Source organism: Pseudomonas sp. FYR_5, from assembly GCF_043106315.1.
Lineage (GTDB): Bacteria > Pseudomonadota > Gammaproteobacteria > Pseudomonadales > Pseudomonadaceae > Aquipseudomonas > Aquipseudomonas putida_Y.
Window position 1 is genome coordinate 57,236 of sequence record NZ_JBICMK010000085.1, and the last position, 50,415, is coordinate 107,650.

Annotated in this window: 47 protein-coding genes and 1 pseudogene (1 of these 48 running past the window's edge); 31 read left to right on the plus strand and 17 right to left on the minus strand. The window is 62.3% G+C overall.

Going from position 1 to position 50,415, the window contains the following annotated elements; genetic code table 11:
• The 3 genes from lon to ACF8RA_RS14690 form a co-directional block, all read left to right on the plus strand.
• Positions 1-1,046 carry the 3' portion of an endopeptidase La gene (lon, locus tag ACF8RA_RS14680; protein ID WP_176683954.1) on the plus strand. 1,351 nt of this gene lie to the left of the window's left edge, so only the last 1,046 of its 2,397 coding nucleotides appear in the window; its start codon lies off the left edge, out of view; it ends in the stop codon at positions 1,044-1,046.
• A 152-nt stretch (positions 1,047-1,198) separates the two neighbouring features.
• Complete coding sequence (gene hupB / locus ACF8RA_RS14685; protein ID WP_003250246.1) at positions 1,199-1,471, plus strand: nucleoid-associated protein HU-beta; 273 nt, start codon at positions 1,199-1,201, stop codon at positions 1,469-1,471.
• Positions 1,472-1,652: 181 nt separating this feature from the next.
• Positions 1,653-3,524 (plus strand): SurA N-terminal domain-containing protein, encoded by a 1,872-nt coding sequence (locus ACF8RA_RS14690; protein WP_339443603.1) that lies wholly within the window; start codon positions 1,653-1,655, stop codon positions 3,522-3,524.
• A 115-nt stretch (positions 3,525-3,639) separates the two neighbouring features.
• On the opposite strand, the gene ACF8RA_RS14695 is transcribed toward ACF8RA_RS14690, so the two are convergent.
• The gene (locus tag ACF8RA_RS14695; protein ID WP_176683952.1) at positions 3,640-4,680 is read right to left on the minus strand and encodes a patatin-like phospholipase family protein; all 1,041 of its coding nucleotides are present in this window, start codon (positions 4,678-4,680) and stop codon (positions 3,640-3,642) included.
• 177 nt (positions 4,681-4,857) lie between these two features.
• On the opposite strand from ACF8RA_RS14695, the gene ACF8RA_RS14700 reads away from it, so the two are divergent.
• The 3 genes from ACF8RA_RS14700 (at position 4,858) to ACF8RA_RS14710 (ending at position 6,805) form a co-directional block, all read left to right on the plus strand.
• Positions 4,858-5,136, plus strand: coding sequence for a hypothetical protein (locus tag ACF8RA_RS14700; RefSeq protein WP_176683951.1), 279 nt, complete (start codon positions 4,858-4,860; stop codon positions 5,134-5,136).
• Positions 5,137-5,150: 14 nt separating this feature from the next.
• Complete coding sequence (locus ACF8RA_RS14705) at positions 5,151-5,930, plus strand: CHAD domain-containing protein (RefSeq protein WP_176683950.1); 780 nt, start codon at positions 5,151-5,153, stop codon at positions 5,928-5,930.
• Positions 5,931-6,007: 77 nt separating this feature from the next.
• Entirely contained in the window at positions 6,008-6,805 is a 798-nt protein-coding gene (locus ACF8RA_RS14710) for an acyl-CoA thioesterase II (RefSeq protein WP_209964873.1), read from the plus strand.
• A 41-nt stretch (positions 6,806-6,846) separates the two neighbouring features.
• On the opposite strand, the gene ACF8RA_RS14715 is transcribed toward ACF8RA_RS14710, so the two are convergent.
• From ACF8RA_RS14715 to ACF8RA_RS14725, 3 genes are all read right to left on the minus strand, one after another.
• Positions 6,847-7,215, minus strand: coding sequence for an Mpo1-like protein (locus ACF8RA_RS14715; RefSeq protein ID WP_176683948.1), 369 nt, complete (start codon positions 7,213-7,215; stop codon positions 6,847-6,849).
• Positions 7,216-7,290: 75 nt separating this feature from the next.
• Positions 7,291-8,769, minus strand: coding sequence for a methyl-accepting chemotaxis protein (locus tag ACF8RA_RS14720; protein ID WP_176683947.1), 1,479 nt, complete (start codon positions 8,767-8,769; stop codon positions 7,291-7,293).
• Positions 8,770-8,895: 126 nt separating this feature from the next.
• Entirely contained in the window at positions 8,896-9,693 is a 798-nt protein-coding gene (locus ACF8RA_RS14725; protein WP_392519301.1) for a TatD family hydrolase, read from the minus strand.
• Positions 9,694-9,850: 157 nt separating this feature from the next.
• Here ACF8RA_RS14725 and ACF8RA_RS14730 point away from each other — a divergent pair, with 157 nt between their 5' ends.
• The 4 genes from ACF8RA_RS14730 to greB all read left to right on the plus strand — a co-directional run bounded on the left by ACF8RA_RS14730 (position 9,851) and on the right by greB (position 12,864).
• The gene (locus ACF8RA_RS14730; RefSeq protein ID WP_176683945.1) at positions 9,851-11,257 is read left to right on the plus strand and encodes a transglycosylase SLT domain-containing protein; all 1,407 of its coding nucleotides are present in this window, start codon (positions 9,851-9,853) and stop codon (positions 11,255-11,257) included.
• 112 nt (positions 11,258-11,369) lie between these two features.
• The gene (locus tag ACF8RA_RS14735) at positions 11,370-11,807 is read left to right on the plus strand and encodes a DoxX family protein (protein WP_010953281.1); all 438 of its coding nucleotides are present in this window, start codon (positions 11,370-11,372) and stop codon (positions 11,805-11,807) included.
• A 248-nt stretch (positions 11,808-12,055) separates the two neighbouring features.
• Entirely contained in the window at positions 12,056-12,364 is a 309-nt protein-coding gene (locus ACF8RA_RS14740; RefSeq protein WP_176683944.1) for a hypothetical protein, read from the plus strand.
• 11 nt (positions 12,365-12,375) lie between these two features.
• Entirely contained in the window at positions 12,376-12,864 is a 489-nt protein-coding gene (greB, locus tag ACF8RA_RS14745; protein WP_176683943.1) for a transcription elongation factor GreB, read from the plus strand.
• Between the two features lie 97 nt (positions 12,865-12,961).
• On the opposite strand, the gene ACF8RA_RS14750 is transcribed toward greB, so the two are convergent.
• Positions 12,962-15,469, minus strand: coding sequence for an ABC transporter permease (locus tag ACF8RA_RS14750; RefSeq protein WP_176683942.1), 2,508 nt, complete (start codon positions 15,467-15,469; stop codon positions 12,962-12,964).
• Complete coding sequence (locus tag ACF8RA_RS14755) at positions 15,466-16,152, minus strand: ABC transporter ATP-binding protein (RefSeq protein ID WP_392514433.1); 687 nt, start codon at positions 16,150-16,152, stop codon at positions 15,466-15,468. Before ACF8RA_RS14755 ends, ACF8RA_RS14750 begins: the two co-directional genes overlap by 4 nt.
• 10 nt (positions 16,153-16,162) lie before the next feature.
• On the opposite strand from ACF8RA_RS14755, the gene ACF8RA_RS14760 reads away from it, so the two are divergent.
• The 3 genes from ACF8RA_RS14760 (at position 16,163) to ACF8RA_RS14770 (ending at position 18,208) form a co-directional block, all read left to right on the plus strand.
• Positions 16,163-16,768, plus strand: a complete 606-nt coding sequence (locus ACF8RA_RS14760) for an arylesterase (protein WP_176683941.1) — start codon at positions 16,163-16,165, stop codon at positions 16,766-16,768.
• 58 nt (positions 16,769-16,826) lie between these two features.
• Positions 16,827-17,117, plus strand: a complete 291-nt coding sequence (locus ACF8RA_RS14765; protein ID WP_003250283.1) for a hypothetical protein — start codon at positions 16,827-16,829, stop codon at positions 17,115-17,117.
• A 113-nt stretch (positions 17,118-17,230) separates the two neighbouring features.
• Positions 17,231-18,208 carry a L,D-transpeptidase family protein gene (locus ACF8RA_RS14770; RefSeq protein WP_176683940.1) on the plus strand — a complete coding sequence of 326 codons (978 nt, stop codon included), beginning with the start codon at positions 17,231-17,233 and terminating at the stop codon, positions 18,206-18,208.
• A 132-nt stretch (positions 18,209-18,340) separates the two neighbouring features.
• Here the strand turns inward: ACF8RA_RS14770 and ACF8RA_RS14775 are convergent, their stop codons facing one another.
• Complete coding sequence (locus ACF8RA_RS14775; protein ID WP_003250288.1) at positions 18,341-18,592, minus strand: Lpp/OprI family alanine-zipper lipoprotein; 252 nt, start codon at positions 18,590-18,592, stop codon at positions 18,341-18,343.
• 507 nt (positions 18,593-19,099) lie between these two features.
• Between ACF8RA_RS14775 and ACF8RA_RS14780 the strand changes: the two genes are divergently transcribed.
• Positions 19,100-19,381, plus strand: coding sequence for a GNAT family N-acetyltransferase (locus ACF8RA_RS14780; RefSeq protein WP_003250290.1), 282 nt, complete (start codon positions 19,100-19,102; stop codon positions 19,379-19,381).
• Between the two features lie 69 nt (positions 19,382-19,450).
• On the opposite strand, the gene ACF8RA_RS14785 is transcribed toward ACF8RA_RS14780, so the two are convergent.
• Positions 19,451-20,527, minus strand: a complete 1,077-nt coding sequence (locus tag ACF8RA_RS14785; protein ID WP_176683939.1) for a 3-deoxy-7-phosphoheptulonate synthase — start codon at positions 20,525-20,527, stop codon at positions 19,451-19,453.
• 232 nt (positions 20,528-20,759) lie between these two features.
• On the opposite strand from ACF8RA_RS14785, the gene ACF8RA_RS14790 reads away from it, so the two are divergent.
• The 3 genes from ACF8RA_RS14790 to cysB all read left to right on the plus strand — a co-directional run bounded on the left by ACF8RA_RS14790 (position 20,760) and on the right by cysB (position 23,432).
• The gene (locus ACF8RA_RS14790; RefSeq protein WP_209964880.1) at positions 20,760-21,707 is read left to right on the plus strand and encodes a putative 2-dehydropantoate 2-reductase; all 948 of its coding nucleotides are present in this window, start codon (positions 20,760-20,762) and stop codon (positions 21,705-21,707) included.
• 124 nt (positions 21,708-21,831) lie between these two features.
• Positions 21,832-22,329: a universal stress protein gene (locus ACF8RA_RS14795; protein ID WP_176683937.1), complete on the plus strand. Its 498-nt coding sequence runs from the start codon at positions 21,832-21,834 to the stop codon at positions 22,327-22,329.
• Between the two features lie 128 nt (positions 22,330-22,457).
• Entirely contained in the window at positions 22,458-23,432 is a 975-nt protein-coding gene (gene cysB, locus ACF8RA_RS14800) for an HTH-type transcriptional regulator CysB (RefSeq protein ID WP_010953293.1), read from the plus strand.
• 168 nt (positions 23,433-23,600) lie between these two features.
• Here cysB and ACF8RA_RS14805 read toward each other — a convergent pair whose 3' ends face one another.
• The 5 genes from ACF8RA_RS14805 to ACF8RA_RS14825 all read right to left on the minus strand — a co-directional run bounded on the left by ACF8RA_RS14805 (position 23,601) and on the right by ACF8RA_RS14825 (position 29,011).
• Positions 23,601-24,335, minus strand: coding sequence for a phosphoadenylyl-sulfate reductase (locus tag ACF8RA_RS14805; protein ID WP_003250299.1), 735 nt, complete (start codon positions 24,333-24,335; stop codon positions 23,601-23,603).
• Positions 24,336-24,413: 78 nt separating this feature from the next.
• Positions 24,414-25,754, minus strand: a complete 1,341-nt coding sequence (gene pabB, locus ACF8RA_RS14810; protein WP_392460389.1) for an aminodeoxychorismate synthase component I — start codon at positions 25,752-25,754, stop codon at positions 24,414-24,416.
• 199 nt (positions 25,755-25,953) lie between these two features.
• On the minus strand, positions 25,954-26,934 hold the full coding sequence (locus ACF8RA_RS14815; protein WP_176683935.1) for an alpha-L-glutamate ligase-like protein: 981 nt from the start codon (positions 26,932-26,934) through the stop codon (positions 25,954-25,956).
• Positions 26,934-28,469 carry an inactive transglutaminase family protein gene (locus ACF8RA_RS14820; RefSeq protein ID WP_176683934.1) on the minus strand — a complete coding sequence of 512 codons (1,536 nt, stop codon included), beginning with the start codon at positions 28,467-28,469 and terminating at the stop codon, positions 26,934-26,936. Before ACF8RA_RS14820 ends, ACF8RA_RS14815 begins: the two co-directional genes overlap by 1 nt.
• A 5-nt stretch (positions 28,470-28,474) precedes the next feature.
• Complete coding sequence (locus ACF8RA_RS14825; protein ID WP_021782881.1) at positions 28,475-29,011, minus strand: ATP-dependent zinc protease; 537 nt, start codon at positions 29,009-29,011, stop codon at positions 28,475-28,477.
• A 306-nt stretch (positions 29,012-29,317) separates the two neighbouring features.
• Between ACF8RA_RS14825 and ACF8RA_RS14830 the strand changes: the two genes are divergently transcribed.
• From ACF8RA_RS14830 to prpD, 6 genes are all read left to right on the plus strand, one after another.
• Positions 29,318-30,034: a GntR family transcriptional regulator gene (locus ACF8RA_RS14830; protein WP_392519306.1), complete on the plus strand. Its 717-nt coding sequence runs from the start codon at positions 29,318-29,320 to the stop codon at positions 30,032-30,034.
• Positions 30,031-30,921 carry a methylisocitrate lyase gene (prpB, locus tag ACF8RA_RS14835; protein WP_012053054.1) on the plus strand — a complete coding sequence of 297 codons (891 nt, stop codon included), beginning with the start codon at positions 30,031-30,033 and terminating at the stop codon, positions 30,919-30,921. Before ACF8RA_RS14830 ends, prpB begins: the two co-directional genes overlap by 4 nt.
• Before the next feature lie 60 nt (positions 30,922-30,981).
• Positions 30,982-32,109, plus strand: a complete 1,128-nt coding sequence (gene prpC, locus ACF8RA_RS14840) for a 2-methylcitrate synthase (RefSeq protein WP_021782879.1) — start codon at positions 30,982-30,984, stop codon at positions 32,107-32,109.
• Between the two features lie 162 nt (positions 32,110-32,271).
• Complete coding sequence (acnD, locus tag ACF8RA_RS14845; protein ID WP_176683992.1) at positions 32,272-34,860, plus strand: Fe/S-dependent 2-methylisocitrate dehydratase AcnD; 2,589 nt, start codon at positions 32,272-32,274, stop codon at positions 34,858-34,860.
• A 151-nt stretch (positions 34,861-35,011) separates the two neighbouring features.
• Positions 35,012-36,202 (plus strand): 2-methylaconitate cis-trans isomerase PrpF, encoded by a 1,191-nt coding sequence (prpF, locus tag ACF8RA_RS14850; RefSeq protein ID WP_176683931.1) that lies wholly within the window; start codon positions 35,012-35,014, stop codon positions 36,200-36,202.
• 171 nt (positions 36,203-36,373) lie between these two features.
• Positions 36,374-37,858 (plus strand): 2-methylcitrate dehydratase, encoded by a 1,485-nt coding sequence (gene prpD, locus ACF8RA_RS14855; RefSeq protein WP_176683930.1) that lies wholly within the window; start codon positions 36,374-36,376, stop codon positions 37,856-37,858.
• 70 nt (positions 37,859-37,928) lie between these two features.
• On the opposite strand, the gene acnB is transcribed toward prpD, so the two are convergent.
• Positions 37,929-40,538 carry a bifunctional aconitate hydratase 2/2-methylisocitrate dehydratase gene (acnB, locus tag ACF8RA_RS14860; RefSeq protein WP_176683991.1) on the minus strand — a complete coding sequence of 870 codons (2,610 nt, stop codon included), beginning with the start codon at positions 40,536-40,538 and terminating at the stop codon, positions 37,929-37,931.
• A gap of 405 nt (positions 40,539-40,943) precedes the next feature.
• On the opposite strand from acnB, the gene ACF8RA_RS14865 reads away from it, so the two are divergent.
• Positions 40,944-41,426 carry a DUF1289 domain-containing protein gene (locus ACF8RA_RS14865; protein WP_392488723.1) on the plus strand — a complete coding sequence of 161 codons (483 nt, stop codon included), beginning with the start codon at positions 40,944-40,946 and terminating at the stop codon, positions 41,424-41,426.
• A 10-nt stretch (positions 41,427-41,436) separates the two neighbouring features.
• Here ACF8RA_RS14865 and queD read toward each other — a convergent pair whose 3' ends face one another.
• Positions 41,437-41,793, minus strand: coding sequence for a 6-carboxytetrahydropterin synthase QueD (gene queD, locus ACF8RA_RS14870; RefSeq protein WP_392488719.1), 357 nt, complete (start codon positions 41,791-41,793; stop codon positions 41,437-41,439).
• A 53-nt stretch (positions 41,794-41,846) separates the two neighbouring features.
• Positions 41,847-42,926 (minus strand): patatin-like phospholipase family protein, encoded by a 1,080-nt coding sequence (locus ACF8RA_RS14875; protein ID WP_392519309.1) that lies wholly within the window; start codon positions 42,924-42,926, stop codon positions 41,847-41,849.
• Between the two features lie 237 nt (positions 42,927-43,163).
• On the opposite strand from ACF8RA_RS14875, the gene ACF8RA_RS14880 reads away from it, so the two are divergent.
• The 5 genes from ACF8RA_RS14880 (at position 43,164) to ACF8RA_RS14900 (ending at position 47,199) form a co-directional block, all read left to right on the plus strand.
• Positions 43,164-43,472, plus strand: a complete 309-nt coding sequence (locus ACF8RA_RS14880; protein WP_252459469.1) for a PepSY domain-containing protein — start codon at positions 43,164-43,166, stop codon at positions 43,470-43,472.
• Positions 43,472-43,786: a PepSY domain-containing protein gene (locus tag ACF8RA_RS14885; protein WP_392519311.1), complete on the plus strand. Its 315-nt coding sequence runs from the start codon at positions 43,472-43,474 to the stop codon at positions 43,784-43,786. Before ACF8RA_RS14880 ends, ACF8RA_RS14885 begins: the two co-directional genes overlap by 1 nt.
• Positions 43,787-44,455, plus strand: coding sequence for a response regulator transcription factor (locus ACF8RA_RS14890; protein WP_010953307.1), 669 nt, complete (start codon positions 43,787-43,789; stop codon positions 44,453-44,455).
• Positions 44,452-45,771 (plus strand): sensor histidine kinase, encoded by a 1,320-nt coding sequence (locus ACF8RA_RS14895; protein WP_176683925.1) that lies wholly within the window; start codon positions 44,452-44,454, stop codon positions 45,769-45,771. The genes ACF8RA_RS14890 and ACF8RA_RS14895 overlap by 4 nt, the downstream gene beginning before the upstream one ends.
• A 273-nt stretch (positions 45,772-46,044) precedes the next feature.
• Complete coding sequence (locus ACF8RA_RS14900; RefSeq protein ID WP_176683924.1) at positions 46,045-47,199, plus strand: HPP family protein; 1,155 nt, start codon at positions 46,045-46,047, stop codon at positions 47,197-47,199.
• Here ACF8RA_RS14900 and ACF8RA_RS14905 read toward each other — a convergent pair.
• The gene (locus ACF8RA_RS14905) at positions 47,173-48,039 is read right to left on the minus strand and encodes a LysR family transcriptional regulator (RefSeq protein WP_176683923.1); all 867 of its coding nucleotides are present in this window, start codon (positions 48,037-48,039) and stop codon (positions 47,173-47,175) included. The two genes, ACF8RA_RS14900 and ACF8RA_RS14905, sit on opposite strands and share 27 nt — an antisense overlap.
• 178 nt (positions 48,040-48,217) lie before the next feature.
• Here ACF8RA_RS14905 and ACF8RA_RS14910 point away from each other — a divergent pair, with 178 nt between their 5' ends.
• Positions 48,218-50,107, plus strand: a complete 1,890-nt coding sequence (locus ACF8RA_RS14910) for a propionyl-CoA synthetase (protein WP_103444078.1) — start codon at positions 48,218-48,220, stop codon at positions 50,105-50,107.
• 147 nt (positions 50,108-50,254) lie between these two features.
• Positions 50,255-50,415 (plus strand): annotated as a pseudogene (locus ACF8RA_RS14915) (IS110 family transposase); the annotation flags it as partial.

Below are 50,415 nucleotides of genomic sequence, written 5' to 3' on the forward strand. Positions count from 1 at the left end.
ACTACCTGGAGGTCGACTATGACCTCTCGGACGTGATGTTCCTGTGCACCTCGAACTCGATGAACATCCCGCCGGCGCTGCTGGACCGGATGGAAATCATCCGCCTGCCTGGTTACACCGAGGACGAGAAGATCAACATCGCGGTCAAGTACCTGGTGCCCAAGCAGGTCAAGGCCAACGGCTTGAAGAAGGAAGAGCTGGAAGTCGACGTCTCGGCGATTCGCGACATCATCCGCTACTACACCCGTGAAGCCGGTGTACGGGGCCTGGAGCGGCAAATTGCCAAGGTCTGCCGCAAGGTGGTCAAGGAACATACCGGGCAGAAGCAGGTCAAGGTCAAGGTGGCCAGCGAGCAGCTGGAGCACCTGCTGGGCGTGCGCAAGTTCCGTTATGGCCTTGCCGAGCAGCAGGACCAGATCGGCCAGGTTACCGGCCTGGCCTGGACCCAGGTGGGCGGCGAGTTGCTGACCATCGAGGCCGTGGTCATCCCCGGCAAGGGCCAGTTGATCAAGACCGGCTCGCTGGGCGATGTCATGGTCGAGTCGATTACTGCCGCGCAGACCGTGGTGCGCAGCCGCGCCCGCAGCCTGGGGATTGCCGCCGACTTCCACGAGAAGCACGACGTGCACATCCACATGCCTGAGGGCGCCACGCCGAAGGACGGCCCTAGTGCCGGTATCGGCATGTGCACCGCATTGGTGTCGGCGCTGACGCAGATTCCGGTACGTGCCGACGTGGCCATGACCGGCGAAATCACCTTGCGTGGCCAGGTATTGGCCATTGGCGGGTTGAAGGAAAAACTGCTGGCGGCACACCGTGGCGGGATCAAGACGGTGATCATTCCCGAGGAGAATGTTCGCGATCTCAAGGAGATTCCTGAAAATATCAAACAGGATCTTCAGATCAAACCGGTCAAATGGATTGACGAAGTCCTGCAAATTGCGCTGCAATACGCCCCGGAGCCCTTGCCAGATGTGGCTCCGGAGATTGTCGCGAAAGATGAAAAGCGCGACGGCGATGCCAAGGAAAGAATTAGCACGCATTAGTAGTTTTCGGCTAGGGGGCTTTCCTTGACAGTTTTTTCGAGGCCTTGCTATAAAGCGGCACGCTATTGTCGTCAGGCCGCCCAGCACACGTTTCATAAGCTTTTCATTACATACTTAGAAACAAACTCAATAGAGAAATAAGGGGACTTAGAGTGAACAAGTCGGAACTGATTGACGCTATCGCCGCATCTGCTGACATCCCGAAAGCTGTAGCCGGCCGTGCGCTGGACGCAGTCATCGAATCCGTCACCGGCGCCCTGAAGCAAGGTGACGATGTGGTACTGGTTGGCTTTGGTACTTTCTCGGTCAAGGAGCGCGCCGAGCGTACCGGCCGCAACCCGCAAACCGGCAAGGCCATCAAGATCGAAGCCGCCAAGGTTCCAGGTTTCAAGGCAGGCAAAGGCCTGAAAGACGCCGTCAACTAAGTCGTCTTTCAGCCGGGCCCGGCCTGGCCTGGTCCGAGCACGGTGATGGCGGGGCGCAAACGTTCCCGCCTGACACGTTTGCTAAGAAAAGGCGCATCCTCGGATGCGCCTTTCTTTTATCAGGATTCTACCCACGCTCCGCGGTTGTCGACGCAGTGGTACAGCCGTTTCTGGGGGACGCATGCTGCAAAATATCAGGGACAATTCACAAGGTTGGATTGCCAAGACCATCATCGGCCTTATCGTCGTGTTGATGGCATTGACCGGTTTCGAAGCCATTTTTCAGGCCGCCACTCATAGCCAGGACGCCGCCAAGGTGAACGGCCAGACCATCAGCCAGAACGAACTGAGCCAGGCGGCCGAGATGCAGCGCCGTCAACTGATGCAACAGTTGGGCAAGGATTTCGACCCGGCGCTGCTGGATGACAAGTTGCTGCGTGAAGAAGCACTCAAGGGGCTGATCAGCCGCAAGCTGCTGCTACAAGGCGCTGAAGATGCCAAGTTCGCTTTCTCTGACGCCGCACTGGATCAGGTGATCTTGCAGACCCCTGAATTCCAGGTGGACGGCAAGTTCAGCGCTGAGCGTTTCGATCAGGTGATCCGCCAGATGGGCTACGGCCGCATGCAGTTCCGCGAGATGCTTGGCGAGGAAATGCTCATCGGCCAACTGCGCACCGGCCTGGCCGGTAGCAGCTTCGTCACCGATCAGCAGGTCGATGCCTTTGCTCGCCTGGAAAAGCAGACCCGCGACTTCGCCTCCCTGACCTTCAAGGCCGACCCGGCCGCAGTCAAGGTCAGCGACGAAGAGGTCAAGGCGCACTACGACCAGCACGCCAAGGAGTTCATGTCGCCTGACCAGGTCGTGATCGACTACATAGAGCTGAAGAAGTCGGCCTTCTTCGACCAGGTCAAAGTGACCGACGAAGAGCTCAAGGCTCAGTACGAGAAGGAAATCGCCAACCTGGCTGAACAGCGTCATGCCGCGCACATTCTCATCGAGGTCAACGACAAGGTCACCGACGCCCAGGCCAAGGCCCGCGCCGAAGAGATCGAGCAGCGTCTGGCCAAGGGTGAGGACTTTGCCGCACTGGCCAAGGAGTTCTCCCAGGACCCAGGCTCCGCCAACAGCGGTGGTGACCTCGGCTTCGCCGGCCCGGGCGTCTACGACCCGGCCTTCGAAGAGGCGCTGTACAAGCTTCAGGATGGCCAGGTATCTGCTCCGGTGCGCACCGAGTTTGGCTACCATCTGATCAAGCTGCTGGGCGTGCAGGCGCCAGAAGTACCGAGCTTCGCCAGCTTGAAGGACAAGCTGACCCGTGATCTGAAGATGCCGCTGGTCGAGCAGCGTTATGTCGACGCCAGCAAGCAGTTGCAGGATGCTGCCTACGAGGCTTCCGACCTGGCTCAGCCGGCCCAGGACCTGAACCTCAAGGTACACACCTCCGCCGCCTTCGGCCGCGAGGGTGGTGAAGGCATTACGGCGAACCGTTCGGTGGTGCAGGCTGCGTTCTCTGAAGAAGTGCTGGATGAGGGTGCCAACAGCAACGCCATCGAGCTCGACCCTGAGACCACCGTGGTGCTGCGCGTCAAGGAGCACCGCAAGCCAGAGCAACTGCCGCTGGAAGCAGTGGCCAAGAACATCAGGGAGCACCTGGCCAAAGAGAAGGCGACTGCCGAGCTCAAGGCCAAGGCGGACAAGCTGATTGCCGGCCTGCGCGACGGTTCCATCGCAGCAGGCAGCGTGCACGAAGGGCAAGGCTGGAAAGCCTATGAAGCCGTCACCCGTGGTGAGGACGGTATTGATCCGGTCGAACTGCAGGCACTGTTCCGTCTGGGCAAACCGCAAGCCAAGGACAAGCCTGTTTACGGCAGTGTAGTGCTGCGTGACGGTAGCCTGGTGGTGTTGCAGCTCAAGGGTGTGAACGAAGGCGCTACCGCCACCGACGAAGAGAAGCAGCAGATTCGCCGCTACCTCGCGTCACGTGCTGGCCAGCAGGACTTTGCCGCTTACCGCAAACAGCTGGAAGCCAATGCAGACATCACTCGTTACTAAGGTGTTCGTTGCATGAAGAAACAGGCCGCTTCGTGCGGCCTGTTTCGTTTTCGCCAGCCGCGCGGATGGTGATTGTCGAAGACCACACCGCCTCAGGGGCGGCGCCGACCAGGTTCTACCGCTTCACCCCTTCATAACTATCCAGCGTATCGCGTGCAATCTCTCGCCCCAGGGCGATCAGCTCCGGCGCCTTGTAGAACTCGAAAAACCGGCACACCCGCTTGGGCACGTTGATCAGCACATCCGGTGGATAGCCGGCAATCTTGTACTGTGCCAACGAAGTCTGCATGACCTCGAAGCTCTGGTTGATCAAGTCCAGCAGCGAGGCCGGCCCCACGTTGTCGATGATGAAAGAACCGGTGGCCGACTTAGGCGCGCCCTCGCGCTCCGGGGCCGCCGCTGATTGCTGGCTTTCCGGGTCGGCGCTGTCGGTCAGCCACGGGCTTGGTGGTGCCAACCCTTCGGCGACGATTTCCTTTTCGATGCGGATCAGCTCTTCCGCCGGTTTACGCCGGAATGGCAAGCGTGAGCCCAGCGAGCTCAGCAAGGCGTCAAAACGCATCTTGAAGGCCGCCGGACGCTCGATCACCGGCAACTGGTACTGCTTCTGGTTGGTGGCGTTAAGGTTGACTGCGATGATCAGGTCGCAATGGCTGGACACCACAGGCACGATTGGCAGCGGGTTGAGAATGCCGCCGTCGACAAGCATACGGTTGCCTTGCATCACCGGCGTGAACAGGCTGGGAATGGCCGCCGAGGCACGCATGGCCTGGTGCAGGCAACCCTCCTGGAACCAGATTTCCTGCTGGTTGGTTAGGTCGGCGGCCACTGCGGTGTAGGGGATGCGCAGTTGCTCGATGTTTATCTCGCCGACGATCTTGCGGATCTGCCCGAACACCTTGTCGCCGCGAATCGCACCGAGGCGAAAGCTGACGTCGACCAGGCGCAGCACATCCAGGTAGTCGAGGCTCTCGATCCAGTTGCGATAGTCGTCCAGCTTGCCAGCGGCATATATACCGCCAATCACCGCACCCATGGAACACCCCGCAACGCATGCTATGTCGTAGCCGCGGCGCTCGATTTCCTCTATTACGCCGATGTGCGCATACCCTCGGGCTCCGCCCGACCCCAGTACCAGTGCCACACGTTTACTCATGAACATTCCCCGGCCAGTGCCATCATGGTCCTACAATGCACCCATCGCTGCCTGTGCTTCAATGTAGATCGTGCTGAGCTACTGTAATAAAACTGGCCAGGCAACGCCGGCCGGGCATGGCACTTTCCAGCTGTCGGCGCGTCGAACAGCCACCGTTCTTCCATAGAGGTATTACTGATGAAAGCCTGGATTTGCCTTCCACTGATTGCCTTGGCCCTTGCTGGCTGCGCGGGCAAGACGGCCTACCGTGACAGCTGCGCGACCCAGCTGGATGCCGCCTGGAAGGAGCTGGATCTGGCCAAGGCCGAAGGCTTCGCCGGTGCCGTCAGTTACTCCAAAGCCTTGTCTTTGCTGACGGGGGCCAAGACCCAGCAGCAGTTCGAAGGCTTTGAAAGCTGTACCCGCAAAGCCGAAAAGGCCCGCTTCTACATTCGTGAATCTCGCGCCGGGCGCTGATCAGGGAGCATCGTATGTCTGCCATGCTCGACCATGTAGTTGTCCAGATACTGACCTTGCAGGTGCGGTTGCTGGCCTGTCGTGAACGCCTGGCTGCCAATACCGACAGCGAAGCCTTGCACGACCTGCGTGTCACCTTGCGGCGCCTGCGCAGTCTGTTGAGGCCGCTGCGTGGGCTGCCCGGCGTGGAGCAGCTCGAGGATGCTGCAAGGTCGCTGGGTACCCTTACCACGCCCTTGCGTGATCGCGAGGTAGTGGCGGCCGAGCTGATCGGACGCGGTCATGCGGCAGCCGGGCAGCGGCGTCTGCAGGGGCGTGACAGGACCTTCGCCAGCGTCGCTGCCAGCCCACAGCTGGCAAGGGTATTGGCGATTCTCGACGCCTTTCCATTGTTCCTGCGGGCGGCGGGCCGGGAGGGGTTGGTCAAGTCGCTGGGCAAGCGCATCGACAAGCGTCTGGTCAAGCAGTGGCGCAAGTTGTACGAAGCGTTGCAGGACCCGGCCCACGATCGCCACCGCCTGCGTTTGCTGATCAAGCGTGCGCGGTATGGTGATGAGGCCTACCCGCAACTCGATCACGCTGGGAAAAAACTGCAACGTCTGCTGAAAAAGGCACAGGGCGACCTGGGCGATTGGCACGACCGCCTGCAATGGCTGCTGCAAGCGCGTGACCAGGCCGACCTGCTCCCCTGCAGGGCCGATTGGGAGCAGGAACTGCATGAGGCGGAGCGTCAGTCAGATATGACGCTGGACGCCCTGCAACAGGCACTGACGCGGCGCTATCACGGAAAATGACCGATATGCGGGCTGATTCCCCGGGGTTTGCTGGCTAGGATGAGCGGACCTTTTCCTTTGCAGGCAGGAGCCGGCCAATGAATTTCAACCAACTGCTCGACGCCGTGCGGGCCAACCCGGATTCCGTCAGCATCCCGCCCAGTTGGGCCCAGGGGCGCGCTGCTTTTGGCGGCTTGATGGCGGCCATGGTGTATGAATCCATGCGCCTCAAGATCTGCGACAACCGCCCGGTACGCTCATTGGCCATCAGCTTTGTGGCACCCGCGGCGGCGGATGTACCCATCCGCTTCGAGGTGGAGGTTTTGCGCGAAGGCAAGGCGGTTAGCACGCTGCTGGGCCGCGCCGTTCAGGCTGGCCAGGTGGTGACCTTGGTGCAGGGCAATTTCGGTGCGGGCCGGCCTTCGGTGGTGGAAGTGCCGGCGTTACCGGCCATAGAAATGCCTGCGCTCGACGAGGCGGCCCCGGAGTTGCCCTATATCAAAGGCGTTACCCCTGAGTTCATGCGGCATGTTGCCCTGCGCTGGGCAGTGGGCGGGTTGCCGTTCAGTGGCAATCAGTCACGCAGGATGGGCGGTTGGGTACGCTTGCGGGATGTGCTGGAAGAACCGGTGAGCGAGGCGCACGTGCTGGCGTTGGTCGATGCCTGGCCGCCCAGCCTTATGCCGTTTCTCAAGCAGCCCGCTGCGGGCAGTACGCTGACCTGGACCATCGAGTTCATCCAGCCAACAGCGAAGCTGTCGACCCTGGATTGGTGTCGGTACTGCGTGGAGACCGAGCATGCGCGGGATGGCTATGGGCACGCTGCTGCGGCGTTGTGGACGGCGCAGGGCGAGTTGTTGGCGTTGAGCCGGCAGACCGTCACCGTTTTCGCCTGACCCTTGCAAGGCTGCTCACAAGGAGTGCTCCGGCAACTGACTCAGTGTCGGTGCTTGTGCCGCTCCCGCCAGGCCTTCCACCAGGCCCCGCTCAGCACGAAGCGCGGAAAGGTGATGAACTGCTCGGTCAGTAAGCGCTGCACGGCATCCTGGCGGTTGGCGAACGGCTCGGGCTGCTCGGCTTCAAGGCGGTGCCCTTGGCGCTGCAGGCCCAGCGCGGCGACCAGGGCAATCACACCCACCGCGATCTGGCCGAGGTCGAAACCGAACAGGCCGGACAGCACCAGTAGTGTCCCCAGAATGAACAGCGGAACAGCAATCAGGTGCAGTACCAGGTTGGCCGGGTGGCGGTGATTGTGGTGATAGCCGCGCCATTGCCAGGCGGGAAGATTGGGCAGGCGTTTGCTCATGGGGATTTCCTCTCGGTCATGCCCAAAGCTTAGTGCGGCCCCCGAGTGGGGGCCAATCGAGGCTAGCTATGCTGACTATAGCTTGAGCTGGCCAATGGCCTTGTTAAGCTCGCCGGCCAGGGTCGCCAGTTCGCTGCTGGTAGTCGCCGAACCGACCGTCTGCTGCACGGTCCGCTCGGTGACATCGCGGATGCTGACCACCGCGCGGTTCATTTCCTCGGCTACCTGGCTTTGCTGCTCGGCCGCTACAGCGATCTGGGTATTGCTTTCGCGCATCTGCGCCACGGCACCGGTAATTTCAGCCAGCGCCTCACCGGCTTCCTGTGCCTGACGCACGCAGTCGTCGGCCTTGTACGAGCTTTCCTGCATGAACTCCACCGCATCGCGGGTACCCGACTGCAGGGCCGAAACCATGGTAGTGATTTCATCCGTGGAGGTTTGCACGCGTTTGGCCAGGTTGCGCACTTCATCGGCCACCACGGCAAAGCCTCGGCCGAGGTCGCCGGCGCGCGCGGCTTCGATGGCAGCATTGAGCGCCAGCAAGTTGGTCTGTTCGGCAATACTGTGGATCACACTGACTACACCGTTGATCTTCTGACTGTCTTCGGCTAGCTGTCGAATCATCTCGGCAGTTTGCTGCACGCCGCTGGAAAGCCCGGAAATCGAATCCTGCACTCGGCTGACCACCGCTTGGCCGCTGCCGGCCAAGGTGTCGGCGGTTTGTGACAAATCGCGGGTGGCACCGGCGTGCTGGGCGATGTGGTGCACGGTCGCCGACATTTCGTTGATGGCAGTGGCGGCCTGGTCGGTTTCACTCTGCTGGCCGAGCATGCCATGGCGTACGTCGCTCATGCTGGCGGCCAGGCGTGCAGCGCCCGAGTCCAGTTGTGCTGCGCTGTGGGCGACGGTGCTGACCACGCGGTGATAGGTGGACTGCATGGCGTTGAAGGCCCCGGCCATCTGGCCGACCTCGTCGCCACTGGCCAGTGGTACGCGGGCCGACAGGTCGCCGGTTTTTTCCACGTGTAGCATCACGTCCTTGAGGGTGTTGAGCTGGCTGAGCAGGAAGCGGATCAGCAGTTGGGAGGCGCCGAGCATGGCCAGCATCAGGATCAGTACACACACCGCGTAATTGCTGAAGCGATCGAAGAAAACCTGACGCAGACTGGGGGACTGAGCCAGCACAGCCAACTGCTGGTCGCCGTTGCGCAGCACCTGTGCGCCACGCAGCGGGTTTTCACCGAGGATCCAGGCGCTCGGCAGTTCTACCCAGCCTTGGGTGTTGCGCAGGGCATCGAGCGCCTCCCCGGCGTAGGTTGGCGTTTGCCCTGTTGACCAACTGATGACGTTGGCCGGGCGTGGCAGTGCTTGCCCGGCTGGCCAGGCGGCCAGCAACTGAGCTTGTGCGGCCGCCTGGCTCTGAGCCGCCTCGGCACGTGCGCGTTGCTCCAGGTGCACGGCGTACAGCACCAGCAGCAAGGTGGTGACAAAGGCCACTGCGTTGACGGCCCAGAATTTGTACTTCAGGGAAACATTGCTAAGCCAGGCACCCATGGGCAGGTCTTCTCTGAGTTGAGCGGAAACAATATTGGCAAGGTGCCATCATTGTGCCCGCATCCTCGACGGGATTTGTTGATGCATATCAACGGCGTTCACCCGCTCCGCAGAAACCCGCAAGAATCAGGGGAGCTGGAAAAAGTCGCGCGCCGTTGCCGTGGTATGCGCCGCCGTGTGCTCGGCTGACTCACCGCGATGCGAGGCCACCTCGCGCAGTACCTCCGGCAAGAACGCCGGCTCGTTGCGCCCACTTTTGGGCTTGGGCCGCAAGCTGCGCGGCAGCAGATAGGGTGCGTCGCTTTCCAGCATCAGCCGGCCTTGAGGGATGTTGCCCACCAGCGGGTGCAGGTGAGTACCGCGGCGTTCGTCGCAGATCCAGCCGGTAATGCCGATGTGCAGGTCCAGGTCCAGGTAGGCGAACAGCGCCTCGCGCTCACCGGTAAAGCAGTGCACCACCGCGCCGGCCAGGTGGTCGCGGTAGTCCTTGAGAATCGCCAGCAAGCGCTCGCTGGCATCGCGCTCGTGCAGGAACACCGGCAGGCGCAGCTCCGCAGCCAGTGTCAGCTGGGCTTCCAGGGCTTTTTCCTGCAGCGGGCGAGGGGAAAAGTCGCGGTTGAAGTCCAGGCCACATTCGCCCACAGCGCGTACGCGCGGTTCACTCAACAACAGTCGCAACTGGCGCTCGCTGTCGGCATCCCAGGCCTTGGCATCGTGAGGGTGCACGCCGGCCGTGGCGAAGAGGTGCGCGCCGCTGGCATCCAGTTGTTGGCACAGCTCCAGCGCTTGTTCGCTGACCGCCAGGCTGGTGCCTGTCAGCAGCATTTGCGTAACGCCGGCCTTCAGTGCGCGCTCGACGATTGCTGCCTGTTGGTCATGGAAACTGCTGTTGGTCAGGTTGACGCCGATATCGATCAGTTGCATGGTGCTGTCTCGTGCCGCGGGACGGCCAGCATAGCAAATGCCGCGTTTTTCTGAAAAAACCAAGAACTTCATGCTGTTGCCGTGGTCATTTGCCGTCGTTCATCACTTGGCGGTGCACCCCATGGATGCCGCTCACCGACCACGGACACGTTTTCGCATGCTGCGATGCTGGCTCATTTTTCTGCTGACGCTCGGGTTGATCTTTACCGGCCCCGCCCAGGCGCGTACGCCGGGGCCACAGCAGAACATACCGCCTGCCAAGGTGCGTGACCTGCTGCAGATTCGCACCAGCAAAGTACTGCGAGTGCTGGTCAACCAGAGCCGCAACAGCTCGGGGGAGGTCAAGGGCGAGCCAGTTGGCATCGAGTATTATCGCCTGCGTGCCTTGGAGCATTTCCTCAATGCTCGTACCGCCGACGACCAGCAGATTCAGCTAAAGCTCATCCCGCGAGCCAAGGAGCAGTTGTTGGGCGCCCTGGCCCGCGGCGAGGGTGACCTGGCCGCGCCAGGCGAGCTGCTTGACCCCACGACGGTGGGCGCTGTCAGCAGCAGTGCGCCGATACTCGACCAGGTGCCGCTGACGCTGGTCGGGCGCAAAGGCGAGCGAAGTTTCAGCAAGGTCGAACAGCTGTCAGGGCGTACCGTCGCCTTGACCAGCGCCAGTGCCGCCGGGCCGCTGATCCAGCAGGTCAACCAGCAACTGGCACTGCGCAAGCGGCCGCTGATCAAAGTGGAGTGGGTCGATTCGACACTGGCGGTGGAGGATGTGCTGGAGATGGTACAGGCGGGTATCTACCACCTGACCGTGGTCGAGCAGCCCATTGCCCGGCGTTGGGCCCGGGTTATGCCGCGCTTGCGCCTGGACAGCCGGGTGCGCCTGGGGCCGCCGCAAGCCATGCGCTGGTATGTAGGGCGTGATGCGCCGCAACTGTTGGCAACAGTCGATCACTTTCTGCAAGGTTACCGCGCGCCAGACAACCAGGATGCGGCGTTCGAGCGTATCTACCGCCGCCAGTACCGGGTACACAACCCGTTGGCCAGCAAGGGCCGCCAGCGTCTGGCCTCGGTACGGGCAGTGTTGCAGAAACACGGCCAGGCGCAACAGATCGACTGGCTCAACCTGGCTGCACTGGCCTTCAAGGAGTCGACGCTCAACCCGGCTGCACGCGGCACTGGCGGTGCCCATGGCCTGATGCAGATTACCCCCGCGGCGGCCCAGCGGGTAGGGGTGAGCAATACCGCGACGGTAGATGGCAATGTCCTGGCCAGTGCCCGTTATCTGGCGCTTATCCGGCGCAAGTTTTTTGCCAGTGCCAAGATCAATGAGCGTGAGCGCATGGCCTTTGTGCTGGCAGCCTACAACCTTGGCCCCGAGCGGGTTCAGGCCATGCGCGCAGAGGCCCGACGGCGAGGGCTCAACGGTAACCAGTGGTTCTTCCAGACCGAGCGTATCGCCATGGAGCAGGTGGGGATGGGACCGGTCAATTTCGTCAATAGCATCAACAAGTACTACCTGGCGTTCAACCGCGAACGCACAGCACTGGAGCGCGTAGCGAAGCGTTAACAATCGATTATATCGATTGTTATGTTGGGTTTTTTGCGATTTTCATATCTATTGAATTGATTATGATGGCGCCCATCCCAACACAACTGCTTCGCTTCAAGGACGCTTCCACATGAACAACACTACCCTCAACGCACTGTTCTCTACTCGTGCTGGCGCAGGCCTAAGCGTTATCCGCATCCTGGTCGGCATCATCTTCATGGCCCATGGTGCGCAAAAACTCTTCGGCCTGTTCGGCGGCTACGGCCTGGAAGGCACCGGCCAATGGATGGAAAGCATCGGCCTGGCGCCGGGTTATCTGATGGCCTTGCTGTCCGGCAGTGCCGAATTCTTCGGTGGCCTGGCCTTGGTGGTCGGCCTGCTGGCTCGCCCGGCGGCCCTGGCGCTGACGGTGACCTTGATAGTGGCGATCGTTTCGGTGCACATCGGCAACGGCCTGTTCATGTCCAACAACGGCTATGAGTTCGCCCTGGCGCTGTTGGCCGGCACTGTTGCAGTCATGATCGAAGGCGCCGGCCGCTTTTCGCTCGACCGCCTGATCGCCCGCTAATCACCTGTATGCTGCGAGCAACGAGCCGCAGGCAAGCGCGGGCCAATACTCGGCTTGTTCTTGCTTGCGGCTTGTAGCTTGCAACTTGGGGCTCATCGCTCTAGCATACCGCCTGCGCCGATTTAAACAGCTACTTGCGGGGCGCAGGAAAGCCCCACCTCCGGGTCGTCCGAAATACCGCTAAAGCGCTGGTTCGGTGACGCCTCCCACCGCTGCCCAGCGGGATTCGCGAGGCGGAGAGAAACTCCATGAGTTGCCCACGTACCAGTGTCTGTTTGAGCCCTTTGCCTGCCAGCCAGGCGTCCCGTACACCGCGCATCCTGCTCGGCGGTCGGCATCAGCCCACCCTTTTGCGTCATCTTGAAGGCCTGTCACGGCGCAAGGGGCAGGCACGTGCCTTTCTGATCCAGTTTGCCGATAGCGGCTGCCACCTCGCGCAGTATGGCAATGACCGTTTCGATCTGGCTGTGATCCAGGCGCCGGTGCCGGATGAGGCCGCCGAAGTCATAGGCCATCTTACCCGCATCGCGCGTCAAGGCCTGATTACCCGCCGCTGAGGAATGCGCTATTGAGCACCAATATCATTACCACAGAAGGCCATGAGGCACTGAAGAAAGAGCTGGACCACCTGTGGCGGGTTTATCGTCCGGAAATCACCCAAAAGGTTGCCTGGGCGGCGTCGTTGGGTGACCGAAGCGAGAACGCGGACTACCAGTACAACAAGAAGCTGCTGCGCGAAATCGACCGCAGGGTGCGGTACCTGCGCAAGCGTCTTGAAGATGTGAGAGTGGTGGCCTATTCGCCTGAGCAGGAAGGTAAAGTATTTTTCGGTGCCTGGGTTGAGATCGAGAACGACGAGGGCGAGACCATGAAGTTTCGCATTGTCGGCTATGACGAGATCTACGGGCGCAACGATTACATTTCGATCGATTCGCCCATGGCTCGCGCCTTGTTGAAGAAGGAGGAGGGTGATGAGGTGGTGGTGCATACACCTACCGGTGAAGCGACCTGGTATGTGAGCAGCATCAGTTACGGCCAGGGCGTCTCGACGGACTGACTGGGCCCGTTTTGCGCCGCCCTGAGGCATGTGCTGTCCTTTTAAGGAATCGCCCAGCCCTCAGGGTCGCTCCTGCAGAAGCTCTGACAGCCAGGCCTCAAGCCTCGCGCAACACCGCCAGCGGGCTGGCATTCAGCGCCCGCCGCGTTCCCAGCACCCCCGCACCACCCACCAGCAGCGCCCCCGCCAGCGGCAACACCAGCAACCACGGGTGCGGGCTCCACTGCAAGTCGAAGGCATAGCGATACAGTACCCAGGTAATCAGTTCGCAGCCCACGGCCGCCAATAGCCCGCTGGCCGCACCCAGCAGGCCGAACTCGATACGCCGTGCCTTGACCAGCAACGGCCGCGCCGCACCCAATGCCCGCAGCAGTGCGCCTTGGCGAATGCGCTCGTCCAGCGTGGCCTGCAAGCCAGCGAACAGCACGGCCAGCCCGGCGGCCAGCACGAAAAGCAGCACATATTCCACCGCCAGGGTGACCTGGGCGAGGATGCTGCGCAGCTGGTCGAGCAAGGCATCCACCTGCAGGATGGTCACCGCCGGAAACGCCCGTGACAGTGCCACTACATCCAGGTCATGCCCCGGTGCCAAATAGAAGCTGGTCAGGTAAGTGGTCGGCAGCCCCTGCAGCGTACCGGGCTGGAAGATCATGTAGAAGTTCGGCTGGAAGCTGTCCCAATGCACGCTGCGCAAGCTGCTCACGCGGGCTTGGCGTTGCTGCCCGCCAATATCGAACGTCAGCAGGTCGCCCATCTGCAGTTTCAGGCTGCTGGCCAGTTCCGCTTCCACCGAAACCCCGGGGATGTCGTTGTCGGCTGGCAAGGCTTGCCACCAGCTGCCGGCGCTCAACACATTGCCTTCGGGTAACTCGGCGGCCCAGGTCAGGCTAAGGTCGCGCTGCACCGCGCGCTCGCCTGCCGAGTCCTTGCTGACCATCTGCTGTACCGGTTTTTCGTTGATTTGCACCAAGCGTCCGGGTGTTACTGGGTAGAGCGGTGCCGAAGCGGCATTGACCTGGTGCAGGCGTTGAGCGAACAGCTCACGGTCATCTGGCAGGATGTTCAGGGCGAAGTGGTTAGGCGCATCCTTGGGTAACTGTGCTTGCCAGGTGTCGAGCAGCTCTGCGCGCAGCAGGGCGACCAAGGCCATGGCCAGCAGTATCAGGCCGAAGGCCAGGGCCTGGCCAGCCGCAGCCATGGGGTGGCGTAATAGCTGGCCCAGCCCCAGACGCCAGGTGAGTGGCGCTCCGGCCAGCAGTTGGCGCAGGCTGCGTAAACCGAGCAACAGCAGCCCGCCGAGCAGAAGTGCAGCGACCAGGCCGCCACCGAGCAGGGCGAAGGTGAGCAGCAGGTCGAGGCTCAGGCGCCACATGATGAGGCCCAGGGCGAGGAGGGCGGCGCCGTACACCAACCAACTGCGCGCAGGTATCGGCAGCAGGTCACGGCGCAGCACGCGCAGTGGCGGCACCTGGCCCAGCGCTGCAATCGGCGGCAGGGCGAAGCCAGCCAGTGCCACCAACCCGGTACCGATACCTGCCAGCGCTGGAATGATGCCGCCGGCGGGCACCACGCTCGGCAGCAAGCCGTGCAGCAGGCGGAACAGGCCCAGCTGAGCCAGCCAGCCGAGCAGGGCGCCGGCCAGGGCAGCGACCAGTCCGAGCATGGCCAGTTGCAGGCAATACAGGCCCAACGCCTGGTGGCGCGACAGGCCCAGGCAGCGCAGCAGGGCGCTGGCGTCCAGCCGGCGTGCAGCATAGCGGCTGGCCGACAGAGCCACGGCTACGCCTGCCAGCAGCACAGCCACCAGGCTGGCCATGTTCAGGTAGCGCTCGGCTTTGCCCAGGGCACCGCCGATCTGCTGGTTGCCATCGCGGGTGTCACGCAGGCGCTGGTTGGCGGCCAGGTCTTTTTCCACGGCCTGACGGTACTGCGCCAGCGCCTCGGCATCGCCGCGCCACAGGTCGCGGTAGGTGACCCGGCTACCCGGCTGGATCACACCGGTGGCTTCCAGGTCGGCCAGGTTCATCATCACGCGCGGGGTAAGGCTGTAGAAGTTGTTGGCGCGGTCCGGTTCGTAGGTAAGCACACGGCTCATGCGCAGGGATTTCATGCCCACGTCGATGCTGTCGCCGATCGCCAGCCCCAGTGCCGCCAACAGGCGCGGTTCTACCCACACCTCGCCACGGGCAGGGCCGCCGCCGGGTGTTTCTTCGGCATAGGGTGCCGGAGCGCTGCGTACTTGCCCGCGCAATGGGTAGGCGCCGTCGGCGGCCTTGACGCTGGACAGCTGGATGCCATTGTCACCGCCGACCACGCTGGTGAACTCGACCACGTGTGCATGGCGCAAGCCCAGTGCCTTGCCGGCATCGAGCTGTTGTCCGCGGGCCGGGGCGCTGCCCTGCAGTACCAGGTCGGCGCCAAGGAACTCGCTGGCACGCAGCTGCATGGCGCCGTTGAGGCGGGCGCCGAAATAGCCGATGGCGGTGCTGGCGGCTACCGCCACCAACAGGGCAAAGAACAGCACGCGCACTTCACTGGCGCGAACATCGCGCAGCAACTGGCGCAGTGCCAGGCGACACAAGCGGGACAGCGGCATATGGCTCACCGGGCCTCCATCGGCGCCACAAGGCGGCCCGCGTCCAGGCGGATCTGGCGCCGGCAGCGGCGGGCCAGGCGTTCGTCATGGGTGACCAGCACCAAGGTAGTGCCGCGCTCCTTGTTCAGCTCGAACAACAAGTCGCTGATGCGCTCGCCGGTGTGGCTGTCGAGGTTGCCGGTGGGCTCATCGGCAAACAGCACCGCAGGCTCCGCGGCGAAGGCGCGGGCGATTGCCACGCGTTGCTGCTCGCCGCCCGACAACTGCCGAGGTGTGTGGCTCAGGCGCTTGCCCAGGCCGACCCGTTCCAGCAAGGTGCGAGCCTGTTCGCGGGCATCGCGGCGGCCGTCCAGTTCCAGTGGCAGCATGACATTTTCAAGGGCATTGAGGCTGTCGAGCAGCTGGAACGACTGGAACACGAAGCCCACATGTTCGGCACGCACACGGGCACGCTGGTCTTCATCCAGTGGCCCCAGGTCGTGGCCGGCGAGCATGACTTTGCCGGCGCTGGGCCGGTCGAGGCCGGCGAGCAGGCCGAGCAGGGTCGATTTGCCGGAGCCCGAGGCGCCGACGATGGCCAGGCTGTCGCCTTGGGCCAGGTCGAGAGAAAGCGCGTGGAGGATGGTGAGGTCACCTTCCGCGCTGGGGACCACTTTGCTAAGGTTCTGCGCAACGAGAATGCTGGGGCTCATGGAGAATCCGATGCGAGTGTGGTGGTTGAGTGCCGGTCTGGCCCTGTATTGCCTGGCCCAGAGCGCAGCGGCAGGAACACTGCTGATTGTTGGCGATAGTATCAGCGCCGGTTTTGGCCTGGATAGCCGCCAGGGCTGGGTGTCTCTCTTGCAGGCCCGCCTCAGGGAGGAAGGTTTTGACGATAAAGTGGTCAATGCGTCGATCAGTGGCGACACCAGCGCAGGCGGCCAGGCGCGGCTGCCGGCGCTGCTTGCAGCACATAAACCAAGCCTGGTGGTGCTGGAGCTGGGCGGCAACGATGGTCTGCGCGGGCAGCCGCCTGCTCAATTGCAACAAAATCTTGCCTCGATGATCGAGCACTCGCGCGAGGCAGGTGCCAAGGTGCTGCTCTTGGGCATGCGCCTGCCGCCCAATTATGGTGTGCGTTACACCACTGCATTTGCCAAGGTGTATGAACAGCTGGCGGTGGACAAACAGGTTCCTTTGGTGCCGTTTTTCCTCGAAGGGGTAGGGGGTGTACCTGAGTTGATGCAGGCTGATGGCATCCATCCGGCCCAGGGTGCTCAGCAGCGGCTGCTGGAAAATGCCTGGCCAGCGATAAAACCCTTGCTGTGACGCTTTAAACGGGGACGCCTTTCGGCTAATGTTGCGCCCCCCGTTTCGAGTGCTCCAAATGCCGCGCCCTGCCTGGTCCCTGTATGCCTATCAACTGATCGAGCCCGATGAGCAGCTCGACCTGTTCGCCTGCCAGGAAATCCGCGTCCACCTCGTGGCCCGCCAGCTTGAGCTGGGCGTGCCGGTCGACCGTACTTTGTGCGGCGGCCTGCTGCCAGCCCAGCCGCGTTGGTCGGGGGTGCCGCGATCGATCTATCGCGATGGCCGCCTGTGTGAGCTGTGCCGTGCCATCCTCGATGCCCAGCGACGTGGCATGCGCCCGGTGTGGCCAGAGCTGCACGGCAGCTGAACGACAAGCGCCTTTCATCATCTGAAACGTTTGCAACGTGCCAATGCCTCCCGCTTGCATCGGCGCGGGTGTACAATCGTTCCTCTTGACCCACCTTTCGAAGGATTTACCGGATGTTGCCGCGCTTTCCTGCCGTCACCCGTAGCCTGTCCCTGGCCGCCCTGTTGGTAGCGGGCCCCGCTGCTGCGCTGGAGCTGCCACTGCCACCGCCCGGTGAAGACATCGTCGGCCAGGTGCATGTGATCAAGGCAAAGTACGAGGACACGTTCGCCGATATCGGCACCGCAAACGACCTTGGCTACCTGGAAATGATCGCCGCCAACCCGGGCGTGGACCCTTGGCTGCCGGGCGCCGGCACCGAGATCATCCTGCCGACCCGTTTCGTCCTGCCGCCGGGCCCGCGCGAAGGCATCGTCATCAACCTGGCCGAGTACCGCTTGTACTACTTCCCTAAGGGGCAGAGCGTGGTGTACACCTTCCCGCTGGGTATTGGTCGCGAGGGTTGGGGGTCGCCGATCGCCAACACCAGGATCACCGCCAAGACGCCCAACCCGACCTGGACGCCGCCCGCTTCGATTCGCAAAGAGCACGCAGCTGACGGTGACATCCTGCCGACCGTCGTGCCGGCTGGCCCGGACAACCCGCTTGGGCCGTTCAAGTTCACCTTGGGCGTGCCGGGCTACCTGATCCATGGTTCGAACAAGAAGTTCGGCATTGGCATGCGCACCAGTCACGGCTGCTTCCGCATGTTCAACAATAACGTGCTTGAACTGTCGAAGATGGTGCCGGTAGGGACTCCGGTGCGCATCATCAACGAGCCTTACAAGTTCGGTATCAGTGGCGGCAAGGTCTATCTTGAGGCACACACGCCGCTGGATGACCACGGCAACCCGTCGGTGGTCGACAAACACACCGCCGTTATCAATACCTTGCTCAAGCGCGAAGACCTGGCCAATAACCTACGCATGAACTGGGACATGGTGCGTGATGTGGTGGCCGCTGAAGATGGTATGCCGGTAGAAATTGCCGTGCCGGTGGATAACCAGGCGGGCGCACCGATGGTGACGAGCATTCCGCCCGAACTGCAGTAAGGTAATTTCGACACACCCAGGCCTGCCTTAGTGCAGGCCTTTTCGTACCTGCTGGCCGCGTTTGCCGGTTTCAAAGGCAATAAAAAAGCCGACCCACAAGTGGGTCGGCTTCTTAACAATCCGTGAGGATTATTACTTGCGGCTGGCTTTGTCCAGCATACGCAGAGCGCGCTCGTTGGCTTCGTCAGCGGTCTGCTGAGCCTTCTGAGCGGCTGCCATTGCGTCGTCAGCCTTACGGTAGGCTTCGTCAGCACGAGCTTGAGCGCGAGCTGCTGCGTCTTCAGTCGCAGTCAGACGAGCTTCGGTTTCTTTGGATACGCTGCTGCAACCGGTAGCCAGAACTGCGGCCAGAGCCAGAGCAGAGAATTTCAGAACGTTGTTCATCGTGTTCCCCTTCAAGGACTTTCTATTAAATAGCCATCTCTCAGGAAAGAGAAACTGGCCGGCGTACATAGTACCCATTACTTGTAGTAAGTAAACTGACAGAGCGCAAGAACTGCAAAAAAAATGTTGCTTGACCCTGCGCCGACAAGATTTGCGACGTGTCTGTGAAAAAAATGTGCAGGGTTCGCAAGCGATTGTGGTACTGGAACTTTTTTGTTGAACTAAGGGTGACTTTAACTGTCGATCAGCGTCTTAAGCCCTAGAACATCCGGTGGCTGTTGGGCGGGCTTGGGAAAGTCGCCCGGGCGGCGTTTTGAGCATTTTTAACCGCCACCACCTTGAGCAATCCCGCTTGCGGTGCCTACTATCTTGTGAGTGCCAGAGGATCCGAACGATTACAATCGTCCAATCGTCGAAGCGGCAACAGGTGGCGTAGAGGATTCTGTGCCGGATAAACCACCATCGGTTAAGGTATGGGTCTGCCGAGAAGACCTGCGAGGAGTAGTGATGAGCGAAGCGCTGACCATCCACCATGACCAGGCCGGTCATCAGTTCGAGACCAATGTGGACGGTCATCGTGCCTATCTGACGTACATGGATCTGGGCAAGCAGACGCTGGACATCTATCGCACCTTCGTGCCCAACGCCCTGCGCGGCCGCGGGATTGCTGCCGCCCTGACCGAGCGTGCCCTGGAGTACGCCGAGCAGATGGGCTACACGGTGATCCCGTCTTGCTCGTATGTGGAACGTTACATGGAGCGCCAACAGCGGCATTCGAGCAAGGCCTGAGCTGACGACAGGTACCAGACACAACAAAAAACGCCGGGCAGTGCCCGGCGTTTTTTGTTCGCGCAATATTCAACTGCGCTTACGCTGCGGCAGCACATCCTTGAGCTTGGCATGCATGCTGCGCAGGGTTTTCTCGGTGGCCGACCAGTCGATGCAGGCGTCCGTGATCGACACCCCATACTGCAGATCGTCCAGGTTTTTCGGAATCGACTGGCAGCCCCAGTTCAGGTGGCTTTCGACCATGAGGCCGATGATCGACTGGTTGCCTTCGAGGATCTGGTTGGCGACGTTCTCCATCACCAGCGGTTGCAAGGCCGGGTCCTTGTTGGAGTTGGCATGGCTGCAGTCGACCATGATGTTGGCCTTGATCTTGGCCTTGGCCAGGTCCTGTTCGCACAGGGCGACGCTGACCGAGTCGTAGTTCGGCTTGCCATTGCCGCCGCGCAGTACCACGTGGCCGTATGGGTTGCCCTTGGTGGTGACGATCGACACGCCGCCTTCCTGGTTGATGCCCAGGAAGCGGTGCGGCTTGGACACCGACTGCAGGGCATTGATGGCAACGGTCAGGCCGCCGTCGGTGCCGTTCTTGAAGCCCACCGCCGAGGACAGGCCCGAGGCCATCTCGCGGTGTGTTTGCGACTCGGTGGTGCGGGCCCCGATGGCCGACCAGCTGATCAGGTCTTGCAGGTACTGTGGGGAAATCGGGTCGAGCGCTTCGGTGGCAGTCGGCAGGCCCATTTCGGCCAGGTCCAGCAGCAACTTGCGGCCGATGTGCAGGCCGTCCTGGATCTTGAACGAGTCATCCAGGTACGGGTCGTTGATCAGCCCTTTCCAGCCGACGGTGGTGCGCGGCTTTTCGAAGTACACGCGCATGACCAGGTACAGCGTATCGGACACTTCTTCGGCCAGCACTTTCAGGCGCTCGGCGTATTCGTGGGCAGCCTTGATGTCGTGGATGGAGCAAGGGCCGACCACGACGAACAGGCGATGGTCCTTGCCGTCGAGAATATTGCGCACGACTTCACGGCCGGCAGTCACGGTCTGCAGGGCCTTGGCGCTGAGGGGGATTTCCTTCTTGAGCTGATCAGGGGTGATCAGGGTCTCGTTGGAGGCAACGTTCAAGTCATCGATCGGTAAATCAGCCATCGTGTTACTCGTCAGGTCACGGGTGCCGGCCGCCAACTAACCCCGTGCGGCCCAGCAGCAAGAATAATCGCAGCGGGGAGCCGAACCTTAGCGCGTTACAGGTGGCACGACAATGGGCTTGACCCAGTCATTGTGGGGTTTTTACCTGAGCGAAGGTGTTGCGTGCGAATGGACTGCCCAGCGCTGCGTAACCTGTGTAAAAAGAGCGCTGACTATAGACCTGGAGATTGGCATGCATTCTCACCCCCCTCGCATCGGCATCATCGGCAGCGGTGCCATTGGTGGCTTTTATGGGTTGATGCTGGCCCGGGCCGGTTTCGACGTGCATTTTCTGTTGCGTAGTGAGTATCAGGCCGTTTGTGAACAAGGGCTGAGCCTGGACAGTGCCGTGCATGGCGCATTGCAGATGAGGGTGCAGGCGTATGCCAGTGCCACCGACATGCCGCCCTGTGACTGGCTCCTGATCGGGGCCAAGGCCACCAGCAACGAGCAGTTGGCTCCGTTGATCGTCCAGGCCGCTGCGCCCGGCGCCAAGGTGGTGCTGTTGCAGAACGGCCTGGGTGTAGAGGAACAGTTGCGTCCGGCCTTGCGGAGCGACATGCACCTGCTCGGCGGCCTGTGCTTCATCTGCGTTAACCGCCAGGCACCAGGTGTCATTCGTCACCAGGCTTTGGGTGCGGTCAACCTGGGTTATCACAGCGGGCCGGCCAGCGATTGTGGTGTCGCGCTGGTGAATGAAGGCGCCGGGTTGTTCCAGGCTGCGGGGATCGACTCGCAGGTCATGCCGAACCTGGCCTTGGCACGCTGGCAGAAGCTGGTGTGGAACGTGCCTTACAACGGCCTGTCGGTGCTGCTGGGGGCCAGCACTTCGCCACTGATGGCCGACAGCAATGCCCGCGCGCTGATACAGGCCTTGATGGCCGAGGTGGTGCAGGGCGCGGCAGCCTGTGGCCATGTGCTGCCCGAAGGCTATGCCGAGCACTTGTTCCAGGTGACCGAGCGCATGCCCGACTACTGGCCGAGCATGTATCACGACCACGTCCATAAACGCCCGTTGGAGCTGGGGGCAATCTATGCCGAGCCGCTGGCGCGCGCACGGGCGGCAGGCTGCAACCTGCCGCGCATTGAGATGCTGTACCAGGCGCTGAGTTTCATCGACAGCGGCAACAGGCCTGCCTGAAGGGGGCGGAGGCTTCGGCGGGGCGCTACAGCCCGCGGCCACAGCGCGCCGGACGGCAAAGCGAGCGTCCGGCGCGCTGCTAAGCTGAAGTTTGCTCTGCCGCTGCGGCAGTCGAGGAGGTCGAATGATCCGCTCCATGCTGTACGCCACCGACCTCGGTGTCTACGCCCCTTTCGTGATGCAACACGCGCTGGCCCTGGCGCGCACGTTCAGTGCCGAGCTGTATGTGATCCACGCGGTAGAGCCGATGGGGCAGTTCGCCGAATCCCTCCTGCAAAGTTACCTTGATGAGCAGACGCTCGACCAGTTGCATCGCCAGGGGGTGAACACAGTGATGGCGAACATAGAGCAGCGTGTGCTGGAAAACTTTCGTGACGAGCTGGGCGAAGAGGCTGACCTGGCGGTGATCAAGGCCGTGCGGGTGCGTCAGGGTGACCCGGCGCAGGTGATTCTCGACCAGGCTCAGCGGCTAAGCGTCGACCTGTTGATATTCGGTAGCCACAGTGCGGGTGCCGGGGTGGATGTACCGTTGGGGCGTACGGCGGTGCGGCTGCTGCAGCTGTCGCCGGTGCCGGTGTACATGGTGCCCTTGGCGCAGCATCTGGGGCGTAGGAAAGCATGAAGATAGGTGTAGGCCGTCTCCGTGGGCATGTAACAAAATAGTTCTAGATTTATTTCAAGAACCACTAATATAGTTATATATCGTCGCTGCCTGCTGCCGCGGACTCATCGCTGAACCGAGGGAAACCTATGAAGCTTCAACAACTGCGCTACATCTGGGAAGTGGCGCACCATGACCTCAATGTCTCCGCGACGGCGCAGAGCCTGTATACCTCCCAGCCAGGTATCAGCAAGCAGATCCGCCTGCTCGAAGACGAATTGGGTGTTGAAGTATTTGCCCGCAGCGGCAAGCATCTGACCCGCGTTACCCCGGCCGGTGAGCGCATCATCAACACAGCAGGCGAAATCCTGCGCAAGGTCGAGAGCATCAAGCAGATTGCCCAGGAGTTCTCCAACGAGAAGAAGGGCACGCTGTCCATCGCCACCACCCACACCCAGGCGCGCTATGCGTTGCCGCCGGTTATCAGCAGCTTCATCAAGCAGTATCCGGAAGTGTCCCTGCACATGCACCAAGGTTCGCCCATGCAGATTGCCGAGATGGCAGCGGACGGTACGGTCGACTTCGCCATCGCCACCGAGGCGCTGGAGCTGTTCGGCGACCTGATCATGATGCCGTGCTACAAGTGGAACCGTTGCGTCGTGGTGCCACAAGGTCACCCGCTGGCCAAGCTGCCGAAATTGACCCTGGAAGCAGTCGCCGAATACCCGATCGTCACCTACGTGTTCGGCTTCACCGGGCGCTCGAAGCTGGATGAGGCTTTCAATCACCGCGGCCTCACGCCAAAAGTGGTCTTCACCGCGGCTGACGCCGACGTGATCAAGACTTATGTACGCCTGGGGCTGGGCGTGGGTATCGTTGCCGGCATGGCTGTGGACGCCAAGCTCGACAGTGACTTGGTGGCGCTGGATGCCAGTGAGCTGTTCGAAGCCAGCATCACCAAGATCGGCTTCCGTCGTGGTACCTTCCTGCGCGGCTTCATGTGCGACTTCATCGAGAAGTTTGCCCCGCACCTGACTCGTGAAGTGATGGCCAAGGCCATTCAGTGCCACAACAAGCAAGAGCTGGAAGAATTGTTCGAAGGTGTCGAGCTGCCGGTGCACTGATTCGGGAATGCTGGGGCCGCTGTGGGAGTAACTGTCTAGCTCAATTTCTAAAAGCTGGCGCGATCCTTGTGGGAGCGGGCTTGCCCGCGAATACGGGCGAAGCCCGTGCCATCCACCGCGGTGTCTTCTTCGCGGGTAAACCCGCTCCTACAGAGCGCCAGGACTAGCTCAAGCCTTGCTGATCAGGTTGCCCGCATGCAACCCGCATTCCTTCTGTGTCGACTCTTCCCACCACCAGCGTCCTTCACGCTCATGCTGGTTTGGCAGCACCGGGCGGGTGCACGGCTCGCAGCCAATGCTGATGAAGCCACGCTCGTGCAGGCTGTTGTACGGCAGCTCGAGCATGCGGATATAGCCCCATACCTCTTCACTGCTCATCTGCGCCAGTGGGTTGAACTTGTACAGCGTGCGCTCAGGCGTGGAGAAGGCGCTGTCGATTTCCAGTGCTGCCACCTGGCTGCGGGTGCCGGGGCTTTGGTCGCGGCGCTGGCCGGTAGCCCAGGCGCTGACGGTGGCCAGCTTGCGTCGCAGTGGCTCGATCTTGCGAATGCCGCAGCACTCGCCATGGCCGTCCTTGTAGAAGCTGAACAGGCCCTTTTCCTTGACGAATGGGTCGAGCTTGGCGCGGTCGGGGCTGAGGATCTCGATCGGCAGGTTGTACTGTTCGCGTACCTGGTCGATGAACCGGTAGGTCTCCGGGTGCAGGCGCCCAGTGTCGAGGCTGAATACCTTTACCTGCTTGTTCAGCTTCCAGGCCATGTCGACCAGCACCACATCCTCGGCGCCGCTGAAGGAGATCCACAGGTCATCACCGAAGTGCTCGAAGGCCAGCTTGAGGATGTCTTGTGGGGACTTGTTGGCATAGGTCGCGGCCAGGGCGGCGACGTCGAAGGGTTGGCTCATCAGGCGGTTTCCATCTTGGCTGTGGCGCTGTGCGCTCGTAGTGGTGTGATGGTAACAAAAAACGCGGTCTAGAAGGGCTTACAAGCCCTGCAGGGTCTGCATCAGCACCCGCACTTTGGCTATCGACTCTTCATATTCGGCCTGCCACTGCGAATCGGCTACCACCGCACCGCCGCCCCAGCAACTGACCTGGCCATCTTTGATCAGCAAGCTGCGAATGGCGATCGAACTGTCCATTTCGCCACGCACATCCACATACAGCAGCGAGCCGCAGTACAGCGCACGGCGTGCTGGTTCCAGTTCGTCGATGATCTGCATGGCGCGGATTTTCGGTGCGCCGGTGATCGAGCCGCCTGGGAAGCTGTCGCCGATCAGGTCCAGCGCATCCTTGTCGCTGGCCAGCTGGCCGGTGATGCTGCTGACCAGATGGTGCACGTTGGGGTAGCTCTCCAAGCTGAACAGTTCCGGGACCTTCACTGAACCGATCTCACACGTGCGCCCAAGGTCGTTGCGCAGCAGGTCGACGATCATCAGGTTTTCCGAGCGGTCCTTTGGGCTGTGCAGCAGCTCTTCGGCATTACGCTTGTCTTCAGCCGGGTCGCTGGCGCGCGGGCGGGTGCCCTTGATCGGCCGGGTTTCCACCTGGCCTTGGCTGACGCGGATGAAGCGCTCGGGCGAAAAGCTCAGCAGGGTACTGCCGTCGGCCAGTTGCTGGTAGCCGGAGAAGGGTGTCGGGCAGGCTTGGCGCAGGGCCTGGTAGGCCCGCCATGGATCGCCTTGGCAGGGCGCACGAAAGCGCTGGGTGAGGTTGATCTGGTAGCAGTCACCGGCCTGGATGTAGCGTTGTACCTGGTCGAAAGCTGTTTTGTACTGCTCGGGCTCCAGGTCACCGGCCATCGGCGCGAGTAGGCGGAAGTCGCCGGTGGTGGCGGTGGTGTCCTGGAACAGGCTGATCAGGCGTTCGCGTTTGTCGCCTGCCAGGCTCGGGTGGAACACCAGCTGGCTGGTGCCGAGCAGATGATCGCTGACCAGTGCCCAGTCATACAGGCCCAGTTGTGCGTCTGGCAGGCCGAGGTCGTCCACGGCCAGACTTGGCAGGTGTTCCAGGCGGCGGCCGAAGTCGTAGCTCAGGTAGCCGATCAGGCCGCCGGCGAAGGGTAGTTCTATACCGTTGGGCAAGTCCGCGTGGCCCAGTTGTTCCAGGGCAGCACGCAGGCGCTGGAGGAAGACGCGGCCCTCTTCATCGGGCTGCGCCTGCAGTTGTTGCAGCGGCCATGCGCTGAGCAGGTCGAACCGGCCGCGTTCGGCGCCGGGGCGGGCGCTGTCGAGCAGGATCGCACCGGGGGCCTGGCGCAGGTGGGCGAAATAGGCGGCAGGGTCGGGCTTGTAGGGCAGGGGGTGTAGCGTGCAGGTCGGCATCAGTATGGACGGCGATGTAAAAGCGAGGAGGGCGATTGTAGACCTGTGCAGGAAAAGCGCCTAGCGCTGGGTACGACATTCAACGCTGTGTTTGGCCCATGCGCAGCACAAGGCAGCCCCTGCAGGTCGAGTGAAGCACTTGAACCCCGTGCAGTGGCAGCCTTGTGCTGTGAGTGGGCTGCAAGGCAGCCCCTGTATTTCAGCGGTTAGGCACATGCCCGAACAAACCCTGCGCTACCCGTACCCGCTGCTCGGCGTCTTCGCTCACACCCTCCTTGGCCAGTGCTTCGATGTGTGCCTCGATGGCATGGGTGCGTTGAGTCAGGCCGCAATCGTTGGCAATCTGGATGTTCAGCCCCGGGCGGGCGTTGAGCTCCAGAATCAGCGGGCCTTTCTCCTGGTCAAGCACCATGTCCACACCGATATAGCCCAGGCCACACAGTTCATAGCAGCCAGCGGCCAGTTTCATGAAACCGTCCCAGTTCGGCAGTTGCACGCCGTCCACCGCGTTGGTGGTGTCCGGGTGCTTGCTGATGATGTTGTTCAGCCAGGTGCCGCGCAGGGTCACGCCGGTGGCCAGGTCGACACCCACGCCGATGGCGCCCTGGTGCAGGTTGGCCTTGCCGCCGGACTGGCGAGTCGGCAGGCGCAGCATGGCCATCACCGGGTAGCCCATCAGCACGATGATGCGGATGTCCGGCACGCCTTCGTAACTGATGCTCTTGAATATCTGGTCCGGGGTCACGCGGTACTCGATCAGTGCGCGGTCGCGGTGCCCGCCGAGAGAGTACAGCCCGGTGAGGATGCTGGAAATCTGGTGCTCGATTTCCGCATGGCTGATGATCTTGCCCGACACCGTGCGGTAGCGGTCCTCGAAGCGGTCGGCGATTACCAGGATGCCATCACCGCCGGCGCCTTGCGCCGGCTTGATGACGAAATCGCTGCGCCCGCCAATGATCTGGTCGAGCTTCTCGATCTCTTTTTCGGTCTCGATGATGCCGTACATTTCCGGCACATGGATGCCGGCCGCCAGCGCGCGTTCCTTGGTGATGATCTTGTCGTCGACGATCGGGTACAGGTTGCGCTTGTTGTACTTCAGCACATAGTCCGCGTTACGCCGGTTGATCCCCATGATGCCCCGGGCCTCCAGGGCTTTCCACGTCTTGATCAGGCCAAACATCAGGTGTCAGCCTTATTCAGGAAAGCCTTGAAGCGCACGAGCTCGGTCAGGCGGTAGCCGCGATAACGGCCCATCGCCAGCATGAAGCCCACCAGGATCAGCAGCACCGCCGGGAAGGTGAACACGAAGTACACCAGTTCCGGCACCATCATCAGCAGGTGTGCCAGGGCAGCGGCGAACAGGGTGCCGACGGCCACTTTCATGGCATGTCCACCACCACGCTCCTCCCAGGTGATCGACAGGCGTTCGATGGTCATGGTCAGGATCACCATGGGGAACAGTGCTACCGACAGTCCGCGTTCAAGGCCCAGCTTGTGGCTGAACAGACTGATGGCGGCAATCAGCACCACGACAAAGGTCAATACCACCGACAGGCGTGGCAGCATCTGCAGCTTGAGGTGTTCCAGATACGAGCGCAGCGACAGGCCCAGGGCAGTGATCACCGTGAACAGCACAATACCAAAGCCCAGCTGGGTTTCGCGGAACGCCAGGGCAATCAGCACCGGTGTGAATGTGCCCAGGGTCTGGATACCGATCAGGTTGCGCAGCACCAGGATCACCAGCACGCCGATCGGGATCATGACCATGATCATGAAGGTCTGCTGGGTTTGCAGCGGCAGGCCGTACAGCGAGTATTCGAGGAAGTCGGCGTCAGTGTTCTCGTCGGTCAGCTTGGCCAGGCGGATGGCGTTCATCTCGCTGTTGTTCATGCTGAAGGTGACGTTGGCCTTCTTGCCGCCATCGACGGTGATCAGGTTGTCGTCACCGGTCCACCACAGCAGGCGGTCGCTCGGCAGGCCTTGCTCACCGGTGTCCGGGTTGAAGTACAGCCAGTCGTCACCGTTGAAGCTGCGCAACCACAGCTCCGGGGTTTGCGGGGTGTCGGCCAGCAGGCGGATGGTGTGCACCCGTTCCATTGGCACGTGGGCGATCGACAGCAGCAGGTCGATGACCTCGGCTTTCTTCATCGCCGAAGTGTCGCCGGCCAGCAGTAGCTTGACGTTGTCGTCGTTTAGGTTGTTGACCCGCTTGATGGTCTCGCTGACGAAGGTCTCGACGTCAGCCGAGTGCTGACGTATAGGCGCCATCAGCGCTTCGGCGGCGATCTTTTCGGGGCCTTCGACGGCCAGGCTGTCACGGAAGGTCGGGCCTTTGACCTTGGTCTTCTCGCTGCTGTAGCGCTTGGTCAGTACCAGGCGGTAGTAGAGGGTCTGTTTGCCACTGGCGCGACGTGCCGACCAGGTAACCTTCCGGTTGCCGTCTGCACGGTTGATGCTGACCCCGTAGTTGTTGGAGATGAAGCTCTCGTTGAGGCTGACGTAGTCGCGGTTCAGCGGTGGCACGAACATCTGCACCTTGACCGGATCCTTGCTGTTGGCCACGAACTCGACCTTGGCGTCGATGTTCCACAGGTCGTCGGTTTCATCCTCGGTCACCGGGATGCCGAGCACGAAGATCTGATAAGCCGTGACCGCCACGCCCAATAGCACCAGCACGGTGATCAGGGCTTTCAGATGGAGGGTAAGAGAGCGCATCGGGATTACTCTGCTTTGGGAGCGTCGGTGGCACAGGCAGGTTTGCCGGCCGCGTATTTAAGGCTTGGGTCAACCAGTGCGTCGAAGTGCTTGAGCGCCTCGGAGCCGATCAGCAGCGGGAACTGGAAGGCGCTGCGGTCGGTGAGGTTGACTTCGATGGTGCGTCTGGCCTGGCCCATGCAGATTTCGAGTTCGATGACCGGACGGGCCGTGTAGGCCTTGCCCGATTCGGCATCATAGTCGCCAGCCCGGCGCTTGATCTTGCTGACGCGTGCCAGTGGGCGTTCGATCGGGTGCGAATGGGCCGCATCGATCGCGAGGTAGAAGCGTACCCAGCTTTCGCCATTGCGCTTGAACCGTTTGATGTCGCGGGCGCTGAGCGATGCGGTCTTGGCGCCGGTGTCGAGCTTGGCGGCCACTTCCAGATCCAGGTCGCCCAGATGCGCGTATTCGTTGAGACCATACACGGTCTTGCCCGCAGCCTGGCCAAGGGCCGGCAGCAGGGTGAGGCATAACAGCAATAAAACGGGTGTAAGTCTCATATTCCTGGCGCGGTGCTTTGCAAGGTTCTAGGCAAGGTTCAGGGCAAGAAGACTGGCAATTACTGCGCAAGCTTCCTCGTTTATCTGTCAACAAGCATGCATGCATGACAGACAGGCTATCCATACCCCATCGGAGGCGCGGCATTCTATCACGCCGACGTCTTGACGCCAGCGGTGCGCGATCTGACAGCGTAGAAGTGGTGATAGTTCGCGATTAGACGATTGTCGACAATATTCATTTTGTCTTTGACTTGGCGGTCTCATTTAGCTAGTTTCTGACGAGTAGTTTTAAAAGGTGTCGACAATATGCAGGACCTTTCCACCCCCGGGCCGGTGCTGGCAGACGAAACGGAAACCCTCTCCGAAAACGTCTTCCGGCGCATCCAGGCGGCCATTGTCAAGGGTGATATCGCCCCCGGTAGCAAAATTTCCGAGCCGGAGTTGGCGCGCACCTATGGCATCAGCCGTGGGCCGCTACGCGAGGCTATTCACCGCCTTGAAGGCCAACGCCTGCTGGTGCGCGTGCCGCATGTGGGCGCGCGGGTGGTATCGCTCAATCACGCCGAGCTGATCGAGCTGTACGAAATCCGTGAGTCGCTGGAAGGCATGGCCTGCCGCCTTGCCGCTAAACGCATGAGCCAGGCTGACATCGACGAACTGCGCCGGGTGCTCGACACCCATGAGCGCGACGCTGCGTTCCAGGCGGGCCTGGGCTACTACCAGCAGGAAGGCGACTACGACTTCCATTACCGGATTATTCAGGGTAGCGGCAACCAGACCCTGGTCAAGATGCTCTGCGGCGAACTGTACCAACTGGTGCGCATGTACCGTATCCAGTTCTCTGCCACGCCCAACCGGCCACGCCAGGCCTTTGCCGAGCACCATCGCATTCTTGATGCAATCGCCGACCGCGACGGCGAACTGGCCGAACTGCTGATGCGTCGTCACATCGGCGCGTCCAAGCGCAATATCGAGCGTCACTACCTGGACGCCCACAACAACAGCACACGAGGTGAGAAATGACAGTCAAGAGCACCCCCGGTCAGCGTTTCCGTGACGCCGTTGCCGCTGAACATCCGCTGCAGGTGGTTGGCGCCATCAATGCCAACCATGCCCTGCTGGCCAAGCGTGCCGGCTTCAAGGCCATCTACCTGTCTGGTGGCGGCGTGGCCGCCGGCTCCCTGGGCCTGCCAGACCTGGGCATCACTGGCCTGGACGACGTGCTCACCGACGTGCGTCGTATCACCGACGTGTGCGACCTGCCGCTGCTGGTGGATGTCGACACCGGCTTCGGCGCTTCGGCCTTCAACGTCGCCCGTACCGTGCGTTCGATGAGCAAGTTCGGCGCTGCCGCCATCCACATCGAGGACCAGGTTGGCGCCAAGCGTTGTGGCCACCGTCCCAACAAGGAAATTGTCAGCCAGCAGGAAATGGTCGACCGTATCAAGGCTGCCGTCGATGCCCGCAGCGATGACAGTTTCGTGATCATGGCGCGTACCGACGCGCTGGCCGTCGAAGGCCTGAACGCCGCCCTGGACCGTGCCGAGGCGTGCGTCGAAGCTGGCGCCGACATGATCTTCCCGGAAGCCATCACCGAGCTGCAGATGTACAAGACCTTCGCTGATCGGGTGAAGGCACCTATCCTGGCCAACATCACCGAGTTCGGTGCCACGCCGCTTTATACAACCGAAGAGCTGGCCTCGGTCGACGTGTCGTTGGTGCTGTACCCGCTTTCGGCGTTCCGCGCCATGAACAAGGCGGCTGAGAACGTGTACACCGCGCTGCGCCGTGACGGCACGCAGAAGAACGTGATCGACACCATGCAGACCCGCATGGAGCTCTACGATGCCATTGGTTATCACGCCTTCGAGCAGAGCCTCGATGCACTGTTTGCCCAGAAGAAGGGCTAAGCGCCAACTCCCGAATTAGCCGGAAAGCATCCATAACAAATTCAAGAAAGGAGAAACACCATGGCCGAAGCAAAAGTACTCAGTGGCGCAGGCCTGCGTGGCCAGGTGGCCGGCCAGACTGCACTGTCGACCGTGGGCCAGGCCGGTGCCGGGCTGACCTACCGTGGTTATGATGTGCGTGACCTGGCTGCCGGTGCCGAGTTCGAAGAAGTCGCCTACCTGCTGCTATATGGCGAGCTGCCCACCCAGGCCGAGCTGGCCGACTACAAGCACAAGCTCAAGGGCCTGCGTGACCTGCCGCAAGCCTTGAAGGAAGTGCTTGAGCGCATCCCGCGCGATGCCCACCCGATGGACGTCATGCGTACCGGTTGCTCGGTAATGGGCACCCTCGAGCCAGAACTGACCTTCGAAGCCCAGCGCGACAAGACCGACCGCCTGCTGGCGCTGTTCCCGGCCGTGATGTGCTACTGGTATCGCTTCACCCACCATGGCGTACGCATCGACTGCACCAGTGATGAAGACACCCTGGGTGGCCACTTCCTGCACCTGCTGCACGGCAAGAAGCCGAGCGAGCTGCACGTCAAGGTCATGAACGTGTCGTTGATTCTCTACGCTGAACACGAATTCAACGCCTCGACCTTCACTGCCCGTGTCTGTGCCTCGACCCTGTCTGACTTGTACTCCTGCGTTACCGCAGCCATCGGCTCGCTGCGTGGGCCGCTGCACGGCGGTGCCAACGAGGCAGCGATGGAACTGATCGAGCGCTTCCAGAGCCCGCAGGAAGCCACCGCCGAGCTGCTGCGCATGCTCGAGCGCAAAGACAAGATCATGGGCTTTGGCCATGCCATCTACAAAGAGTCCGACCCGCGCAACGAGGTGATCAAGGGCTGGTCGAAACAGCTGGCTGACGAAGTGGGTGACAAGGTGCTGTACCCGGTTTCCGAAGCCATCGACAAGACCATGTGGGAGCAGAAGCGCCTGTTCCCCAATGCCGACTTCTACCATGCCTCGGCGTACCACTTCATGGGCATTCCGACCAAGCTGTTCACCCCGATCTTCGTCTGCTCGCGGCTGACCGGCTGGGCGGCGCACGTCTTCGAGCAGCGCGCCAACAACCGCATCATCCGCCCGAGCGCCGAGTATGTCGGCGTCGAGCAGCGCCAGTTCGTGCCGATCGAGCAGCGCTGAATAGCTACAGAGAGGCAGCCCGTTTCCCTTGTGGGAGCGGGCGTGCCCGCGAATGCGCCCGGCCTTGCAACCGCTGTGCACCTGCTGACGCATTCGCGGGCACGCCCGCTCGTACAGGTACGGTGAAACCTTCCGAACCCTGTGACCGAGCCTGATTCCATGATGAACACTGCATACCGCAAGCACCTGCCAGGCACCGACCTGGACTATTTCGATGCCCGCGCGGCGGTCGAGGCGATCAAGCCCGGCGCCTACGACGGCTTGCCTTACACGTCCCGCGTGCTCGCCGAGAACCTGGTGCGCCGCTGCGACCCTGCTACGCTCGATGCCTCGCTGAGCCAGCTGATCGAGCGCAAGCGCGATCTCGACTTCCCGTGGTTCCCGGCCCGCGTGGTGTGCCACGACATCCTCGGCCAGACTGCGCTGGTCGACCTTGCCGGCCTGCGTGACGCCATTGCCGACAAAGGCGGCGACCCGGCCCAGGTCAACCCGGTGGTGCCGGTGCAGCTGATCGTCGACCATTCGCTGGCCGTCGAGTGCGGTGGTTACGACCCGCAGGCCTTCGAGAAGAACCGCGCCATCGAAGACCGCCGCAACGAAGACCGCTTCCACTTCATCAACTGGACCAAGAAGGCGTTCAAGAACGTCGACGTGATCCAGCCGGGCAACGGCATCATGCACCAGATCAACCTGGAGAAGATGTCACCGGTGGTCCACAGCGACCACGGCGTCGCCTACCCGGACACCTGCGTCGGCACCGACAGCCACACGCCGCATGTCGATGCGTTGGGTGTGATCGCCATCGGCGTAGGCGGCCTGGAAGCCGAGAACGTGATGCTCGGCCGCGCCTCCTGGATGCGCTTGCCGGAAATCGTCGGCGTCGAGCTGACTGGCAAACTGGCCCCGAACATCACTGCCACCGACCTGGTCTTGGCCCTGACCGAGTTCCTGCGCAAGCAGAAAGTGGTCGGCGCCTACCTGGAGTTCCATGGTGAGGGTGCACGTGCCCTGACCTTGGGCGACCGCGCCACCATTTCCAACATGGCCCCGGAATACGGCGCCACTGCGGCGATGTTCGCCATCGACCAGCAGACCATCGACTATCTGCGCCTGACCGGCCGTGAAGAGCAGCAGGTCAAACTGGTGGAAACCTACGCCAAGGCCACCGGCCTGTGGGCCGACAGCCTGGGCGCTGCCGTCTATGAACGCACCCTCAGCTTCGACCTGTCGAGCGTGGTGCGCAACATGGCCGGCCCGTCCAACCCGCACGCCCGTGTCGCCACCAGCGACCTGGCCGCCAAGGGTATTGCCGGCAACTGGGAGGAGGTGCCGGGGCAAATGCCTGACGGTGCGGTGATCATCGCTGCCATCACCAGTTGCACCAACACCAGCAACCCGCGCAACGTGATTGCTGCAGGCCTGATTGCACGCAATGCCAACAGGTTGGGCCTGGCCCGCAAGCCGTGGGTGAAGTCGTCGCTGGCGCCCGGCTCCAAGGCCGTGCAACTGTATCTGGAAGAAGCCGGCCTGGAGAAAGAGTTGGAGCAACTCGGTTTCGGCATCGTCGCCTTCGCCTGCACCACCTGCAACGGTATGTCCGGTGCCCTGGACCCGGTGATTCAGCAAGAAATCATCGACCGCGACCTGTATGCCACCGCCGTGCTGTCGGGTAACCGCAACTTCGACGGGCGTATCCACCCGTATGCCAAGCAGGCCTTCCTCGCCTCGCCACCGCTGGTGGTAGCCTATGCCATTGCCGGTACCATTCGCTTCGACATCGAGAAGGATGTGCTGGGCGTGGTCGATGGCAAGGAAATCCGCCTGAAGGATATCTGGCCCAGTGATGAAGAGATCGATGCAGTGGTGCGTGCAGCGGTCAAGCCGGAGCAGTTCCGCAAGGTGTACATCCCGATGTTCGCCATCGAGGAAGACCGTGGGCCGAAGGTGGCGCCGCTGTATGATTGGCGCCCGATGAGCACCTACATCCGCCGCCCTCCCTACTGGGAAGGCGCCCTGGCCGGCGAGCGTACGTTGCGTGGCATGCGCCCGCTGGCGGTGCTGCCGGACAACATCACCACCGACCACCTGTCGCCGTCCAACGCCATCATGCTCGACAGTGCCGCCGGTGAATACCTCGCGAAAATGGGCCTGCCGGAAGAGGACTTCAACTCCTACGCCACTCACCGGGGTGACCACCTGACGGCCCAGCGCGCCACCTTCGCCAACCCCAAACTGTTCAACGAAATGGTGCGCAACGACGACGGCAGCGTGAAGCAGGGTTCGCTGGCGCGTATCGAGCCGGAAGGCAAGGTTACCCGCATGTGGGAGGCGATCGAGACTTACATGCAGCGCAAGCAGCCGCTGATCATTGTCGCCGGTGCCGACTATGGCCAGGGTTCGTCCCGTGACTGGGCGGCCAAGGGCGTGCGTCTGGCGGGTGTCGAGGCAATTGTCGCCGAAGGCTTCGAGCGCATTCACCGCACCAACCTGGTAGGCATGGGCGTGCTGCCGCTGGAGTTCAAGCCGGGCACCGACCGCAAGACCCTGGACCTGGATGGCAGCGAAACCTATGACGTGCTGGGTGCGCGTACGCCACGGGCGACCCTGACCCTGGTGGTGACCCGTGCCAATGGCGAGCGCCTGGAAGTACCGGTGACCTGCCGTCTGGACACCGCCGAGGAAGTGTCGATTTACGAAGCGGGCGGGGTGCTGCAGCGCTTTGCCCAGGACTTCCTCGAAGCGACCGCCTGAGCATGAATCGGGGGCCGCTTTGCGGCCCTTTCGCGACACAAGGCCGCTCCCTCAGCGGGCGGCGCAGTACCTGTGGGAGCGGCCTTGTGTCGCGAAAGGGCTGCGAGGCAGCCCCAGGGTATTTCACCGGACTATCAGGATGCCCAAGAAAATGGCACATGTACCCCAGATCAAAATCCCCGCCACCTACATCCGCGGCGGCACCAGCAAAGGCGTGTTCTTCCGCCTGCAAGACCTGCCCGAGCAGGCGCAAATTCCAGGCCCCGCCCGCGATGCGCTGCTGTTGCGGGTAATCGGTAGCCCCGACCCTTACGGCAAGCAGATCGACGGCATGGGCGGCGCCACGTCGAGCACCAGCAAGACCGTGATCCTGTCGCAAAGCATCAAGCCCGAACACGATGTCGACTACCTGTTCGGCCAGGTCAGCATCGACAAGGCCTTCGTCGACTGGAGTGGCAACTGCGGCAACCTGTCCGCTGCGGTCGGTTCGTTTGCCATCAGCAGCGGCCTGGTCGACCCGGCGCGTATTCCGCGCAACGGTATCGCCACGGTGCGTATCTGGCAGGCGAATATCGGCAAGACCATCATCGCCCACGTCCCGATCACTGAAGGTGAAGTGCAGGAAACCGGCGACTTCGAGCTGGACGGGGTCACCTTCCCGGCGGCCGAGGTGCAGCTGGAGTTTCTCGACCCTGCAGCCGATGAAGACGGCGGTGGCGGTGCCATGTTCCCCACCGGCAAGCTGGTCGATGACCTGGAAGTGCCGGGGGTCGGCACGTTCAAGGCAACCTTGATCAATGCCGGTATCCCGACCATTTTTGTCAATGCTGCCGATATCGGCTACACCGGTAGCGAACTACAGGACGCCATCAACGGCGACCCGCAGGCGTTGCTGCGTTTCGAGACCATCCGCGCCTATGGCGCCGTGCGCATGGGGCTTATCGACAACGTCGACCAGGCTGCCGGGCGTCAGCACACGCCGAAAGTGGCGTTCGTCGCACCGCCGAGCACCTACACTGCGTCCAGTGGCAAGGCGGTGCAGGCCGGTGATATCGACCTGCTGGTGCGGGCCTTGTCGATGGGCAAGCTACACCATGCCATGATGGGTACGGCTGCGGTGGCAATTGGCACTGCGGCGGCCATTCCGGGCACGCTGGTCAACCTCGCCGCTGGCGGGGGCGAGCGCAGCGCTGTGCGTTTCGGTCATCCTTCGGGCACCCTGCGGGTCGGGGCCGAGGCGCGCCAGGTGAATGGTGAGTGGACGGTAACCAAGGCAATCATGAGCCGCAGTGCTCGCGTGCTGATGGAGGGCTGGGTTCGCGTGCCTGGCGACAGCTTCTAACGCACCACCGGCGCTCGGCTTTAGTTCGTTGGGGCCGCTTGGCGGCCCTTCGCGGGCTTGCCCGCTCCCGCAGGGTAACCACAGGTTCTGAATGCTGTGGTCAACCTGTGGGAGCGGGCAAGCCCGCGAAGGGCTGCACGGCAGCCCCGGCAATTCTGAAGGGAGCTGGATATGAGCGCCAACGTAGACCTCAACGACCGCCCGGACTACGACCGGGTACTACAAACCCTGGCCGATTACGCCCTCGGCTATCGGGTCGAATCCCTCGAGGCCCTGGACACCGCGCGCAACTGCCTGATGGACACCCTCGGTTGCGGCCTTCTTGCCTTGCGCTTCCCTGAGTGCACCAAGCTCCTTGGCCCTCAGGTGGAAGGCACGCTGGTCCCAAATGGTGCTCGCGTCCCCGGCACCTCCTATCGCCTCGATCCGGTCAAGGCTGCCTGGGACATTGGCTGCACGGTGCGCTGGCTGGACTACAACGATACCTGGCTGGCCGCCGAATGGGCTCATCCCTCGGACAACCTTGGCGGCATCCTGGCAGTGGCTGATCACCTGTCACAGAAGCGTCTTGCCGCGGGTGAAAAGCCACTGCCGATGCGTGATGTGCTCGAGGCCATGGTCATGGCGCATGAAATCCAGGGGGTGCTGGCGCTGGAAAACGCCTTCAACCGCGTCGGCCTCGATCATGTGATTCTGGTGAAGGTCGCCTCGACCGCCGTGTGCGCCAGGTTGATGGGGGCCAATCGTGAGCAGATGCTCTCGGCCTTGTCCCACGCCTTCGTCGACGGCCAGGCCCTTCGTACCTATCGCCACGCGCCCAACGCCGGTTCGCGCAAGTCCTGGGCCGCGGGTGACGCCTCCAGCCGAGGAGTGCAACTGGCTGACATCGCCTTGCGTGGGGAAATGGGCGTGCCGGGCGTGCTCACGGCTTCGCAGTGGGGGTTCTACGATGTTTCGTTCAGCCATACCAACAAAGACCTGGCACTCAAGCCCGCCGGGCAGTACGAGCTGCGTCTGCCCCAGGTGTTGGGCAGCTATGTGATGGAAAACGTGCTGTTCAAGGTCAGTTTTCCTGCCGAGTTCCACGCCCAGACCGCCTGTGAGGCAGCAGTAACCCTGCATCCACTTGTGCGTAACCGTCTGCATGAAGTCGACCGCATCGTCATCACCACCCAGGAATCAGCGATCCGCATCATCTCCAAGAGCGGCCCGCTGGCCAATGCCGCCGACCGTGACCACTGTCTGCAGTACATGGTGGCCGTGCCGCTGATCTTTGGCCATCTGGTGGCCGAACATTATGAGGACGCCTTCCATGCCAACCACCCAAGTATCGACCGCCTGCGCGAGAAGATGGAGGTGGTGGAAGACCCGCGCTTCAGTCGCGAGTACCTGGAGCCGGACAAGCGTTCGATCGCCAACGCGCTGCAGGTGTTCTTCAAGGATGGCAGCAGCACCGAGCAAGTGGTGGTGGAATACCCGATCGGGCATCGTCGGCGGCGCGGGGAAGGTATACCGTTGCTGGAGGCCAAGTTCAGGGCCAACCTGGCGACCCGCTTTGCCCGGCAGCGGTGTCAGCAGATTTTCGAACTGTGCAAGGACCAGCAGAAGCTGGAAGGCATGGCGGTGCACAGGTTCGTGGATTTGTTTGTGATATGAGCTTGCCTGCGCATAAAACAACAAGGCCCCGGATCGCTGCCGGGGCTTTGCTTACAACCTGTAACTCAGCTTACGCCTGGACCACCGGGATCTTGGCGTTGGCTGCCGCTTCGCGGAACTCGGCGATCTGGTCGAAGCTCAGGTAGCGGTAAACGTCGGCAGCCATGCTGTCGATGTCTTTCGCATACTGCATGTACTCTTCGACGGTCGGCAGTTTGCCGATGATCGAAGCGACAGCGGCCAGCTCGGCCGATGCCAGGTACACGTTGGTCGCGTCGCCCAGACGGTTCGGGAAGTTACGGGTCGAGGTGGAGACCACGGTCGAGCCGGTCTGCACACGTGCCTGGTTACCCATGCACAGCGAGCAGCCTGGCATTTCCATGCGAGCACCGGCCTTGCCGTAGATGCCGTAGTAGCCTTCTTCGGTCAGCTGGTGAGCGTCCATCTTGGTTGGCGGAGCCAGCCACAGACGGGTCGGAATGCCACCCTTGACCTTCTCCAGCAGCTTGCCGGCAGCGCGGAAGTGACCGATGTTGGTCATGCACGAACCGATGAACACTTCGTCGATCTTCTCGCCTTGTACCGAGGACAGCAGGCGGGCATCGTCCGGGTCGTTCGGCGCGCAGAGCACAGGCTCTTTGACGTCGGCCAGGTCGATTTCGATGATTTCGGCGTATTCGGCATCGGCGTCGGCCGACAGCAGCTCAGGCTTGGCCAGCCAGGCTTCCATGGCCTGGGCGCGGCGCTCCAGGGTGCGGGCATCGCCGTAGCCTTCGCCGATCATCCAGCGCAGCAGGGTGATGTTGGACTGCAGGTACTCGGCGATGGCCTTTTCCGGCAGCTTGATGGTGCAACCGGCAGCGGAACGCTCGGCCGAGGCGTCGGACAGCTCGAAGGCTTGCTCGACGGTCAGTTCGTCCAGGCCTTCGATTTCCAGGATGCGGCCGGAGAAGGCGTTTTTCTTGCCTTTCTTCTCAACGGTCAGCAGGCCTTGCTGGATGGCGTAGTAAGGGATGGCATGAACCAGGTCACGCAGGGTGATGCCTGGCTGCAGTTTGCCCTTGAAGCGCACCAGGATCGATTCTGGCATGTCCAGCGGCATGACGCCGGTGGCGGCAGCGAAGGCCACCAGGCCGGAACCGGCCGGGAACGAGATGCCGATCGGGAAGCGGGTGTGCGAGTCGCCACCGGTACCTACGGTGTCAGGCATCAGCATGCGGTTCAGCCAGCTGTGGATGATGCCGTCGCCCGGGCGCAGCGACACGCCGCCACGGGTGCGGATGAAGTCTGGCAGGGTGTGGTGGGTGGTGACGTCGATCGGCTTCGGATAGGCCGCGGTGTGGCAGAACGACTGCATGACCAGGTCAGCAGAGAAGCCCAGGCATGCCAGGTCCTTCAGCTCGTCGCGCGTCATCGGGCCAGTGGTGTCCTGGGAGCCGACGGTGGTCATTTTGGGCTCGCAGTAAGCGCCTGGGCGCACGCCCTGGCCTTCTGGCAGGCCACAGGCACGGCCGACCATTTTCTGCGCCAGGGTGAAGCCCTTGCCGGAATCGGCAGGCTGCTCTGGTTTCTTGAACAGGTCGGAAGCACCCAGGCCCAGCTCGGCGCGGGCTTTTTCGGTCAGGCCACGGCCGACGATCAGCGGGATACGGCCGCCAGCGCGGACTTCATCCAGCAGCACTTCGGTTTTCAGCTCGAAGGTGGTGACCAGTTCGTCGCTGTCGTGACGACGTACTTCACCTTTGTATGGGTAAACGTCGATGACGTCGCCCATGCCCAGGTTGGTGCAGTCGAATTCGATCGGCAGGGCGCCGGCGTCTTCCATGGTGTTGTAGAAGATCGGGGCGATCTTGGTGCCGAAGCAGAAGCCACCGGCGCGCTTGTTCGGCACGTACGGGATGTCGTCGCCGAAGAACCACAGTACCGAGTTGGTAGCTGACTTACGCGAGGAACCGGTACCGACCACGTCGCCGACATAGGCAACCGGGAAGCCCTTGGCCTTGACGGCTTCGATCTGGGCCAGCGGGCCGACCGAACCAGGCTGCTGCGGTTCGATGCCGTCGCGGGCCATTTTCAGCATGGCCAGGGCGTGCAGCGGAATGTCAGGGCGCGACCAGGCGTCCGGGGCAGGCGACAGGTCGTCGGTGTTGGTTTCGCCAGGCACCTTGAACACGGTCAGGGTGTACTTGTCGGCGATGGCCGGACGCGAGGTGAACCACTCGCCGGCAGCCCAGGATTCCAGGACGGCTTTGGCGTGAGCGTTACCGGCCTTGGCTTTTTCGGCCACGTCGTGGAAAGCATCGAACATCAGCAGGGTGTGCTTGAGCTGTTCGGCCGCGACGGCGCCCAGTTCGGCGTCATCCAGCAGTGCGACCAGCGTTTCGATGTTGTAGCCGCCCTGCATGGTGCCCAGCAGTTCGGTGGCGTGCTTGCGGTCGATCAGTGGCGACGTGGCTTCGCCCTTGGCGACAGCGGAGAGGAAAGCGGCCTTGACGTAGGCAGCTTCGTCGACCCCTGGCGGTACGCGGTTGGTGATCAGGTCTACGAGGAAGGCTTCTTCGCCGGCCGGCGGGTTTTTCAGCAGCTCGACCAGGCCTGCAGTTTGTTCGGCGTTCAGCGGCTGGGGAACGATACCCAGGGCGGCGCGCTCTTCGATGTGTTTGCGGTAGGCTTCAAGCACAGTTATTTCCCTCATCAGTGGTCCCTAAAGGGGGTCCGGGACGCTTATCCAGCATTCAATGCACCCATGCGCTGCCGCGGCTTTGTGGGCCGCCCAGCCAGGGTCGCAAAGAATCCTTACAGAAGCTGCTTTCAAAGTTTTACGCCTGCAGAACGGGGGCTGATGAGGGCTGGCGCGGGCATGCGAGGGATGCATGGCCCGGGCCAACGCCGTTCTACCGGATCAACTGTGCTCGTGACGCTTTGAAAACAGCTTCCAACGGACATTGTTGCCTTTGAAAAGGCCGGGTGATTCTACGGTAAAAAAAGCCCGAAGGTAAGGCGGTGTACATGACTTTAACGAGTGACCCCGGTTAGACAAAGGGCTAACATGGGCCTGTATTCCATCGCCAAGCTGTTGTTTTTCATGTCCAACAAGTCCATCAAAACCCCTTGCGTCGGCCTGTGCTCCACGGTGTACGGGGACACGGTGTGCCGTGGTTGCAAGCGTTTTCACCACGAAGTGATCAACTGGAACGGTTACGACGACTCGCAAAAGCGCGCCGTGTGGTTGCGCCTTGAGCAGCTGCTGGTGCAGGTGATGATGGCCAAGCTTGAGGTGTTCGACAAAGGCCTGCTGCGCCAGCAACTGGAGCAGCGCTCCATCCGCTTTGTCGAGCAGCAGTCGGAATATTGCTGGGCTTACCAGCTGATTGCCCGCGGGGCGCGGATGATCCGTGACCTGGAGGCCTATGGCATGGCGTTGCTGCCGGAGTTCCGTGACTGGGAACTGCCCCAATTGCGCGATGCGATCGATCGCGAGTTCTTCCTGCTTTCAGAGGCGCACTACCAGCGCTACATTGCCCCTGGCTTCCTGCGCGATGCCATGGGCAGCGCGCAGGGCCAGTAAGCCGGGCGAATCAGTCGCCGGTGTATTCGCAACCGCTGGTGCAGGTTTCGTGGATACGAACCTTGGACAGCTCCGGCATCAGTGGCTTGACTTGGTCCCATATCCACTTGGCGATCACTTCGCTGGTGGGGTTTTCCAGGCCGGGGATGTCGTTCAGGTAGTTGTGGTCCAGCTGATCATAGATCGGCTTGAAGATCGCCTTGACCTCGGCGAAGTCGCGGATCCAGCCCGTGTGCGGGTCGAGCGGGCCGGTCAGGTGCAGGCCTACCGTGAACGAGTGGCCATGCAAACGGCCGCATTTGTGCCCTTCAGGGACGTGGGGCAGGCGGTGGGCCGATTCGAATGTGAATTCCTTGAAAATTTCCACGCTGTCATAACTCTGTGTGAATCAATAATGCGCGCAGTCTACCAGCATGGCCGCTACAAGGCTTGCAGGCGTTCATGCAGCCGCCCGGTGGCGGTCAGTTCCAGAAGTTCATCACCCAGGCGCTGGCTTTCGGCGATGGCCTTGTACCAATAGCGCTTGCGCCCTGGCGCATCGCCCATGAAGCGCTTGAAATCGTTGCGGTCGGGCAGTTTGCCGTAGGGCAGGGCGGCCAGGTATTGCGGCGAAGGCGTCATCAGCAGCACGTTTTGCAGGCGGGTGGCATCGCCCTTGCGCCAGGGCAGGGCCTTGTCGAACCAGCCAGGGACCACCTTGTCGGTGAAGTGTGGGTACAGCACCAGGTCGTCACCGCGGTAGGGCAGGTCGAGGTGGTAGTCGAGCAGGCCGCCGTCGCGGTAGGTGCCGGCGCCGGCACCGGGGATGTCTTTCACGCCCTGCATGACCATCGGTATCGACCCGGAAGCGAGCAGGGCATGGCGCAGGTTGGCCAGGTCCAGCGGCAGGTAGCGTGAGGGGAAGTCGGTCAGCGTGTCGAGCGGAGGCGCGGCGCGCCCATCGTGCAGAATGATGCGCTCGAAGTGGCGGGCCAGGCGCGAACGGCCCAGGAGGTTACTGGCAACCACCGAGCCCAGGCCCAGCCCCAGGCGGCCGCGATGGTCGTGAGCGAGCTGGCCATGGCTTTTCACCACCAGAATGTTCAGGCGGTAGTGCGGGTTGGCCAGCAGCTGGCCGTCGCGGCCCTCCAGCAGGTCATCGAGCATGCGTTGGCAACTGCGGCTGATTTCGGCCGGAGTGACGCCCTTGGCGAAATCCTGCTCGGTGTACAGCTCGCCAAGACGGCGGATGCCTGCGACCGGGTCCTCGAGGCAGGCGCTGGCGAAGCGCCAGGCACCGATCGATGCGCCGATCAGGGCACGCTGACGGGGTGCCGAGGGTAGCCACTCGCCGAACAGCGCCAGGTCCAGGCCCTGGATGCCCAGCGGCTTCGGCCCACCCGCCGCGCCCGGCAATACCCCGACATCGGCCGCCTGCAGGCCGCGCTCGCGGATGTGTCGCAAGGCACGCTGGCCGGCCTTGAAGGTGAGGGCGGGGTATTTAATGTGGATGGCGCTCATGGCGTGTCTCTTGGGCATAGGAGCAGCCTTGTGCTGCGAGGGGCCGTTACAGATAACATAACTGTATGTGCCTGTATTGGCCCTTTCGCAGCACAAGGCCGCTCGTTGCAGGTTGCCGAGCCTGGCTAGCGTCGTAACTGCGCTATCATGCCGCCAGCTGTTTTCAGGTTGAATTAAGGACCGGTGGTTAATCTTAACCCCGTAGACAACTTGTACAGTTCTCAGGAGAGAAGAACGATGAAAACCTTGACTGCCCTGATCACCGCCGCAGCCCTTGCCCTGGGCGCCAATGTCGCCTTCGCCAAGGACGTTCAGCCTGACGAAGTGGTGAAACTGGTCAACGCCAAGACCATCAAGTCGCTGGACCAGCTCAAGACCACCGCCATGGCCAAGCACCCGGGCGCCACCGTCACTGACTCGGAACTTGAAGACGAGTACGGCCGCTACATCTACAAGGTCGAGCTGCGTGATACGCAGAACGTCGAATGGGAGGTGGCGCTGGACGCCAAGACCGGTGAAGTGCTGAAGGACGAGCAGGACAGCTGATGAACCTCTTGCCGCGGCCAGCGCGCTACTTCGCGCTGGCGCTGCTGGCGGTGTGCTCTCTGGCCGCTGCCCGCGACCTCGATCAGGATGAAGCCCTGAAGCTCCGTCAGAAGGGCGTCATTCTGCCGCTCGAACAGCTGCTCGAGACCGCCCTGGGGCGTCACCCCGGGGCGCGTCTGCTGGAAGCCGAGCTGGAAGAAGACGATGATCGCTACGAATATGAAGTCGAGTTGCTGACGACTGAAGGTGTGGTGCGCGAGATCAAGCTCGATGCCAGCACCGGCGCCCTGCTCAAAGACGAGGAAGATGACTGAATGCGCCTGTTGCTTGTCGAGGACAACGTACCGTTGGCCGATGAACTGACCGCCGGCCTGCAGCGCCAGGGCTATGCCGTGGACTGGCTGGCTGACGGCCGAGACGCGGTTTACCAGGGGCAAAGCGAGCCGTACGACCTGATCATCCTGGACCTCGGCCTGCCCGGCTTGCCCGGCCTGGACGTGCTGGCCCAGTGGCGCGCCGCTGGGCTGGCCACACCGGTATTGATCCTCACCGCCCGCGGCTCCTGGGCCGAGCGCATCGAAGGGCTGAAGGCCGGGGCTGACGATTATCTGAGCAAGCCCTTCCACCCCGAAGAGCTGCAACTGCGCATCCAGGCCTTGTTGCGCCGCGCCCGTGGCCTGGCCAACCAGCCTAAGCTGGAAGCGGCCGGCCTGCACCTTGACGAAAGCCGTCAGTGCGTGAGCCGCGACGGGGTGGATGTGCAACTGACCGCCGCCGAGTTCCGCCTGCTGCGCTACTTCATGCTGCACCCGCAGCAGATCCTGTCCAAAAGCCACCTGGCCGAGCACCTCTACGACGGTGAAACCGAGCGCGACTCGAACGTGCTGGAGGTCCACGTCAACCATTTGCGCCGCAAGCTGGGCCGCAGTGTGATCGAAACCCGTCGCGGGCAAGGCTACATCTATGCCGGGAGTGGCGAGTGAAGTCGATCCAGGCGCGCCTGAGCCTGGGCCTGGTGGCGGTACTGGTGGTAGTCGGCGTGGTGCTGGCGCAACTGACGCTGTGGCTGTTCGAGGCCGGCCTGCAACGTTATCTGGAAAACGGCCTGCGCAAGGAAAGCGAGAACCTTCTGGTGGCATTGGTGCGTGGGCCTTCCGGCCTGCAGCTGGATGAGCGGCGCATCTCGGCTGCCTATCAGCGGCCGTTCTCCGGTTACTATTTCCGCATCGATTTCGACCAGGGTACCTGGAGGTCTCGTTCGCTGTGGGACCTGGACATGCCCAAGCCCGCAGCGCCCGGGCTTTCCGATAGCCATGAACTCGGCCCGGAAGGCCAGCAACTGCTGGCTCTGCGTGCCGACTACCGGCGCCTGGGCCAGGACATTTCGATCAGTGTGGCTCAGGACTATTCACCGGTGCGCGAGGGTTTCCGACGCTTGCAGCAGATCGGCCTGGGCATGGGCCTGGTGGCGCTGATCCTGATTCTGGTGCTGCAGCGCATCACAGTTACCCGCTCGTTGCGGCCGCTGGAGCGGGCACGCCAGCAGATCGCCCAACTGCAGCAGGGGCAGCGCTCGCAGCTGGATGCCGAGGTGCCCAGCGAGTTGGTGCCGCTGGTGGGGCAGATCAACCACTTGCTTAGCCATACCGAAGACAGCCTGCGCCGCTCACGCAACGCCCTTGGTAACCTCGGCCATGCGCTGAAGACGCCGCTGGCGGTGCTGCTGAGCCTGGCTTCCAGTGAACGTCTGCAGGGGCTGCCGGAGGTACGCGCGCAAATGCGCGAGCAGTTGCAGCAGATTCAGGAGCGCCTGGCGCGCGAACTGAACCGTGCACGCCTGGCAGGAGATGCTCTGCCGGGCGCGCAGTTCGATTGTGATGCCGAACTGCCGGGGTTGCTCGGGACCTTGGGCATGATTCATGGCGAGGGCGTGCTGTTGGCAAGTGATGTGCCGCCCGGGCTGTTGTTGCCATGGGACCGCGAGGACGTTCTGGAACTGTTGGGTAATCTGCTGGACAACGCCTGCAAGTGGGCTGACAGCGAGGTGCGCGTGGGTATCGCCTCGAACGCCGAGGGCTACCGGCTGTGGGTCGATGACGATGGCCCGGGTATTGCGCAAGACCAGCGGCAGCAGGTGCTGGAGCGAGGTTCACGGCTGGACGAGCAGGTGACTGGGCATGGGCTGGGGTTGGGTATCGTGCGCGATATCGTTGATGCCTGGGAAGGGCGCCTGACCTTGCTGGAAAGCCCGCTGGGCGGCCTGCGGGTGAGCATCGACCTGCCGCGCAAGGCTCGTTAATGCCGGGGCCGCATCGCAACACAAGGCCGCTCCCACAGGTCTACGCAATCCCCTTTGGCCCTATCAGTACTACAAAAAAATTGCAGTACAGCCGCAGTTTTTTGAATTAGCCCAAATTCCCCCCACCCGGCAAAATCCTCCCCACGAAACCCTGCGGTTTCCATCTCTCCACGGACGGAGCCCCTTGTGATATTGCATGCGCAATACGAGGCCCAGGCCAACTCGGCTGGGCTTTCTTTTTGAACAGAAAAACCAAAGATCCCGATTGCCCAAATGTCTGCCTCGCGTTCCGAAAGTCGTCTGCAGCGGCTGTTGCCGGCCCCCCTCAACATCCCCCCAAAAGAATGGTTGCGTGCCGGTATCGGTGCGCTGCTTGGCCTGTTCCTCGCGGGCTGGCTGACCAGCCTGGCCTATGGCCCCAGCATCGCCCTGCACTTGCTCGGCCCGCTGGCTGCCTCGGCAGTACTGGTGTTTGCGGTGCATTCCGGCCCCTTGGCCCAACCTTGGCCGGTGTTGGGCAGCTACGCCCTGGCGGGTGCAGTGGGGCTGGCCATGCGCGAAGGCTTCGGCCCCGAGCTGTGGGTGGCTGCTGCGGCGCTCGGCATCTCGATCCTGGTCATGTGCCTGTTGCGCTGCCTGCACCCGCCGGGTGGTGGTGTGGCAGTGAGCGCGGTGCTGGCCGACCCGGGGTTGACCGCCATGGGCGATCACCTGCTGGAGCCGGTGCTGCTCAATGCGCTGATCCTGGTGACCGTGGCAATCGCCTACAACCGTTTGACGGGTGTGCGCTACCCGAAAGGCGCGGTGCCACGCAAAGACCTGCACCACACCCATGACCCGCTGCCCGGCGAGCGGGTCGGCATCCGCAGTGAAGACCTGGACCAGGCCCTGGAAGAGCTGGGCGAGTTCGTCGACGTCACCCGTGACGAGCTGGAGCGCATCATCCTCGCCACCGAGCAGCACGCCCTGCAGCGAAGCCTTGGTGGTATCACCGCGGCCTCGGTGATGTCCCGCGATGTGCAGTTCGCCACGCCTGATACCACGCTGGAGCAGGCCTGGAAAATGCTCGCCAGCCATCACCTGAAGACCCTGCCTGTCCTGCAGCACGGCAAGCTTGTGGGCATCGTCAGCCTCGGCGACCTGATTGGCCCGGCGATGCAGCGTGGGCGTTTCAGCTGGCGCGGCCTGTTCGGCCGCAAGGCGGTGCGCATGGCGCAAGTGATGAGTACGCGGGTTGTCAGTGTCAGCAGCCAGCACCCGCTGGAACGCCTGCTGCCCTTGTTGTGCGAACAAGGCCTGCACTGCTTGCCGGTGCTTGATGCTGACAAGCTGGTGGGGGTGATCACCCAGACCGACCTGATCGCCGGCCTCAAGCGTCAGTTGCTCAGCAAGACTGAGACTTCAGATAACCGGGTCCCAGCGTTGTGACCAGTCGCTGGCGCCGGTAGCTACCAGCCGGCGCAGGATGGCGAAGGCCTGTTGCAGGGCTTCGCTGTCGCGTTTGCGTGGGTACACCAGGAAGGTCGGGTAGGTGAACTCCGGTGCCTGTGGCACCCGCTCGAACACGCCGCTGTCCAGATAGGCTTGCACCACCCGCGTGCGGAAGTAGCCACTGCCACCTTGGTCGAGTATGAACTGCAGGGCCAACGGGCCAAGGTTGAAGCTTAGCGCCGGGCGCGCACAGTCGGGCAGGGCCGCATCATGCTGGCGGCGGAAGGCCTCGCCCCAGTCGATGTAAATGTATGGCTCGGGCCGCTCGACCCGGCGCACGCGAATCAGCTTCTCCTCCATCAACTGTTCCACCTGCAGGCCTGGGCCGTAGGCCGGCTGGTAGACCAGCGCGGCGTCCAGCAGGCCCATCTCGACTTTGCGCAGCAGCGACTCACCATCGCTGACCTCGCTGCGGATGGCATGGCTGGGCAGTTCACGGTGCAGGGCACTTACCCAGTCGAGCATCATCGGATTGCCCAGGCTCACCTCACCGCCCACATGCAGCACCTGCTGGCAACCTTCAGGCAGCGGCAGGTCGCGGCGCGCGGCTTCCCAGGTTTGCACCAGCTGGTTGGCATAACTGACGAACGCTTCACCATTGCTGGTCAGGCTGGCGCCGCTGCGGCTACGCACGAACAGCTGGCAACCCAGTTGCTGCTCCAGGCGCTGCACGCGCGCGGTGATCGCGGTTTGTGACACGAACAGGCGTTCGGCTGCGGCGACCAGGCTGCCGCAACGCACAATTTCCAGGAAGGTACGGGCCTGATCGATGTCCATGGGCTGCTCGGTGTTTGTGGGGGGCCTATTCTAGAGGCTTTGCACCGTTATGGGGCGTTATTGCGTTGTCTGCAAATTTGCAGGTCGGTTGTGACTTTAGTCCCATGGCAGGGTGGGTGTAGCGGTCCATACTCAAGTTTCGCCCTTCAATAACAACAAGTACCGGGTTTCTGACGATATGAGCTACCAGCACAGCTACGCCCATTCCATTTCCGACCCTGCCGCTTTCTGGGCGGAACAGGCCGCACACCTGGCCTGGCACCGCAAGCCTGCCCTGACCCTGCAAGACAACGCTGACGGGACCCACCGCTGGTTCGCTGATGGCCGTCTCAACAGCTGTTACCTGGCCCTCGATCACCAGATCGAGCAGGGCCGGGGCGAGCAGTTGGCGTTGATCTACGATTCGCCAGTGACCGGCGTGCAGCAGACTTACACCTATAACCAGTTGCGTGATGAGGTCGCGCGCCTGGCCGGTTTGCTGCGCCAGTTGGGGGTGAACAAGGGCGATGGGGTGATCATCTACATGCCCATGGTGCCGCAAGCGGCCATGGCGATGCTGGCCTGCGCGCGGATCGGCGCGGTGCATTCGGTCGTGTTCGGTGGCTTTGCCGCCAACGAGTTGGCCCTGCGCATCGATGACGCCCGCCCCACCTTGTTGCTGACGGCATCGTGTGGGCTGGAGTTCGACCGGGTCATTGCATACAAGCCGCTGGTTGACCGCGCCCTGCAACTGGCCCGGCACCAGCCGCGCAACGTGTTGGTGCTGCAGCGGCCGCAAGCGCACGCTGAACTGCTGCCAGGCCGTGATCTGGATTGGCAGGCGGCCTTGGCCGGCGCCGAGCCGGTGGCGCCCGTCGAGCTGGATGCCGGCGACCCGCTGTACATCATGTACACGTCGGGCACCACCGGGAAACCCAAGGGTATCGTCCGGGAAAACGGCGGCAATGCCGTGGCGCTGTGTTACGCCATGCGCCATATCTATGGCATGCAGGCCGGCGATGTGTGGTGGGGCATTTCCGACGTCGGCTGGGTGGTCGGCCATTCACTGATCGTGTATGGGCCGTTGATGAGCGGCTGTACCACGGTGTTCTATGAAGGCAAGCCGATCCGCACCCCGGATGCTTCGGCCTATTGGCGGGTGGTGGAGCAGTATCAGGTCAACGCGCTGTTCTGTGCACCGACGGCCATGCGCGCCATCCGCAAGGAAGACCCGGAGGGCGAACTGATCCGCAAGCATGACCTCAGCTCGCTGCGGCAACTGTTCCTGGCGGGGGAAAAGCTGGATTCCAGCACCCATGAATGGCTGGAGCGGGTGAGTGGCAAGCCGGTGCACGACCACTGGTGGCAGACCGAGACCGGCTGGCCGGTCACCGCGCCTTGCGTCGGGCTGGAGGGCAGCGCGGCGAAACCAGGGTCGAGCAACCGGGCGGTGCCTGGCTACAACGTTCGCGTGCTGGATGACGAAGGCCACTTGCTCGGGGCCAACCATCAGGGCTCGATCGTGATTGCCCTGCCATTGCCACCCGGTTGCAGTCAGACGCTGTGGGGGGATCACGAGCGGTACCTGCAGGCCTATCTGCGCACGTATCCGGGGTACTACCACACGGGCGATGGCGGCTATCTGGATGATGATGGTTTCGTCTACATCATGGGGCGCACCGATGATGTGATCAACGTTTCCGGTCATCGCTTGTCCACCGGCGAAATGGAAGACCTGGTCGCCCGCCACCCGGCGGTCGCGGAGTGCGCGGTGATCGGCGTACATGACGAGATCAAGGGCCAGGTACCGCTGGCGCTGGTGGTACTCAAGGATGGCGAGGGCATTGCCGAAGCGCAGTTGCTGGTGGAGCTGGTGGGCAGCGTGCGCGAGGAAATCGGCCCGCTGGCCTGTTTCAACCGGGTACGGCTGGTGAAGCGCCTGCCCAAGACCCGTTCCGGCAAGATTCTGCGGGCGGTGCTGCGCAAGATTGCCGATGGGCAGGATTATGTGCCGCCTTCGACCCTGGATGATCCGGCAGTGCTGGGCGAGATCGAAGCGGTGCTGGCGGATTTGCCCAGGGCGGGTTGATGGTTTGACCTCGATGGCCCTATCGCGGGCGGGACACGCAACGGTGGTTCGGCAGAGGCCGTCGTGTAATCGATGGACTCGCCCCCGCCGAGGCATCACAGTGCCACGGTGGTGTTCGAAGAAGCCAACGGCAGCGAGGGCGAGACCATGAAAAAGCATAGTTCGAAACAAGATTCCCTGTCTTCCACTGATGTGGAGCTTTGCACAACCATCTGCGTAGACCTGGCCAAACAGGTTTTCCAGTTGGCAGGCGAAGACGCTACTGGTCGGGTGATCTACGAAGATCGCATCAAATCCCGCCAAGCGTT

Coding starts and splice junctions, on each gene's coding strand:
- ACF8RA_RS14775 (WP_003250288.1), bottom strand. CDS start 18,592: ATGAACAACGTTCTGAAATTCTCTGCTCTGGCTCTGGCCGCAGTTCTG.
- ACF8RA_RS14735 (WP_010953281.1), top strand. CDS start 11,370: ATGAACAACACTACCCTCAACGCACTGTTCTCTACTCGTGCTGGCGCA.
- ACF8RA_RS14780 (WP_003250290.1), top strand. CDS start 19,100: ATGAGCGAAGCGCTGACCATCCACCATGACCAGGCCGGTCATCAGTTC.
- ACF8RA_RS14880 (WP_252459469.1), top strand. CDS start 43,164: ATGAAAACCTTGACTGCCCTGATCACCGCCGCAGCCCTTGCCCTGGGC.
- ACF8RA_RS14755 (WP_392514433.1), bottom strand. CDS start 16,152: ATGAGCCCCAGCATTCTCGTTGCGCAGAACCTTAGCAAAGTGGTCCCC.
- ACF8RA_RS14795 (WP_176683937.1), top strand. CDS start 21,832: ATGATCCGCTCCATGCTGTACGCCACCGACCTCGGTGTCTACGCCCCT.
- prpC (WP_021782879.1), top strand. CDS start 30,982: ATGGCCGAAGCAAAAGTACTCAGTGGCGCAGGCCTGCGTGGCCAGGTG.
- ACF8RA_RS14760 (WP_176683941.1), top strand. CDS start 16,163: ATGCGAGTGTGGTGGTTGAGTGCCGGTCTGGCCCTGTATTGCCTGGCC.
- ACF8RA_RS14710 (WP_209964873.1), top strand. CDS start 6,008: ATGAATTTCAACCAACTGCTCGACGCCGTGCGGGCCAACCCGGATTCC.
- ACF8RA_RS14695 (WP_176683952.1), bottom strand. CDS start 4,680: ATGAGTAAACGTGTGGCACTGGTACTGGGGTCGGGCGGAGCCCGAGGG.
- ACF8RA_RS14805 (WP_003250299.1), bottom strand. CDS start 24,335: ATGAGCCAACCCTTCGACGTCGCCGCCCTGGCCGCGACCTATGCCAAC.
- ACF8RA_RS14740 (WP_176683944.1), top strand. CDS start 12,056: ATGAGTTGCCCACGTACCAGTGTCTGTTTGAGCCCTTTGCCTGCCAGC.
- ACF8RA_RS14905 (WP_176683923.1), bottom strand. CDS start 48,039: ATGGACATCGATCAGGCCCGTACCTTCCTGGAAATTGTGCGTTGCGGC.
- ACF8RA_RS14885 (WP_392519311.1), top strand. CDS start 43,472: ATGAACCTCTTGCCGCGGCCAGCGCGCTACTTCGCGCTGGCGCTGCTG.
- ACF8RA_RS14720 (WP_176683947.1), bottom strand. CDS start 8,769: ATGGGTGCCTGGCTTAGCAATGTTTCCCTGAAGTACAAATTCTGGGCC.
- ACF8RA_RS14770 (WP_176683940.1), top strand. CDS start 17,231: ATGTTGCCGCGCTTTCCTGCCGTCACCCGTAGCCTGTCCCTGGCCGCC.
- prpF (WP_176683931.1), top strand. CDS start 35,012: ATGGCACATGTACCCCAGATCAAAATCCCCGCCACCTACATCCGCGGC.
- prpB (WP_012053054.1), top strand. CDS start 30,031: ATGACAGTCAAGAGCACCCCCGGTCAGCGTTTCCGTGACGCCGTTGCC.
- ACF8RA_RS14765 (WP_003250283.1), top strand. CDS start 16,827: ATGCCGCGCCCTGCCTGGTCCCTGTATGCCTATCAACTGATCGAGCCC.
- ACF8RA_RS14715 (WP_176683948.1), bottom strand. CDS start 7,215: ATGAGCAAACGCCTGCCCAATCTTCCCGCCTGGCAATGGCGCGGCTAT.
- acnD (WP_176683992.1), top strand. CDS start 32,272: ATGAACACTGCATACCGCAAGCACCTGCCAGGCACCGACCTGGACTAT.
- ACF8RA_RS14705 (WP_176683950.1), top strand. CDS start 5,151: ATGTCTGCCATGCTCGACCATGTAGTTGTCCAGATACTGACCTTGCAG.
- ACF8RA_RS14700 (WP_176683951.1), top strand. CDS start 4,858: ATGAAAGCCTGGATTTGCCTTCCACTGATTGCCTTGGCCCTTGCTGGC.
- ACF8RA_RS14830 (WP_392519306.1), top strand. CDS start 29,318: ATGCAGGACCTTTCCACCCCCGGGCCGGTGCTGGCAGACGAAACGGAA.
- cysB (WP_010953293.1), top strand. CDS start 22,458: ATGAAGCTTCAACAACTGCGCTACATCTGGGAAGTGGCGCACCATGAC.
- ACF8RA_RS14875 (WP_392519309.1), bottom strand. CDS start 42,926: ATGAGCGCCATCCACATTAAATACCCCGCCCTCACCTTCAAGGCCGGC.
- ACF8RA_RS14725 (WP_392519301.1), bottom strand. CDS start 9,693: ATGCAACTGATCGATATCGGCGTCAACCTGACCAACAGCAGTTTCCAT.
- ACF8RA_RS14815 (WP_176683935.1), bottom strand. CDS start 26,934: ATGTTTGGCCTGATCAAGACGTGGAAAGCCCTGGAGGCCCGGGGCATC.
- ACF8RA_RS14820 (WP_176683934.1), bottom strand. CDS start 28,469: ATGCGCTCTCTTACCCTCCATCTGAAAGCCCTGATCACCGTGCTGGTG.
- ACF8RA_RS14785 (WP_176683939.1), bottom strand. CDS start 20,527: ATGGCTGATTTACCGATCGATGACTTGAACGTTGCCTCCAACGAGACC.
- ACF8RA_RS14790 (WP_209964880.1), top strand. CDS start 20,760: ATGCATTCTCACCCCCCTCGCATCGGCATCATCGGCAGCGGTGCCATT.
- ACF8RA_RS14890 (WP_010953307.1), top strand. CDS start 43,787: ATGCGCCTGTTGCTTGTCGAGGACAACGTACCGTTGGCCGATGAACTG.
- ACF8RA_RS14865 (WP_392488723.1), top strand. CDS start 40,944: ATGTCCAACAAGTCCATCAAAACCCCTTGCGTCGGCCTGTGCTCCACG.
- ACF8RA_RS14690 (WP_339443603.1), top strand. CDS start 1,653: ATGCTGCAAAATATCAGGGACAATTCACAAGGTTGGATTGCCAAGACC.
- ACF8RA_RS14730 (WP_176683945.1), top strand. CDS start 9,851: ATGCTGCGATGCTGGCTCATTTTTCTGCTGACGCTCGGGTTGATCTTT.
- pabB (WP_392460389.1), bottom strand. CDS start 25,754: ATGCCGACCTGCACGCTACACCCCCTGCCCTACAAGCCCGACCCTGCC.
- ACF8RA_RS14900 (WP_176683924.1), top strand. CDS start 46,045: ATGTCTGCCTCGCGTTCCGAAAGTCGTCTGCAGCGGCTGTTGCCGGCC.
- ACF8RA_RS14825 (WP_021782881.1), bottom strand. CDS start 29,011: ATGAGACTTACACCCGTTTTATTGCTGTTATGCCTCACCCTGCTGCCG.
- prpD (WP_176683930.1), top strand. CDS start 36,374: ATGAGCGCCAACGTAGACCTCAACGACCGCCCGGACTACGACCGGGTA.
- ACF8RA_RS14910 (WP_103444078.1), top strand. CDS start 48,218: ATGAGCTACCAGCACAGCTACGCCCATTCCATTTCCGACCCTGCCGCT.